This window comes from Paraburkholderia sp. CHISQ3, from assembly GCF_030464945.1.
GTDB classification, from domain to species: domain Bacteria; phylum Pseudomonadota; class Gammaproteobacteria; order Burkholderiales; family Burkholderiaceae; genus Paraburkholderia; species Paraburkholderia megapolitana.
In genome coordinates this window covers 403,701-461,371 of sequence record NZ_JALPRG010000006.1, presented here as the reverse complement: position 1 = coordinate 461,371, position 57,671 = coordinate 403,701, and the positions used below count along the sequence as shown (strand labels likewise).

The 57,671-nt window shown below is 59.4% G+C and carries 49 protein-coding genes and 1 pseudogene (2 of these 50 cut by a window edge); 21 read left to right on the top strand and 29 right to left on the bottom strand.

Annotation, left to right across the window (positions count from 1 at the left end):
* Positions 1-772: the 5' portion of an SDR family NAD(P)-dependent oxidoreductase gene (locus M0D65_RS17010; RefSeq protein ID WP_266253721.1), read on the bottom strand. Its footprint begins 2 nt before the window's first position; only the first 772 of its 774 coding nucleotides appear in the window; the start codon lies at positions 770-772; the stop codon is cut by the window's left edge — 1 of its three bases falls inside, at position 1.
* A gap of 344 nt (positions 773-1,116) precedes the next feature.
* Positions 1,117-2,187 (bottom strand): amidohydrolase, encoded by a 1,071-nt coding sequence (locus M0D65_RS17005; RefSeq protein ID WP_266253720.1) that lies wholly within the window; start codon positions 2,185-2,187, stop codon positions 1,117-1,119.
* 54 nt (positions 2,188-2,241) lie between these two features.
* On the opposite strand from M0D65_RS17005, the gene M0D65_RS17000 reads away from it, so the two are divergent.
* On the top strand, positions 2,242-2,880 hold the full coding sequence (locus M0D65_RS17000) for an aldolase (RefSeq protein ID WP_266253719.1): 639 nt from the start codon (positions 2,242-2,244) through the stop codon (positions 2,878-2,880).
* Positions 2,881-3,010: 130 nt separating this feature from the next.
* Here the strand turns inward: M0D65_RS17000 and otnK are convergent, their stop codons facing one another.
* Positions 3,011-4,327: a 3-oxo-tetronate kinase gene (gene otnK / locus M0D65_RS16995; RefSeq protein ID WP_266253718.1), complete on the bottom strand. Its 1,317-nt coding sequence runs from the start codon at positions 4,325-4,327 to the stop codon at positions 3,011-3,013.
* A gap of 215 nt (positions 4,328-4,542) precedes the next feature.
* On the opposite strand from otnK, the gene M0D65_RS16990 reads away from it, so the two are divergent.
* The 5 genes from M0D65_RS16990 to M0D65_RS16970 all read left to right on the top strand — a co-directional run bounded on the left by M0D65_RS16990 (position 4,543) and on the right by M0D65_RS16970 (position 9,713).
* Positions 4,543-5,322: a hydroxypyruvate isomerase family protein gene (locus M0D65_RS16990; RefSeq protein ID WP_266253717.1), complete on the top strand. Its 780-nt coding sequence runs from the start codon at positions 4,543-4,545 to the stop codon at positions 5,320-5,322.
* 277 nt (positions 5,323-5,599) lie between these two features.
* Complete coding sequence (locus M0D65_RS16985; RefSeq protein WP_266253716.1) at positions 5,600-6,670, top strand: isocitrate/isopropylmalate dehydrogenase family protein; 1,071 nt, start codon at positions 5,600-5,602, stop codon at positions 6,668-6,670.
* On the top strand, positions 6,667-7,389 hold the full coding sequence (locus M0D65_RS16980) for a GntR family transcriptional regulator (RefSeq protein ID WP_266253715.1): 723 nt from the start codon (positions 6,667-6,669) through the stop codon (positions 7,387-7,389). Before M0D65_RS16985 ends, M0D65_RS16980 begins: the two co-directional genes overlap by 4 nt.
* A 78-nt stretch (positions 7,390-7,467) precedes the next feature.
* Entirely contained in the window at positions 7,468-8,808 is a 1,341-nt protein-coding gene (locus M0D65_RS16975; protein ID WP_266253714.1) for an MFS transporter, read from the top strand.
* Positions 8,733-9,713, top strand: coding sequence for an amidohydrolase family protein (locus M0D65_RS16970; RefSeq protein ID WP_308076677.1), 981 nt, complete (start codon positions 8,733-8,735; stop codon positions 9,711-9,713). The genes M0D65_RS16975 and M0D65_RS16970 overlap by 76 nt, the downstream gene beginning before the upstream one ends.
* Positions 9,714-9,739: 26 nt before the next feature.
* Here M0D65_RS16970 and M0D65_RS16965 read toward each other — a convergent pair whose 3' ends face one another.
* Entirely contained in the window at positions 9,740-10,759 is a 1,020-nt protein-coding gene (locus M0D65_RS16965; RefSeq protein ID WP_266253713.1) for a GntR family transcriptional regulator, read from the bottom strand.
* A 27-nt stretch (positions 10,760-10,786) separates the two neighbouring features.
* Here M0D65_RS16965 and M0D65_RS16960 point away from each other — a divergent pair, with 27 nt between their 5' ends.
* Both M0D65_RS16960 and M0D65_RS16955 read left to right on the top strand, forming a co-directional pair.
* Positions 10,787-11,533: an aspartate/glutamate racemase family protein gene (locus tag M0D65_RS16960; protein ID WP_308076676.1), complete on the top strand. Its 747-nt coding sequence runs from the start codon at positions 10,787-10,789 to the stop codon at positions 11,531-11,533.
* A gap of 91 nt (positions 11,534-11,624) precedes the next feature.
* Positions 11,625-12,914 (top strand): MFS transporter, encoded by a 1,290-nt coding sequence (locus tag M0D65_RS16955; protein WP_266253712.1) that lies wholly within the window; start codon positions 11,625-11,627, stop codon positions 12,912-12,914.
* Positions 12,915-12,975: 61 nt separating this feature from the next.
* On the opposite strand, the gene M0D65_RS16950 is transcribed toward M0D65_RS16955, so the two are convergent.
* The 4 genes from M0D65_RS16950 to acnA form a co-directional block, all read right to left on the bottom strand.
* On the bottom strand, positions 12,976-14,322 hold the full coding sequence (locus M0D65_RS16950; RefSeq protein WP_266253711.1) for a 2-hydroxycarboxylate transporter family protein: 1,347 nt from the start codon (positions 14,320-14,322) through the stop codon (positions 12,976-12,978).
* Positions 14,323-14,428: 106 nt separating this feature from the next.
* Entirely contained in the window at positions 14,429-15,610 is a 1,182-nt protein-coding gene (gene prpF / locus M0D65_RS16945; RefSeq protein ID WP_266253710.1) for a 2-methylaconitate cis-trans isomerase PrpF, read from the bottom strand.
* Between the two features lie 9 nt (positions 15,611-15,619).
* The gene (locus M0D65_RS16940; RefSeq protein ID WP_266253709.1) at positions 15,620-16,693 is read right to left on the bottom strand and encodes a lactonase family protein; all 1,074 of its coding nucleotides are present in this window, start codon (positions 16,691-16,693) and stop codon (positions 15,620-15,622) included.
* The gene (gene acnA / locus M0D65_RS16935; RefSeq protein ID WP_266253708.1) at positions 16,690-19,302 is read right to left on the bottom strand and encodes an aconitate hydratase AcnA; all 2,613 of its coding nucleotides are present in this window, start codon (positions 19,300-19,302) and stop codon (positions 16,690-16,692) included. Before acnA ends, M0D65_RS16940 begins: the two co-directional genes overlap by 4 nt.
* 139 nt (positions 19,303-19,441) lie before the next feature.
* Between acnA and M0D65_RS16930 the strand changes: the two genes are divergently transcribed.
* The gene (locus tag M0D65_RS16930) at positions 19,442-20,533 is read left to right on the top strand and encodes a GntR family transcriptional regulator (RefSeq protein WP_266253707.1); all 1,092 of its coding nucleotides are present in this window, start codon (positions 19,442-19,444) and stop codon (positions 20,531-20,533) included.
* A gap of 146 nt (positions 20,534-20,679) precedes the next feature.
* Positions 20,680-21,144: a GNAT family N-acetyltransferase gene (locus M0D65_RS16925; protein ID WP_266253706.1), complete on the top strand. Its 465-nt coding sequence runs from the start codon at positions 20,680-20,682 to the stop codon at positions 21,142-21,144.
* Between the two features lie 25 nt (positions 21,145-21,169).
* On the opposite strand, the gene M0D65_RS16920 is transcribed toward M0D65_RS16925, so the two are convergent.
* The 3 genes from M0D65_RS16920 to M0D65_RS16910 all read right to left on the bottom strand — a co-directional run bounded on the left by M0D65_RS16920 (position 21,170) and on the right by M0D65_RS16910 (position 25,375).
* Positions 21,170-22,321 (bottom strand): porin, encoded by a 1,152-nt coding sequence (locus tag M0D65_RS16920; RefSeq protein ID WP_266253705.1) that lies wholly within the window; start codon positions 22,319-22,321, stop codon positions 21,170-21,172.
* Between the two features lie 250 nt (positions 22,322-22,571).
* A complete protein-coding gene (locus M0D65_RS16915; RefSeq protein WP_266253704.1) occupies positions 22,572-24,221 on the bottom strand; it encodes an FAD-dependent monooxygenase in 1,650 nt (549 codons plus the stop codon).
* A 236-nt stretch (positions 24,222-24,457) separates the two neighbouring features.
* Entirely contained in the window at positions 24,458-25,375 is a 918-nt protein-coding gene (locus M0D65_RS16910) for a LysR family transcriptional regulator (RefSeq protein WP_091015645.1), read from the bottom strand.
* A gap of 140 nt (positions 25,376-25,515) precedes the next feature.
* On the opposite strand from M0D65_RS16910, the gene M0D65_RS16905 reads away from it, so the two are divergent.
* Together M0D65_RS16905 and M0D65_RS16900 are read left to right on the top strand one after the other, a co-directional pair.
* Positions 25,516-26,127 (top strand): FMN-dependent NADH-azoreductase, encoded by a 612-nt coding sequence (locus M0D65_RS16905; RefSeq protein ID WP_266253703.1) that lies wholly within the window; start codon positions 25,516-25,518, stop codon positions 26,125-26,127.
* Positions 26,124-26,822, top strand: coding sequence for a YceI family protein (locus tag M0D65_RS16900; RefSeq protein WP_266253702.1), 699 nt, complete (start codon positions 26,124-26,126; stop codon positions 26,820-26,822). The genes M0D65_RS16905 and M0D65_RS16900 overlap by 4 nt, the downstream gene beginning before the upstream one ends.
* 84 nt (positions 26,823-26,906) lie before the next feature.
* Here M0D65_RS16900 and M0D65_RS16895 read toward each other — a convergent pair whose 3' ends face one another.
* The 7 genes and pseudogenes from M0D65_RS16895 to M0D65_RS16865 all read right to left on the bottom strand — a co-directional run bounded on the left by M0D65_RS16895 (position 26,907) and on the right by M0D65_RS16865 (position 35,159).
* A complete protein-coding gene (locus tag M0D65_RS16895; RefSeq protein ID WP_266253797.1) occupies positions 26,907-27,239 on the bottom strand; it encodes a hypothetical protein in 333 nt (110 codons plus the stop codon).
* Positions 27,240-27,410: 171 nt separating this feature from the next.
* A pseudogene (locus M0D65_RS16890) lies at positions 27,411-28,627 on the bottom strand (AMP-binding protein); the annotation flags it as partial.
* A 17-nt stretch (positions 28,628-28,644) separates the two neighbouring features.
* Complete coding sequence (locus M0D65_RS16885; RefSeq protein ID WP_266253701.1) at positions 28,645-29,433, bottom strand: enoyl-CoA hydratase/isomerase family protein; 789 nt, start codon at positions 29,431-29,433, stop codon at positions 28,645-28,647.
* A 66-nt stretch (positions 29,434-29,499) separates the two neighbouring features.
* On the bottom strand, positions 29,500-31,239 hold the full coding sequence (locus tag M0D65_RS16880; RefSeq protein ID WP_266253700.1) for a CocE/NonD family hydrolase: 1,740 nt from the start codon (positions 31,237-31,239) through the stop codon (positions 29,500-29,502).
* Positions 31,236-32,615: an MFS transporter gene (locus tag M0D65_RS16875; RefSeq protein ID WP_266253699.1), complete on the bottom strand. Its 1,380-nt coding sequence runs from the start codon at positions 32,613-32,615 to the stop codon at positions 31,236-31,238. Before M0D65_RS16875 ends, M0D65_RS16880 begins: the two co-directional genes overlap by 4 nt.
* An 80-nt stretch (positions 32,616-32,695) precedes the next feature.
* Positions 32,696-34,165 carry an aldehyde dehydrogenase family protein gene (locus tag M0D65_RS16870; protein WP_266253698.1) on the bottom strand — a complete coding sequence of 490 codons (1,470 nt, stop codon included), beginning with the start codon at positions 34,163-34,165 and terminating at the stop codon, positions 32,696-32,698.
* Between the two features lie 22 nt (positions 34,166-34,187).
* The gene (locus tag M0D65_RS16865; protein ID WP_266253697.1) at positions 34,188-35,159 is read right to left on the bottom strand and encodes an amidohydrolase family protein; all 972 of its coding nucleotides are present in this window, start codon (positions 35,157-35,159) and stop codon (positions 34,188-34,190) included.
* 172 nt (positions 35,160-35,331) lie between these two features.
* On the opposite strand from M0D65_RS16865, the gene M0D65_RS16860 reads away from it, so the two are divergent.
* Positions 35,332-35,790 (top strand): MarR family transcriptional regulator, encoded by a 459-nt coding sequence (locus tag M0D65_RS16860; protein ID WP_308076674.1) that lies wholly within the window; start codon positions 35,332-35,334, stop codon positions 35,788-35,790.
* Positions 35,791-35,802: 12 nt separating this feature from the next.
* Positions 35,803-36,669 carry a helix-turn-helix domain-containing protein gene (locus tag M0D65_RS16855; RefSeq protein WP_266253696.1) on the top strand — a complete coding sequence of 289 codons (867 nt, stop codon included), beginning with the start codon at positions 35,803-35,805 and terminating at the stop codon, positions 36,667-36,669.
* A gap of 73 nt (positions 36,670-36,742) precedes the next feature.
* Here the strand turns inward: M0D65_RS16855 and M0D65_RS16850 are convergent, their stop codons facing one another.
* A complete protein-coding gene (locus M0D65_RS16850; RefSeq protein ID WP_266253695.1) occupies positions 36,743-37,627 on the bottom strand; it encodes an AraC family transcriptional regulator in 885 nt (294 codons plus the stop codon).
* Positions 37,628-37,740: 113 nt separating this feature from the next.
* Positions 37,741-38,886 carry a hypothetical protein gene (locus M0D65_RS16845; protein WP_266253694.1) on the bottom strand — a complete coding sequence of 382 codons (1,146 nt, stop codon included), beginning with the start codon at positions 38,884-38,886 and terminating at the stop codon, positions 37,741-37,743.
* A gap of 570 nt (positions 38,887-39,456) precedes the next feature.
* Here M0D65_RS16845 and M0D65_RS16840 point away from each other — a divergent pair.
* Positions 39,457-41,742: a carbohydrate-binding protein gene (locus tag M0D65_RS16840; protein WP_266253693.1), complete on the top strand. Its 2,286-nt coding sequence runs from the start codon at positions 39,457-39,459 to the stop codon at positions 41,740-41,742.
* 149 nt (positions 41,743-41,891) lie between these two features.
* Here the strand turns inward: M0D65_RS16840 and M0D65_RS16835 are convergent, their stop codons facing one another.
* A complete protein-coding gene (locus tag M0D65_RS16835; protein ID WP_266253692.1) occupies positions 41,892-42,791 on the bottom strand; it encodes an aldo/keto reductase family oxidoreductase in 900 nt (299 codons plus the stop codon).
* 151 nt (positions 42,792-42,942) lie between these two features.
* On the opposite strand from M0D65_RS16835, the gene M0D65_RS16830 reads away from it, so the two are divergent.
* From M0D65_RS16830 to M0D65_RS16820, 3 genes are all read left to right on the top strand, one after another.
* Positions 42,943-43,470, top strand: a complete 528-nt coding sequence (locus tag M0D65_RS16830) for a helix-turn-helix transcriptional regulator (protein ID WP_211367816.1) — start codon at positions 42,943-42,945, stop codon at positions 43,468-43,470.
* A 144-nt stretch (positions 43,471-43,614) separates the two neighbouring features.
* Positions 43,615-44,760: an acyltransferase gene (locus M0D65_RS16825; RefSeq protein ID WP_266253691.1), complete on the top strand. Its 1,146-nt coding sequence runs from the start codon at positions 43,615-43,617 to the stop codon at positions 44,758-44,760.
* 16 nt (positions 44,761-44,776) lie between these two features.
* Entirely contained in the window at positions 44,777-45,688 is a 912-nt protein-coding gene (locus M0D65_RS16820) for a hypothetical protein (protein ID WP_266253690.1), read from the top strand.
* Between the two features lie 42 nt (positions 45,689-45,730).
* On the opposite strand, the gene M0D65_RS16815 is transcribed toward M0D65_RS16820, so the two are convergent.
* Entirely contained in the window at positions 45,731-47,743 is a 2,013-nt protein-coding gene (locus M0D65_RS16815; RefSeq protein ID WP_266253689.1) for a hypothetical protein, read from the bottom strand.
* Positions 47,744-48,399: 656 nt separating this feature from the next.
* On the opposite strand from M0D65_RS16815, the gene M0D65_RS16810 reads away from it, so the two are divergent.
* Positions 48,400-49,209, top strand: a complete 810-nt coding sequence (locus M0D65_RS16810) for an alpha/beta fold hydrolase (protein WP_266253688.1) — start codon at positions 48,400-48,402, stop codon at positions 49,207-49,209.
* A gap of 19 nt (positions 49,210-49,228) precedes the next feature.
* On the opposite strand, the gene M0D65_RS16805 is transcribed toward M0D65_RS16810, so the two are convergent.
* The 5 genes from M0D65_RS16805 to M0D65_RS16785 form a co-directional block, all read right to left on the bottom strand.
* On the bottom strand, positions 49,229-50,182 hold the full coding sequence (locus tag M0D65_RS16805) for a PfkB family carbohydrate kinase (protein ID WP_266253687.1): 954 nt from the start codon (positions 50,180-50,182) through the stop codon (positions 49,229-49,231).
* The gene (locus M0D65_RS16800) at positions 50,179-51,627 is read right to left on the bottom strand and encodes a cytosine permease (protein ID WP_266253686.1); all 1,449 of its coding nucleotides are present in this window, start codon (positions 51,625-51,627) and stop codon (positions 50,179-50,181) included. Before M0D65_RS16800 ends, M0D65_RS16805 begins: the two co-directional genes overlap by 4 nt.
* Before the next feature lie 34 nt (positions 51,628-51,661).
* Positions 51,662-52,702 carry an ADP-ribosylglycohydrolase family protein gene (locus M0D65_RS16795; RefSeq protein ID WP_266253685.1) on the bottom strand — a complete coding sequence of 347 codons (1,041 nt, stop codon included), beginning with the start codon at positions 52,700-52,702 and terminating at the stop codon, positions 51,662-51,664.
* A 5-nt stretch (positions 52,703-52,707) separates the two neighbouring features.
* On the bottom strand, positions 52,708-53,436 hold the full coding sequence (locus M0D65_RS16790) for a GntR family transcriptional regulator (protein WP_266253684.1): 729 nt from the start codon (positions 53,434-53,436) through the stop codon (positions 52,708-52,710).
* Between the two features lie 151 nt (positions 53,437-53,587).
* The gene (locus M0D65_RS16785; RefSeq protein WP_266253683.1) at positions 53,588-54,613 is read right to left on the bottom strand and encodes a porin; all 1,026 of its coding nucleotides are present in this window, start codon (positions 54,611-54,613) and stop codon (positions 53,588-53,590) included.
* 283 nt (positions 54,614-54,896) lie between these two features.
* Between M0D65_RS16785 and M0D65_RS16780 the strand changes: the two genes are divergently transcribed.
* Positions 54,897-56,255 (top strand): LLM class flavin-dependent oxidoreductase, encoded by a 1,359-nt coding sequence (locus M0D65_RS16780; RefSeq protein ID WP_266253682.1) that lies wholly within the window; start codon positions 54,897-54,899, stop codon positions 56,253-56,255.
* A 46-nt stretch (positions 56,256-56,301) separates the two neighbouring features.
* On the opposite strand, the gene M0D65_RS16775 is transcribed toward M0D65_RS16780, so the two are convergent.
* Together M0D65_RS16775 and M0D65_RS16770 are read right to left on the bottom strand one after the other, a co-directional pair.
* A complete protein-coding gene (locus M0D65_RS16775; RefSeq protein WP_266253681.1) occupies positions 56,302-56,757 on the bottom strand; it encodes a hypothetical protein in 456 nt (151 codons plus the stop codon).
* Positions 56,754-57,155 (bottom strand): hypothetical protein, encoded by a 402-nt coding sequence (locus tag M0D65_RS16770; protein ID WP_266253680.1) that lies wholly within the window; start codon positions 57,153-57,155, stop codon positions 56,754-56,756. The genes M0D65_RS16775 and M0D65_RS16770 overlap by 4 nt, the downstream gene beginning before the upstream one ends.
* Positions 57,156-57,567: 412 nt before the next feature.
* Here M0D65_RS16770 and M0D65_RS16765 point away from each other — a divergent pair, with 412 nt between their 5' ends.
* On the top strand, positions 57,568-57,671 hold the start of the coding sequence (locus M0D65_RS16765) for a metal-dependent hydrolase (protein WP_266253679.1). Its footprint extends 799 nt past the window's final position; the window shows 104 of its 903 coding nt (coding positions 1-104); it begins with the start codon at positions 57,568-57,570; its stop codon lies beyond the right edge, outside the window.

Here is a 57,671-nt window from a genome sequence, read left to right as displayed (position 1 = left end):
ATGTATTTGCTATTCGAATACCCGTGAGACGCTCGCATGCATCGAGCAGCCGCTCCTGCACACCGTGATCGCGAGCTTGAGCTTTGGGCGTCTTCCGTCTCATGTGATAGAAGTATTCGCCGCTCACGCACGCGGCCGGGTCGTCACTGGTCGCAAGCCAGACTTGCGTCTTGGGCGCTGCCTCGAGATCGTCAGGCGCCCCTGCGCCACCCATTTTCGTCGCAACCCACCCCGGCTCCAGCGCGTTCGAGAATACGTTGTGCCAACGACGTGCCACCGCAAACGCGATCAATGCGTCATGAAGTTTCGAATCCGAATAGGCCGCGACACCAACCCACGGGCACGCTTTCCATTCAAGATCCATGAGACTTGTATCGCCCTGCTGGTGTAGACCAGAACTCAAATAGACCAGCCTCTGCGGCCTCTCGATCAACGCAGTCAGCACATACGGTGCAAGCGTATTGATAGCAAAGACATGAGGTAATCCGTCGACCGTCTCAATCCGTTTCGGTTCGCGATAACCGACCGCCGCATTGTGAATGACCGTGTCGAAATGCCCGAGCCGATTGACCTGGTCGGCCACGCTAGCTGTCTGCTCGATGCTGGACAAGTCGCCGAAGACCGCTGTTTCCGCGCCCGATACCATGGCCATTGCCTCCTCCGCACGTGCCTCGCTGCGCGCGTGCAGAACGACACGATGGCCGTCGGCGACTAGAAGACGCGCCGCCATTTGGCCCAGCCCATCGGCAGAGCCCGTGATGAATACTCGCATTGCGTGGTTCTCCTGTTTGTAGTGCATTTGCAATTGAGGCGTGCACCATTCTGCCTGGCGGCAGGTGCTTTCTCCATAGCATCAATGTCATTTGATCTATGTTGCTGATGCATTTGTCAGGAACACCGATCAGTGCGTGCTGAGCGGTATTGGCTTGTTGTCCACTGTCGTCGACATGGAGAACGTAGTGACGAAATTCGCGCATGCAGCGCGTCCTTGGGGTGTACCCATAGGAGGCGGCCTCGCTCGTTCGGACAGAATGAGCGGCGTGATCGCGGCCATTAGCGTGCAGCAAATTCGTGTCGCGAACTGTGCAGATTTGACCGCGATATGCCGCGTCACCATCAAGAGAATCCAAACAACCGGGCAGGATTGTCGACCAGAATCGCGCTGCGGGTAGACTCTTCAGGAACCCACTCGAAAAGGAGCTCAAGCAGGCGAACATTGTCCGCAGGATAAAAAGGACTGATGGTATCAACCGACTGGCCGCTCACCCATGGCGTGTGCGGCCAGTCGGTTCCCCACAGGACTCGTTCCGGGTTCGCATCGATAAAGGCTGCGGCCAACTCGCCCATCCCCGGGTAATCGGGTGGCTGCGATGCATGGTATGGAGCAGTCAGCTTCAGGTACGCATGACCTCGTTCGATCAGGCGCAGGACTCTTTCAAAACCCGGTTGCGTAGTCCCGGATGCTCTGGCACCCGCGAAATGGTCAAGAACGAAGGGAGCAGGTGAAGCCTCAATAATCGGCGCAATTTCCGCGATGACTGGCATAGGGAGAAATAACTGAACGTGCCAGTTGCGCTCCGCAGCCTGCCTGCCTGCGGCTTCGACGACGGCAGGCAGCTCGTTGCGATCCCTGGCGCTACCGGCCCGGTTGATCCGGATGCCTCTTATGCCGGACACGTGCAAGGAATCTAGCTGTTGCTTGCTCGCACTTTCAGGGACGACTGCCACGCCCCTCGCATTCGTGCCGAGCTGCTGCAATGCAGACAGCAGACACGCGTTGTCGCTTCCGTAGAAGCTCGGTTGAACAAGGACAGATCTATCGATACCGAGTGTCCTGTGCATTGCGCGAATTTTCTGCACCGATGCGGTCGGAGGCGTATAAGCCCGCGTAACGATCATCGGATATTGCTCATAAGGCCCGATGACGTGCGCATGGCAATCACAGGCCAACGCCGGCATGCGCGCCCTGAGCTTGCGGGCACGGACCGCATCATCCGCGAAGCTCGAAGCAATGCCCGAACTTAACCTCATACTTAGCGCTGTTAGCGCCAGCGTCTTGATTGCCGACCGTCGTAAGAACATGTTCACCGCATCCTTGCCGCCGTATTGGCTGCGTTCGCCGTCACGCAGCTCGATCGCTTCCAGAGGAAGCGAGGGTATTGTCCCGTGAATTGTACGAACTAGCAATACAGTACAATTGCGTGTCTAAGCACCGGCTATGATTTCGAAGGAGGCGACGCTGTGAAGAGCGAGACTGCGGTTAGAGAGGAAATCTGCACCGTCGGCGCAAGCCTGTATAGCCGCTGTTACACGGTCGGAACCGCCGGCAACATCAGCGCACGGCTCGATGACGGCTGGCTCATTACACCCACTGACGCCTGTCTCGGACACCTCGACCCGACAGAAATCGCCAAGGTAAGCGATCAGGCTGTGCATGTGTCCGGCGGTCGACCGTCCAAAACGCTCGCGCTACATCGACGGATATACGAAAACGCTCCTTCCGCTCGCGGAATCGTCCATACGCATTCGACCAGCCTCGTTACGCTGACAATCCTGGGGGTCTGGAAGCAGAGCGATGTTTTGCCGCCCATCACTCCGTACTACGTCATGAAGGTTGGTCACGTGCCATTGATCGGCTATAAACGCCCGGGCTCACCCGACGTAGCCGACGAAGTCGCAAAGCTGGCTGCAAGTGTGCGGGCTGTGCTGCTGGAGAGGCTAGGTCCAGTCACATGGGGAGATAGCGTTTCACACGCTTCCTTCATTCTGGAGGAGCTCGAAGAAACCGCTGCACTTTGGCTGGCGAGCGGCCGCGCTGCTACGGCTCTTTCCGACGCGGCTATCGCAGACCTTCGCGAAACATTTGGAGCGGATTGGTAAGCCTGGAAATCTCGTGCTCCATCGGCGGCCGAACCTGCTTGCCTGACTCCGCTCAGAACGAAATATCGTTTGCCTGACGGTGTGGTATGCGGCGAAGCGGTGATCTAGACAGTGCAAAGAAAGCGCGAGGTTATCGTTCCCGTCTTTCCCGAAGGTTGCTCTGGTTGCTGCGGCCGGGCGCGGTGGCGAGCGCCTTTTCAAAGAAGTTCTCGACTCCGAAGTTGCCCGATTTCAGGGCGAGGGCCAGGTCTCTCACACCGCTGCCGATTGTCCACGGAACCCCGGGATCAATCAGCGCACCGATGCGCAGTGACGTTACGTCAAGCCCGTTGACAACGGCCCCCGAGGTCTCGCCCCCTGCCACAACCAGTGTGGTCACACCGTATTTTTCGACCAACGCCCGGCCGATCATCGCCAGGGCGCGCTCCATCACTGCACCGGCCTTCTCAACGCCAAGCTTCTCTTGCGCCTGTTTCACCACATCCGGCGTCGCGCTGCCATAGACAAGCACCGGCTCGCTCGGCACGCGGTGCGCGGCCCATACGATGGCCTCTTCAATCTGCTCGTCACCACTGGCCAACGAGAGCGCGTCAAGCTGAAAGGCGGGCCGGGATCTTTTCCAGTACTGCACCTGCGCGTTGGTTGCTGCCGAGCAACTGCCCGACAGCACCACGCTAAAACCATCTACGGTCGGCAAGTCAGCCGCGGACAAAACGTCGGCTCCCGTTTTGCCGGCAGCGATAAAGTTGCCCGGAAGCCCCATTGAGACTGCGGAACCGCCCGTGACCAACCGGTGACCGGCAAGCGCAGCCCCGATATTCAGCAGATCCCTTTCACATACAGCATCGACGATCGCATATCGTTTTCCTTGCGCCCGGAGTGCCTGCATCGCCTCCGCAATCGCGACCGGTCCGTTGGATACTGAATCGAGACTCACAAGGCCCACCGGCCGAGTGGTCTGCGCCTGCAGCACGCGAACCAGATTCGGATCTGTCATGGGCGTCAGCGGATGGTGTCGCATACCCGAATCGCTCAGCAATACGTCACCGACAAACAGATGGCCCCTGTATACGGTTCGCCCATTTTCTGGAAACGCAGGGCAAGCTGTGACCAGGTCGACTCCAAGCACGTCTGCCAACGCGTCCGCAACCGGTCCTATGTTGCCCCGGGGAGTTGAATCGAAAGTCGAACAATACTTGAAGAAGAACTGCTCGCATCCCGCCGCCTGCAACCACTTGAGAGCAGCCAGCGATTGCTCCACGGCGACCTCGGGAGCGACCGTTCGGGTCTTGAGCGCTATCACGATCGCATCGGCATCCGGCACACGCAGGTCGGCCGGTACGCCGATGGTCTGTACGCTTCGCATCCCAAACCGCACGAGTGTGCTGGCCAGATCAGTAGCGCCGGTGAAGTCGTCGGCGATACACCCAAGTAATGGCTTGCTCACGGTCTATGTTCTCCGTCGTTTCCGGTGCGCTGGGGCTGTTCAATCGCGAATGCTGCCAGCGGGATTCCAGCCTGGCAACCTGGGCGGAGCGCGCTCCTGTGCCATCGGTCGCGCGCAATTCCTTCACGTCAGCACCCATATTGTACTATACAATCTATAAATACAATTTGCGATCCAGAACGGATCCCGCAGTGGAACCGATACGGAGAACAGTTATGAAGCTAAGCGCCCATTTGGGGTTCCAGTTCAATGAGGTGCCCTTTTACGATCGCTTCGAGCTGGCTGCCAGGTGTGGTTATCACGCGGTTGAGTTTCCTTCGCCGTACGGTCATGAGACGGCGAAGCTGAAGAATCTGCTGGTCAGCAACGGCCTGAAGCTTGTGCAGATTGCCGCTCCAATGGGCGATTCTGCAGCCAATGAAAAGGGCATTGCCGCGTTCCCGGGCCGCAGGGAAGAATTCCTGGCCGGCCTGGTCACCGCACGCGACACTGCGCTCGCGCTCGACTGTCCACGCATCCATGTGATGGCAGGGGTTGTTAGGTTCGACACGGACGAAAGCTGGGTCACGTACGTCGAGAATGTCCGGGAGGCGGTAGACATCTTTGCCGCTGCCAGCATCAAGACAATCGTCGAGGTCATGAGCCCCCTGGAGACGCCAGGGTACTTCATGTCGTCCTTCGAACTTGCTGACAAACTGTTCGCAGCAATCCCGACTAACAGTCTCGAGTTTCTGTTCGACACCTATCACGCGGCCGCGCTGAGTGGAGATGTCGTCGGCCTGCTGAAGCGGTGGCTCCCGCGCCTCGGGCACATCCAGATCTCAGATCACCCCGGCAGGCACGAGCCCGGCACCGGCACGCTGCCATTTCCCGAGGTCTTCGCAGAACTGCAACGGCACGGGTACTCCCAGTGGCTTGGCTGCGAATATCGCCCGCTCCACGATACGGTGAGCGGACTCAAATACCTCAAGCCGTATCTGCACGCAGGTCAGTAGTGTTTTTTACGATCATTAGATACATTTCTTCGACCGTTTATCGGCTTCAACGAGCCGAATCACGGCTATCGCGCCGGTATTTCACGGTGTGTCAGCGTAACAATCAACCCCGAATATGCCTTTTAAATAGGCCATAAAAGACATATCCGGGTTTCCCATCCCTTGTTCCCACACATCGCATCTGATACGGTATGCGATGTAGCATCCATCAACAAAACCGACGGCCTGTTACGTCGTGTGCATGGATTGACTCCCCCGAGAATCAGGACGACACGAGATGAAACTTGCAGTGCTCCCCGGCGACGACATCGGCCCGGAAATCATGGACGCAACCCTTGCAGTGGTTCGCGAAGCGGAAAAAAAGTTTGGCTTGACCCTTTCGCTCGAAGTGCACGAGGTCGGTATGTCGGTCTACCGCAAGCGTGGCACGACGTTGCCTCCGGAAGTGCTTGAAGCAGCTCGTGCAGCAGACGGCGTCCTGCTCGGTCCGGGTGGAATGACGCTCTACCCACCTGCCGGCGAAGGCGGCATCAATATTCCCGGCACGATCCGCAAGCAGCTCGATCTGTTCGCGAACATCCGGCCTGCGCGGTCCCGTCCGGGCGTTCCGAAAGCGCACCCGGGCCTCGACTGCGTGATCGTGCGCGAGAACACCGAGGGCTTTTACGCTGACCGCAACCTGTTCCAGGGTTACGGCGAATTCATGCCGACACCCGATTGCGCCATTGCGCTTCGCCTGATCACCGCGAAGGCGTCACGTCGTATTGCGGAAGTGGCATTCAAGGTCGCGAGAACGCGCCGCAAGCATGTTACGGTGGTCGGCAAGCGGCACGTCATGCAGGTTACGGACGGCCTCTTTATGGGCGAGGTCGACAAGGTCGCTGCGCAATATCCGGATGTCACGTTGCGCGAGATCGATATCGATGCGATTGCCGCGGAGCTTTATACCAGGCCCTCGGCATTCGACGTCATTCTCACGACGAACATGTTCGGCGACATCCTGTCGAACCTGGTCAATGCGCTGGCTGGCGGCCTCGGCATGGCGTCCGCGCTCAATGTCGGCGATACACATGCGGCGGCAAATGCCGGGCACGGCTCCGCGCCGGACATCGCTGGCAAGGGCATCGCCAACCCGACTGGCCTCGTATTGTCGGCGGCCGCGCTGTTGCGGCATCTAGGACTGACCCGCGGTGCCGAATCCTGCTCATCTGCCGGTGAAGCCATCGAGCGTGCCGTCGATTCGGCGCTTGCCAACGCAGAGTCGCGGACCGGCGATCTAGGTGGCACAGCAGGCACGGTTGCCGCAGCCGAAGCCATCTGCCGCCATATCCGGGATTCGCAGAAGTGAAAGACCTCTCCCCGGACTTCCAGGCAGCAGGTTTCGATGATGAGTCGAACCCGCTCGCTCCGCCGCCGAGCAACGCCGCAGTCGCCTATCAGGAGATCAAGCGCCGCATCATGGACAACGTCTACATGATCGGCGCGACAGTCTCCATGCAGGAAACCGCAGATCTCCTGCGCATGAGCCGGACGCCAATACGCGACGCCTTGATTCGTCTCGAAGAGGAGCGTCTGGTCAAACTCGTTCCGCGGCACGGCTTCCAGGTGCTGCCTATTTCGGCTCGAGATACGGCTGACGTCTACGGCATCCTGACCGCGCTTGAAGTCCTCGCGATCGAGCAGTTGATGGAGAGCGCGCTGTCCGCTGAAAAAATCGCTGAGCTGGAAGCCGGCGTCGCCGGTCTTGAGCATGCACTCGCCACCGGCGATCTCGAAGCATGGGCGCGCTTCGACGCAATCTTTCACGAAACCTTGACCGCACTTTCGGGAAACCGGCGACTGACTGAACTTGTCCGTCAGTTTCAGGACCAGACTCGTCGCGCGCGGCGCATCACGCTGCACCTTCGCGCAACGCCCGAAATTTCCACGAGAAATCATCGCGAACTGGTCGAAGCGATCAAATCGGGGGACACGGAACGAGCCTGTGCGACGCATAAGGCCCAGCGGGCCCGAAGCGCGCGCGAACTCACTGGAATCCTGAAGACGCTGGACATCCGACATCTCTGAACGACTGGGCCGATACGCCGTTTCAGCAAGAACTAAACGATAGCGGCGTTATCGGAACCGGCATCGGACATTGGGCGGATGATTCCGATCCTTGACCGCTGGGATAGCAAAACTTTGGCTAACTCTTATGAGCATTCGGCGGTTCCGGTTAGCGCCGAACTGGCCGAAGATTCGGCACTACGGAAAGCAGCATGGCGCCTGATACCGTTGATGACTGTGTGTTTTGTCCTCAACTATATCGATCGCACCAACATCGGCTTTGCGGCCCTGACGATGAACAGGGATCTCAGGTTATCCACCGAGATGTTCGGTTGGGGTGCCGGCATCCTCTTCTTCGGCTACTGCTTTTTCGAGGTCCCGAGCAATATCCTTCTGTACCGCTTCGGTGCACGTATCTGGCTCGCGCGCATCATGATTACATGGGGTCTTCTGTCCGCGGCAACGGCACTCGTCGTCGGACCCAAGAGCTTCTACGTCGTCCGGTTCCTGCTGGGCGTCGCCGAGGCGGGTTTCAATCCAGGCGTGATGTTCTTTTTCATGGCCTGGTTTCCCAGGCGATTCCGCAGCCGCGCAATGGCGTGGTTTCAGATGGCGATTCCTCTTTCTGCGGTGGTCGCTGGTCCGCTCTGCGCGTCCATCATGCAGATTGACGGCTTGCTTGGTATTGCAGGCTGGCAATGGATCTTCATTATCGAAGGACTGCCTGCGACGATACTCGGTATCGTGCTCCTGATTGTGCTCGTGGATCGTCCTGGTGACGCACGCTGGCTCTCCCCGCAAGAAAGCCAGGCGCTGACCGACGCAGTGAGTCGCGAGCCCCGGGCGCATGCGAGCAAAGACCTTCGTTCTGTACTGCGTGATCCGCGCATCTTTGTGCTTTCTGCGCTGCAATTCGGTTTCACGATGGGCTCGTACGGAATCACCATTTTTCTGCCGCAGATTCTTCGCGAGCACCACCTTTCGATCCTCAGTATCGGCTTGCTGTCGGCCGTGCCCTACCTGTGCGGATGCGTCGCAACGATTCTCTGGGCAGGAGCGGTCGATCGAAAAGGCCATCGCATCGCCAACCTTGCCGCGACCTGCACGCTAGGCGCTGCGGGATTGCTTGTCTCGATCTGGGTTCCATCGCTTTCCGTCGCGATGATCGGCCTGACGATCGCGATTGTCGGCGTCACCTCTGCCCGAGGCATCTTCTGGTCGATTCCTCCTCAGCTTCTTGCCGGCCAGGGTGCTGCGAGCGGCCTGGCGCTGATAAGTTCGATCGGCGCATTTGGCGGCTTCCTGGGACCCGTCCTCATGGGCTGGCTAAAGACAGCAACGGGATCGTTTTCCGCTGGTCTGGTATGCATGGCTGCCCTCATTGCCCTATCGGGAGCGTTGACCGCGCTTCTCCCCGCCCTGCTCCGTACAAAATCCTGAGCCCCTGGATGGACAGTCGTACGCCATTGCGAACTTGCGCTTCCTTCGACATGCCAGCGGGTGCGTGCGACGCTCACGTACACATGATTGGCGACAAGCAGCGCTTCCCGATCTCTGCGACCCGCAGCTATACGCCTGGCGAGGCATCGCTCGAACAGCTCAACGTCCTGCGTAACGCGTTTGGGCTGGACCGCGTGGTTCTGGTTCAGCCCAGCTTTTACGGCACGGACAACGCGTGTCTGCTTGATGCTCTCAAGCGGCTTGGCTCGTGCGCCCGCGGGATCGTCGTCATAGACGAACAGGTCACCGACGCGGAACTGGAACGGATGAATGAATCCGGCATCCGCGGCATTCGCATCAACCCCAAGGGATTTCCCAGCGACCACGCGAGGATCGCAGATCTCGCACAACGGATATCGATACGCGTAGCGCCATATGGCTGGCACGTACAGGCCTTTCTTCCACTTTCAACGGTAGCGGTTCTACATCGCACGTTGGCCGGACTCCACGCGCCGATCGTCCTCGACCACTTCGCCGGCGCCTCGGCGGATGGCCTTGATCAGCCGGGCCTCGAATCATTGTTCAAACTTCTGGACTCCGGGAATTGCTACGTGAAGTTGTCGGCGCCTTACCACGCGGCTAGATCGGCGCCCTACTATCCCGAGATGTTGTCTCTTGCGCATGCACTGATCGCCCGGCGCAGCGATCGGATTCTTTGGGGAAGTAACTGGCCGCATACCAATGCGAAGCCGGTTCAAGGTATTTCTGCACTCGAGGTCAGTCCGTTCCGCGATGTCGACAATGCCGCACTCATCAATCTTGTTTCGGCGTGGGCACCCGACGCCGAAATCAGGACGAAGATCCTTGTGGACAATCCGGCCGCACTGTTTGCATTCCCTCGCTGATCGAGGGTTGCGTGTCCCGGCGATAGCTAGAAGTGGGCCTCGTATGTCGGTTCTGTTGAAGTCTCGGACTGATCGGGCATCGGTGAATCGGCGGTAGCGGCCTTCTGTTTGCTCGCGATATCCAGATGCATCCGCATGTAGGCCGCCGCTCGATCGCGACTGCCACCCTCAACGAAGTCCAGTATTTGCAGGTGTTCGCGGCATTGCTGAACCACTCGCGCCCGATTCGTTGCTGCCCGGTACTCCAGAAATCGCCGCAGTTGATTCTGACGCTCGAGCGCTTCCACGAAAAACCGGTTGCCGGAGCATCGCGCCAGGGTCTCGTGAAAATCCGAACCGTTGACAAACAGCATCGAGCGAGGAAGCGTGAAGATCTCACCCTTCAGCATTTCATTCTGCACTTTCCGCAATCGGGCAAACTCAGACTTGTCGATACGGAAAGTGGGCTCCATCAGCGCGGAAGGCTCGATCGACATCCGGAACCGATAGCTCTGGATGTATGCCTCCCGATCATTCAGAAACGGGTTGATGCGCCATCCCTGCCCAGGCTTGCGAGCGATCATCCCCTCGCTCGACAGTCGCGCAAGGACTTTTAGCAACTGCCCCCGCGGCACGCCGTACCGTCGCTGCAACTCCGCTTCGTAAAACTCTTGCGAGATCGCACCGGTCAGGCAGTCATCCGACACACGCAGGTAAAAGTCCTCCTGCGGATCATTGCCGAAGGGAAGCTTCGCCACATCGATACCCTTCCCGTCGACCGCGAGGAAGATACCGCGATTGGCTTCCTTGACGACAATCCCGTGTTGAGCGAGCAGAGCCAGACCGCGCCGGATCGGCGTGCGTGAAAGGCCCAGTTCGTTCGCCAACGCCTCTTCTCGAAGATGCTCCCCGGCACGAAGCGCTCGGGTCTGGACTATGTCAATAATTTTCGCGGCGACCTGATCGGCAAGCGCGCTGGCTGGTTCGTTTTTCATATCAAAAGTAGCAAAGTTGTACGTTGATATCACAAAAAACCGTTCGTTAAAAGAGAACGGGAGATGGTGCACACCCGCGTCGCTCTTATGGATTGCTCATTGGAACTCAGGGTCTATCCCGAGGTGAGCTTCACAAGCAAAGTGTACTATGCGTTAATTAGATACAATCTGATGGCGAGTTCTGCGATGAGTCGAGCATCAAGAATCACCCTTATCCACGCGACTGCGGTTGCCATGCCGCCCATCGCGGAGAGTTTCAGGCGGCTATGGAAGGAAGCCGTCGTGTACAACCTGCTCGACGACGCGCTGACACCGGATCTGGAATGTCACGGGGGCGACGTCAACGCAATGGCGCCCAGATTTACTGAACTGGCCCAATATGCGGCGCGCGGCGGTTCTCACGGTGTTCTCTTTACATGCTCGGCATTCGGCCCAGCAGTCGAAGCTGCGCGTATGGCCGTCGATATTCCGCTTCTAAAGCCGAATGAGGCAATGATCGAAGAAGCCGCTGGATATGGGCAAACCATCGGCCTGGTTGCCACGTTCGAGCCAGCGCTGGCACCCATCACAGCGGAATTCCTCGAATACGCGAAGGAAAGCGGTGTCACTCTGGAAGTACAACCGTACCTCGCGGCCGGAGCATGGGAGGCCATCCAGAACGGCGACAAGGACGCACACGATCGTCTTGTTGCGCAGACGTGCGCAAAGGCTTCCGCTTGTGACGTGATCTGCTTCGCTCAATTTTCGATGACCACCGCGCAAGAGAGTTCGCAGCAGGCATCAGGCAAACGTGTCCTCACAACGCCGGACAGCGCGGTACGAAAACTCAAGGCGCTGCTGTCCTGAATGGTCGAAATGGCGGAGCCTTTCACCTCGTCCGCGTACCGCGGCACATCGATCGTGACCGGGTGCCAGGTATCGGGTATCGGAGACAACCATGTCGAATCGTCGGGGTTGGGTAGCCCTGTTTCTCTTCTGCCTGTCCATGATCAACTACATGGACCGCATCGCGCTTTCGATTGCGGCGAAGCCGATCGCCGTGCAATTCAAGCTGTCGACCGTCGGCATGGGATACCTTTTCTCTTCGTTCATCTGGAGCTATGCGCTCTTCCTCCTGCCGCTCGGTTTTCTGATTGACCGATTCGGCACGAAGAAAATGGCCGCAATCGGTATCTTTGTGTGGTCGGCTGCGACAGCCCTAACGGGAGCGACAAGCAACTTTGTGAGCCTGCTTTGTGCCCGCCTGGTCATGGGAGCCGGCGAGTCAAGCAGCAACCCGGTCAGCGCAAAAGTCATACGCCAGTGGATCCCTGCGTCCGAGCGAGGCATGGTATCGGCAATCGTGAATAGCGGATCGTACGCCGGTCCTGCAATTTGCTCCGTGCTGTTGGGCTCGCTCATCGAATTGTTCGGTTGGCGTGTCTCGTTCGTCATTGCCGGGTCAGTTGGATTCGTGTGGCTTGCCGCGTGGCTCATCTTCTTCAATACTCCAGAGAACACTTCGTGGCTGAAAGCTGAAGAACGCGAGAAAATTCTCCGCGAGCGTGAATCGAAATCCGCAGAGGGCCCCCGCACTGAGCACGTAACCGGCTTCCTGTCGCTTCTGCGAACTCCGACACTCTGGGCTCTTGCAATCACGCAGGGTTGCAATGTCTACTCGCAGTACCTCTTTCTGACCTGGTTGCCGAGCTACCTGCAAACCAGCCGTCATCTCAGCATCGCTAGCACAGGGTTGTTTTCCGCAGTTCCGTATGCTTCGTCGGTAATTCTATGCATTCTGGCGGGACGGCTGAGCGATCGCTATCTTAAGAAGAGCGGCGTAGGAACAGGACGCCGACGTAACGCGGTTGCCATCGCCCTGCTAACCGCGTCGATGATCCTGGCTGTCCCGTTTACGTCGAATCTTGCCGTTCTGCTCGTTATCTTCTCGATCACGCTAACCGGTATCGCCTCGACGACCTCGCTCAATCAAGCGCTTCTGAACGACCTGCTGCCCAACTCGCGAGACGTTGCGAAGGCGATGGCTTTCCTGGTTCTTGGCGGCCAGGTCTTTGGCATCGCCGCACCGATTGCGACGGGCTATATTGTCGCGGCCACCGGCAATTTCGATTGGGCATTCGGCGTCGCCGGCCTTCTTCTGCTGTTCGGAGTGCTCGTTGTAACGACGATGACCCGTTCGCCGATGATTCGGGTTAAATCAACGAGCAGCATTGCTCACATCGCCTGACCACTGCGGCTTTGCTCGCCATCGTCAGCTCGCACCTCAGAACACGTCTCAGCCCATCCGATCAATGCAATCTGGACAGAACGAGCAACGTGATCGTGACCGTCAGCGCGCCTCCAATTCGTGTCGCGATCTGTGCGAACGGCATCAAGCTCATGCGGTTGCACGCGGTCAGAATCGCCACGTCGCCCGTGGCTCCTTGCCCGCTATGGCAGGCGTTGACGATGGCCATGTCGATGGGATACATCTTGAGCCATTTGCCTACGATAAATCCCGTGCCCATCAAGGTCGCGACCGTACAAACAATCGTGATCACGTTCGGTACGTTAATCGCGGCCATCAACTTGTCCCACGGCGTCATCGCGGTGCCGATCGCGAACAGCAGCGGATAGGTCACCGCGGTCGAAAAAAACTGATAGACGATGCGAGCCCCGCCTTGCAGGTTGGGCGAAGCGAACCGGCCGATCTTGATGAACACCGCCACAAACAACATGGCGACCGGCGCCGGCAAGCCGAGCAACCGGTGGCACAGCAGCCCCACCAGGTAAAGCGATATCGCGGTGATCGCTGCTGCGGCAACCGTGTTGACGTCTGGTGCGCTCGGTATTTCCTCCTTGATCGCGTCGACGTCGTGGCCCACCTCGCGCTGTAGTATTCCGTTGCCTGTGAGGTGGGGCATTTTTTCCCCCAGCCAGTTCAGAAGACCGGAGAGAAGAATCGCCGACAGACTGCCAATCATTACGGAGGGCAGAACCTGCGCGAATACGGGCCCTTGGGCGGCGTTCAGGATTTCGGAGTAGCCGACTGAAAGCGGTATCGCGCCTTCGCCGACGCCGCCAGCCATGATCGGAATCACGATGTAGAGCAGCGTGTGCTCCGTGCCGAGACCCAATGCTGTCCCAACCATCGTACCCACGATACCGGCCATGATCGAACCAGCCGCAAGCGGGATAAATATCTTCACGAACCCACGGATCAATACATACCGGTCCATGCTAAAGATGCTGCCAACGATGATCGACGCGATAAAGAGGTACATGAAATTGCTGACGTTGGTGAAGTTCGTCACCATCGTCAGCAGCTTCGCCGGAAGCAGATGATGAAATGCGAGCGCCGACGGCAGGAAGGTCGCCACGATCGCGCCGGCACCAATCCTTCTAAAAAACGGCAAACGCTTGCCGATTTCGGCACACGTAAAGCCGCACACCACCAGTACCGCTATCGCCATCGATATTTCGCCTGGCACCTTTCCGGTCATCACGAACGCGACGATCAGCCCGACCAGCAGCACATAAATCGGCAGGGGAATGATGCCGACGCGCAGTTCGACGATGGCCCACCAGCCATTGGGCCAGAAAGGAACGCGTGCCTCCTTGTGCGGCGCCGTGGACAATTCACCAGCAGGTTTCAACGTGTGTCTCCGCGGTCATTCGACGTAGTCGGTCTGGTGCCGATTCGTAGTGTGGGCGTTCTGCCCAAAGTGCAGCGCCTGCCTGCAGTGGCTCGGAGCGCGATTTTCAGTTACGGGATGGATCGAGCGTCGACGACACCAGCACGTGACCCTCCATCAGACGACGCGCACTGCGGCTCATCATCGCTTTCGTCACCACCCAGACGCCATCGCATTGCTCAGCTTCGGCACCCACCGCCATGACACCCGACGGGTGGCCAAACCGGATCTCGCCCGAGACTTTCGCCGCCACAAGCTGATTCACCACTGTGCCTGGAATGGCACCGGCAACCGCGATCGCTACCGCGCCCGTGCCGGTCATCGCGTGGTGGAGTTTGCCCATCGAGAGAATGCGTGCGTTGATGTCGACGCTCGATGGTTCGATGGTCTTGCCGCTCGATGCGACGTAAGCGACCGGCGATGAGACAAACGCCAGCTTCGGTGTGTGCGGTCGCAGCTCCGTCACCTCTGCGGGTGTACCGGCGAGACCCATACACACTGCGGCGTGCGAACGGATCGCTTCGCACTTTTCAAGCAACGCAGCATCACCGTTCACGTCCGGTTGCATCTCGTTGCCACGCAAGCCGAGGTCCGCGGCACGAATAAAAATCGCTGGATTGCCCGCGTTAATCATCGTGACCTGGAAGATCCCATAGCCAGGAACGTCCAGGGCATCGACTGGGTTGCCCGTCGGAAACATATTGCCGGCGATTTCCTCACTGTCTTCCGGCCCTCCCGGGTCAAGGAACTCGATCCTGATTTCAGCCGCGGGGAATGTCACGCCATCCAGTTCGAATTCGCCCTCTTCAACCACCTGTCCATCTTTCACCGGCACGTGCGCGATGATCTTTGCGTTGATGTTGGCCTGCCAGATGCGCACGGTCGCGATGCCGTGCTCAAGCGTATCTACGAAACCTTGAGCGATCGCAAACGGCCCAACCGCAGAGGTCAGATTGCCGCAGTTGCCCGACCAGTCGATGACTGGCTTTTCAATCGAGGCCGCACCGAACAGATAGTCGACATCGCAGTCCGGACGCGACGACGGTCCCACCACTACGAGCTTGCTGGTGCTCGAGGTAGCCGCACCCATCCCGTCGATCTGCTTTTCGTACGGGTCCGGGCTACCTATCACGCGCAGAAGAATCTTGTCCCGCAGTGCCGGGTCCGACGGCAGGCTGTCAGCACGAAAGAAAACGCCTTTACTCGTACCGCCACGCATATAGACAGCCGGAATCCTGTATTGGGTCACGTGATGCTCCTAGCGAGTTTTGAAGACGATGCAGACGGGGCTGCCGGTTGACACAACGTGGTCTGTCGGCGACAGCGTTCCAGTGTTGGCATCGATCAGGTATTGAACGATTGAATCGGAAAGCTCATTGGCCACGTAGAGCATGCGGGCGTCATGGCTCAGGCACAGGAATCGTGGGCATTCGCCCCGGGCGTCGGTCCAGCGGGTCTTCAGCGGGATGCCCGTCGTATCGTCCAGTCCGACCGTGGCGATACTGTCGTGACCGCGGTTCGAGACGTACAGCGTGCGACCGTTGGGGTGAATTGCAATTCCCGCAGCACGGGAGCGTTCGTGACACGCGGCGGGCAGCACGGATATCGTATGCAGTGGCTCAAGCGTGCCGCTCAGCGGCTCAAAGGCCCAGGCCGTCAACGTGGAGTCCAGCTCGTTGGCTACATAGACGATGGGAAGCTTCGGGTGGAATGCGGCATGTCGCGGCCCCGCACCTTCACGGCTGCGACCGGAGGTGACAACGGGCATCCCCCCGATACCACTCCACTTCACGACAAAGACCGTGTCGAGTCCCTTGTCCGGCACGATGTGCCAGTCCGTGTTGTAGCGTTGCGTTGCAAACCGTGCGATATGGTGCGGATGCGATGAAGTCTGCTCGATACGATGCGGACCTGGCGTGCCAGGTAGATCGACGACAGACAATACGCGACCAGGCGCACCGTCTGGTTCGATCGGCAACTGGCTGACGGACCCCGTCGCGTAGTTGGCGACGACAAGCGCGTCACCGCTGCGAGACAACGCAAGGTGCACGGGATTGCGCCCCTGACAGGGTTGTCGATTCAGCAGACGGAGCCGGGCCGTCGCTTGATCGATTGCAAAGCTGCTGACCTGCATACCGTCGCCATGCACGACATACAGCACGTCCTGCGCGTCGTTGAGCACGAGGAAGCTGGGGTTGTCGAGAGGCTCGAATGATTCGACCCGCTCCCATGTGCCCGACAGCGGATCGACCGCATAGACACCGATCCCTTTGCCGCGTGCATTGCGCTCACGTGTTGTACGGCATCCGACATATGCAAAAACGGAGCTCATGTTGATGCGGCCTCGAGCATTTCGCCTGAGATGCGCGGCAACAAACCTCCCGCGTTGAAGATTTCCGCTTCCTCTTCAGTGTCGATGCGGCATTTGACCCGCGCGGTCACCACCTCGCCATTCTTGCGGGTGATTCTCAAGGTTAGCAGCGCGCCTGGCGAGACGTTCCCCTCCACGCCTTCGACTGCATAGACTTCTGATCCATCCAGCGCTAGCGTTAAGCGATCGTGTCCCGCAGTGAATTCAAGCGGCAGCACACCCATACCGACCAGATTCGAGCGGTGAATACGTTCGAAGTTTTCGCACACCACGGCTCGCACGCCGATCAAACGCACACCCTTCGCCGCCCAGTCTCGCGACGAGCCCGAACCGTAGTTCTTGCCGGCTACCACGATCAATTCCTGTCCGCGGGCGACGTAAAATTCAGCCGCATCGAACAGACGCATGATCGTGCCTTCCGGCTCAATGCGAGTGAACGAACCCTCCTTGCCTCCGGCCATTTCGTTATGCAACCGGTTGTTCGCGAATGTTGCCCGGATCGCAACCCGATGATCGCCACGACGCGTTCCGTACGAGTTGAACTCAGCCGGCTGGACGCCGTGCTGAATCAGGTATTCGCCCGCCGCGCTTTCCGGCAGGATCGCGCCCGAAGGCGAGAGGTCGTCGGTCGTGACGTTGTCGCCGAATATGCCGATCGCCCGCATGTCCGCGAAACGCGCCGCGCTCGTGAGTTCGGATTGCCAGTACGGCGGGCGGCGGATGTAGTTGCTATCGTCGCGCCACGGGAATTGCGCCGGCACCTCGCTCTGCCCTTCAACCAGTTCGCTCTTGCGGAACATCTCCGTATAGATTTCGAGGTACTGGTCACCACCGATGCTTTCCTTGAGTAGCGCATCGATCTCCTCATCCGACGGCCACAGATCCTTCAGGTAGACCGGTGCGCCGGATTTGTCCGTGCCCAGCGCGCCTTCTTCGATATCGACGTGAATCGTCCCGGCGATCGCATAGGCGACGACCAGAGGTGGCGACGCGAGGAACGCCTCCTTGACCCGTGGGTGGATCCGACCGTTGAAGTTGCGATTGCCCGAGAGGACCGCAACGGCACGCACGTCACGACTAACGATGTCCGCTTCTATCTCTCTCGGCAGTGGCCCAGACATGCCGTTACATGACGTGCACCCGAAACCGATGATGCCAAAGCCCAGCGTTTCCAGCGGCGTCATCAGGTTCGCTGCGCGCAGGTAGCGCTCGACCGGCTTCGAACCGGGCGCGAGGGACGTTTTCACCCACGGTTTCCTTTCGAGTCCGAGCTCGACCGCCTTGCGGGCCACGAGCCCTGCCGCAATCATGTTGCGTGGGTTCGACGTATTCGTGCAACTGGTGATCGCGGCGATGACCACCGCACCCTCTTCCAGCTTGAACGGCGCACCGTCTCCGGTTTTGGCTTCAGGCACAGCAGCTTTGCTGGGACGAGCAATGCCTTTAGCGATCAAGCTTGAAAGCGGCACGCGATCGTGGGGATTCGCCGGGCCTGCTAGCGCGCGTCCCGCGCTCGACAGATCGAACGACAACACGCGGTCATATTCGACATCGGCGAAGTCGTCGGCCCACAGACCTTGGGCCCTGGCATAGGCTTCCGTCAACGAGATTTGCGCTTCGCTACGACCGGTCAAGCGCAAGAAGTCGAGCGTCTTCTGGTCGATCGCGAACAGCGCAGCAGTGGCGCCGAATTCTGGCGCCATATTGGAGATGGTGGCACGGTCGCTTAGCGTCATCGCGCGGGCGCCTTCGCCGTAAAACTCGATGATCGTGCCGACCACATTCTGCTTGCGCAGGAACTCGGTAATCGCGAGTACCAGGTCAGTTGCGGTGACGCCGGACTGCCGGAAGCCCTTCAGTTCGACACCGACGATGGTCGGTAAGCGCAGCCACACAGCTCGGCCGAGCATGACGGACTCGGCCTCAATGCCGCCGACGCCCCAGCCCAACACGCCGAGCGCGTTGATCATGGTCGTATGGCTATCGGTGCCGACCAGGGTGTCGGGGAACGCCACGCCGTCCTTCACCTGAATGACCGGTGACAGATGCTCGAGGTTGACCTGATGAAGGATGCCGTTGCCGGGCATCAACACATCGAGATTGGTAAACGCCTGCTTGCACCACGCAAGAAACTCGAAACGCTCAGCGTTCTTGTCTTGCTCGATCGCCATGTTTTTCGCCATGGCTTCAGGATCGGTGCCCGCCACTTCCACGTTGAGCGAGTGGTCAACCACCAGATGCGTCGGCACGACGGGGTTGATGGCGCTCGGGTCGCCGCCCGCTTCCGCGACTGCGTCACGCATGCCAGCAAGATCGACCAGCGCAGGCGTGCCGAGCAGATCCTGAAGAACGACTCGAGCCGGGTAATACGGGAAGTCCACGTCATGCCGGCGGTGCGCCAGTGCCTGCAGATACGCGAAAGATGCCGCTGTCGGGTGCTTGCGGACGATGTTTTCGGCAAATACACGGACGCTGTAGGGCATCTTCGCGAATTGGGCGACATCTATCGCGCCGGTAGCGTCTCGAACGCTGACGAAATCGATGGCGTGGGCAGGAAGCGTGCGGGGCATTGAGGTCTCTCTGGGATAACGCTGGGGTTTCGTGTCTCGACAAATGCATTTTATAACTACAAAACGCATTTTGTAAATTACACGCCAGACAGCGTTAACCCTGGATTTTCAAATTTACAGCGCAATATTCGCAAATATATTGGCTATCCGTTCGCAGGAAGAACGTTCCTTGCGCTTCGGCCATTCGATCTATATGATTACAAAACACAATAATGCTGGATGGGATCTGGCAATGGCAAAATCGCAGGCCGACCATTCAGATGCGCCGCCAGACCTGGCGGTCATGGACGGTCACGAATTGTCTTCACGCACCATGAGCTCGTCCCAATCCACATCCGCCCCACTTACGCCGTTGCAGACCCGTGTCACGCGGGAAATCCTCACGCTCGTGCGTCGCGATGACCTCGTAGCTGGCGACAGGCTCGCCGAATCCATCCTTGCCGAACGAATTGGTACGTCCCGCTCGCCAGTGAATGTCGCCCTGCATCACCTGGTGGCGCTCGGTGTGGTCTATTACGATGCGAACCGCGGCTTCTTCATGGCGAAGGCGGCCCGCGAAGTAACCGACGTTGCGTCACAGTTTTTTGATGAACCGGAAGAGCCGCTATACCTGCAAATTGCGGCCGACCGGTTGGCGCGGCGCCTGCCGGACGTCATATCCGAAGCTGACTTGATGCGCCAGTACGAAGTGTCACGAAGTGCGCTGCGGCGGGTTTTGTCGCTCATGCAGGAAGAAGGCTGGCTCGAACGCCAGGTCGGACACGGCTGGCAGTTTATGCCGATGATCGACTCGGTCGAAGCTTATGAGGAAAGCTATCTATTCCGGGTAGCAATCGAACCGACAGGCATCCTGTCGCCCACATTCAGCGCGAATCGCGTAGAGCTGGAAGGACTGAGGCGGCGCCAGCAGTTCATCGTCGACGGTGGGTATCTGACGATGAACTCGATCGAGCTATTCGAGGCGAACAGCGACTTTCATGAAACGATCGCCAAATGGTCGGGCAACCGGTTTATTGCCCAGTCGGTTCGACGCATGGACAGACTGCGCCGGTTAGTCGAGTATCGGCAGGCGAAGGCGCGTAAGCCCAGACAGGAGCAGGCACTCGAGCATCTTGCGATCCTCGATGCCATTGCACGCCAGGATTTGCTGAAGGCGGGAGCGCTGCTGCGCGATCATATCGAAGGGGCGCGCCGTGCGAAAGTTCATGCTCACGATGTGTTTGGGGCTTGAATCCTGCATATCCTGAGCATTGCACTTGCTCTTCCGATGTTGCCGCCGCTGCGTGATGCCTCTTTTCCCGATCGCTAGCAGTCAGACCGGTATACCATTGCGACGCGCATCGTGCGCGACGGTGCCCCGCTTACAAGGATCTATCAGTGCAACCCACGCACATCATCAGAAAAGCACACCCGACAGATCTTCCTTTTATCTACAGCGGAGAGCTCGATTACATCCGCAACATCGAATCCGAGCAGGAAGCTGGATGGAAAAATGCCATCCCCGCACACCTGCGACAGTGGACATCGAATCTCGATCGAATGTTCGTCGTCGAGCACGAAGGAAAAGTGGTGGGATATTGTTTCTGGCAGACGGACGACCAGAAAGCAGTTCTCGCATCGATTTACGTTGCGACCGAGCAGCGTCGACACGGCCTGGGCAGGCGTCTCTTCGACAAGTTCGTAGAGGATGCGTCGGCGCATGGTCACACGCACCTCATCGTGAACGTACACATCAATAATCCTGCCCGTGCCCTGTACGAGGCGGCGGGTTTTCAGCGGGTCCGAGAACGAGCCGACTATCTGGATTACGAATATATCCGTGCTCAAGACCAGGCAGTCTGATTCGATGAGCAGCTAACGTACCCGTTCAGAACTGGTGGCGCATGTCCACCATCACACCAGTTTGATCGACGCCCGGCAGTGGCGTCGAAGCGGGCGGGACCACGCCGCCGTCAATCGAGAACGCGGCGTTGCGCTCATTGAACACGTGCCCTGCCGTGACGTACACGGCGGTACGTTTGGACAGGAAATACATCGCGCGAGCGGCGATCACCGAGCCTCCCGAAGCGTTGCTGTCTACGCTGATATGACCGAACTGGGCGTCGAGCGCAACCTCCGGAACAGGAAACCAGCTTCCGCCGATCCACCAGTAGTTGCTCACCACGTCGAAAAGATTCGGTGTCTGCGCTCCATGATCGATTCGATGGACAAGTCCCGCGCCAATAGTCGCGCTGGAAAATTTCACATAGCCGTCGATGACGGCGCGCGTATCGGTTTGCGAGCCAAGCGGCAAGGGCGAGCCGGTGCCATCCCCACCGTAGTTGCGATCGAAGGCTGCTCCCACACCCCATTGCGCTGCGTCGTACTTCACCATTGCAGATATTGCTTTACAGGCCCGCCAGTTACCTGGCGATTGACCGGCGCACCCGCCGGCTGCCGCACTATCTACCGCATCGCGTCCCAGCGAATAGGTCACACCGACGGTCAAACCCGATGACTTGAAGGTATAGGTAATCGCATTGTCGACTCGCGGTTGAGTCAGGTAAGGATCCAGATCGGCGGCGGCATAGATATTCGGTGCCAACGTATCTTCTGGCAACAATGCCCAGAAGATCTGCGAATATTGCCGACCCAGAGTCACGGTCCCCCATGATCCAGAAAGTCCGACATAAGCCTGCCTGCCAAATAACCGACCACCTTGATTCAGCGTGCCCTGTGACGGCGCAAACCCCGACTCCAGTACAAAAACGGCACTGAGGCCGCCACCCAGATCCTCTTTGCCGCGCAGGCCCCACAGCGACGGTAAGGAAGCCGTCAATGTGGGCACATGTACTCCGCTCGACTTCTTCGGACCGATGTTGGTCACATATTCAAAGCCCGTATCGATGATTCCATACAGAGTCACGGAACTCTGCGCATTCGATGCGCTCGACGCACCTGCGACCCACACCAGGAGCGCCCACCGCAATATCCGATGCCGCGAATAAACGCCGCGGGCACGATTCATCTGTGCATTCATACACCTGTCTCCATGTCGTTGAATTCTCATACGTTGTGACGGATTCGATGAGTTCCGCTCTGAGTTGTTATGCAAGCAAAGTCATCGCTATCGATGAAGACGCTTTAGCGCGGCGCGTCCTTAAGCACTCGACAGCGGATAGCGCGAGTAATGAACTTCAAGGTCAGACATCCGCCGAGGCAACGGCACGTCATGCAGTCGCACGTCGAATTTGCAACGCGCAGGCTGAGTAATTAGCAAATCGACCCGGTCAGCGGCTACTGGTCGAACACGCTGCGCGGTTCATGTTGTTATGCCCTGTCACTCGCCTGGCAAGATCGGCGACGCCCTGTGGGAGTCGGTCGCCGCGCCACGCGACGTGCAGGTCGGGCCGCACAAGAATGAGATCGCGTTCATAGACGGCACGTAGTGTGAGATTCGGCACCACGAGCACATCGAGCGGCACGCCAAGCGCTTCGAACGCAGCGCAAAGCGGACTTACGTCGTGCCCGCCCTTGACATCGATCAACGCAAAACGATCCGGGCGTAACCTGTCGTGGAGAGCGCTTCTGTCGGCGAGCCACATATGAGGAAGCCGCGCGCCCGGCCACGTCGTGGGACGATAGGCACGCAGATCGTGCTGCGGCCCACCCGGTACGTTCTCGATGATCGGCGAATCCACATAGCGATAGCCCAGCTCCGCGCCGATCATCTCGTTCGACTTGCGCTGCTCCACATTCGCTACCTCGGCAAGATGCGCGCGGGCATCTACTCCGGCGGGCGTATCGTCACCGATCTCCGGGCGCACCTCGGCCAGCCATGCACGATATCCAAGCGAGGCGTAGCGCGATGCGCCGACCACCCGTTCGCCAATCTGGCGCCGTTCGGTTTCGTACGAGGCCAGCAACTCAGGACCACCCCACCCTTGCAGCGTCGCAGCCAGTTTCCACGCAAGATCGGTGGCGTCGCCGACGCCGGTATTCATGCCCAACCCGCCCGTAGGAATCACGAGATGTACCGCATCGCCGGCGAGCAACACTCTTCCCTTGCCATAGCGTTCGGCCAGCAGCAAGTTCTGTCGCCACTCCGCGCAATACAGCATCTCGTAGCGCAGCGGAACGCCGACGATCCGCTCGAACACGCGCCGCATCTCAGCATCGCTCGCGACGGCGGAATGGACAGTCCAATGCCGCGTCGAGTCCTGCATGATCATGAAGGTAGGTGGTCCACCCGCGACCAGATAGTGGCGCCCGCGGCGTGGACCGTTGCCTATCGGCAGTCTCTCGTAGAGTTGCTCGCAGTAAAACAGGCCCTGCCTCAACCGCGCGATATCGCCTTCGCTCTCGAGGCGAATGCCCAGTTGCTTGCGCACACGGCTAGCGCCTCCGTCGCAGCCCACCAGGTAGCTAGCCTCCAGTGTTCTTCTCACATCGTTTGCATCATTGACCGTGACCAGAACGCCACCATCGTGCTCGGTGAATTCCAGAAACGTCGTGCTGCGCATCACCGTGACCGTCGGCAATTGCTCCGCCACTTCGAGAAGAAGCGGTTCGAGTGTGTACTGCGAGATGAGCTGATACGGTTCGAGTGGCAGGCTGCCGTCCCCGGACTCGTACGTGAGCGCACGCGCCTGTGCTACCGACGGATAGGGCAAGTGCAGGACATGCGGCTCCACCATGGAGCGGATGATCTGGACGTCCATCGGAATATCCTCGGGCATCCCGGCCGCGCGAATACGATCGGCTATACCAAGCCGCCGGAAGATCTCCATCGTCCGCGCGTTACAACGCTCCATCTTCGGCAGAAATTCAGGCTGCGCTTTCTGTTCGACGAGCACGCAGGCAATGCCGCGTCTGCCGAGATCGATCGCAAGCGTCAGTCCCACCGGCCCCGCTCCAACAATGACCACTTGAGCTTGCAAAAGGCGACCTCCGTTTTCTATCTCCTGTCTGCCGGGCATGACAACCGGTCCATGCATCGCGTATTTTTTATTTGATTTGTCAAATACATGAAGATGATTGTAGTTGATTTATCAACTAGAAATACTCATGTAAACCCTCGACCGGACACGGGAATTCCGCCGGATCGCTCTTGCCCGTAGTCTGAACAAAACGTGGAGTTAGCCTGCACGGGCCTCGTCGCGAGGCCGCGCCCGTGCTAGCGGGAAGTGTTTCCCAGCTTGCCCGGGCACAGCTTCAGCCGGTCGATAAGCCACCGCCCGGCCGGCCCGGGTGGCGCCGCGGTCGGGTAGATGGCGAACATCGGCAGCATGAGACCGCCGGGAGGGACATCCTCAATTTGCAGGACGACGAGCTTGCCGCTGGCAATATCCGCGGCAACGGCATGCAGCGGCATGCCACCCCAGCCCAGGCCGTTGAGAAGGAAAGCGTGTTTGGCGAAGAGGTCGGCAAGCCGCCAGGTGGACGGCGACATTACACCGACTTCGCGCCCGTCGGATTGATTCGTTCTATCGGTCAGAACAAGCTGGACATGCTTGGCAAGCTCAGCTTTCGGAATGATTCCATCCAGCGCTGCAAGTGGATGATCGGGAGCCGCGACCATCAGGAAACCAACGTCGAGCAGACGCTCCGTCGACATGGACGGTGGCACAACGGGCAGCGGTCCGATAATGCCAAAGCTCGCGCGCCCATCAAGAATGGGTTGAAGCACACCGCCGAGCGCTTCGACATAGAGTCGCAGCGGCGTGCCCGGAAACTCTTCCTTGAACTGCTTCGCCGCCGCGGTTATAGCCTCGATCGGCAAAAACACATCGATCACTGCCGACAGTTCCGGCTCCAGCCCCGATGACATGGCTTTGGCACGCGCCTTCATGAAGTCGACACCGGAGACGATGCCGCGCGCATCGGCAAGCAGAACAACACCGGCCGGCGTCAGCTTCGGATAGCGACCTGAGCGATCGAACAGCGGCACACCAATCTGTTCCTCGAGATTGCTGACGAGCTCGCTCACCGCAGATTGCGCTCGCCGCAGCTTACGCGCCGCGGCGGAGAAACTGCCCTCGTCGACCGAGGTAATGAAGGTTCGCAACTGATCGAGAGAGACACCATCTAGCATTACACGCTCCATCCATCGGTCACAGCGATAGATAAGATCGGAATATAGCGGCTATTCGACATGGCATCAAACATGAGACAAATCACGGGTGTTTCGATACCTCAAACGCGTTATCCAATTCTTCCCGCGAGACTAATTCCATGAAACTTCTGCATATCGATTCCAGCATCCTCGGTCAACACTCGGTCAGCCGTGTTCTCACTTCAGAAATCGTGGCGCGACAGGTCGAACTACATCCGGGTATCGACGTCATCTACCGTGATCTCGCGAACGATGCCCTCCTGCATCTGTCCGGCGCACATCTCGCGGTCTTCCAGGGCGCGGCCGTGTCCGATGCTGCGTTAGGCACCGATCTCGCTACCGGTGGTGCATACCTGGACGAACTGTTTGCGGCCGACATCATCGTCATCGGTGCGCCGATGTACAACTTCTCGGTGTCTTCGCAGCTCAAGGCGTGGATCGACCGTGTCGTCGTCGCCGGCAAGTCCTTCAAGTACGGCGAGAAAGGTCCAGAAGGCCTGCTGCCGAAGAGCAAGAAAGTCTTCGTCGCGTCGTCGCGTGGTGGCGTCTATAGCGGCGGCAGCCCCGCAGCGATTTTCGATCATCACGAGACTTACCTGACGGGCGTGTTGTCCTTCATCGGGCTGACCGACATCACTATCGTCCGGGCTGAGGGTCTCAACCTGGGGCCCGACGCAAAGGATGCGTCGATTGCTACGGCGCTCGCCGACATCGCAGCGCTAGCTGCATGAGCACGATATTCGAAAAGATCGCAGCACCTGAACGCAAGCTCTTTACCCTTACAGAGGAATTCCTCTTCATGAAATCACGTTACCTTGCCGCAGGCATTGTGGCCGCAACGCTAGCCTTCTCTGCTGCGGTACCGCAGGCGATGGCGCAGCAAGTTTCCTCGAAAGATCCAGAGGCGGTCAAAGCCGGGAACTACAAGGTCGAGCCTTTCCACACGCAAGTCGGCTTCTCGATTTCGCATTTCGGCTTCTCGGACTTTTCCGGTTTCTTCTCTGGAGCCTCCGGCACGCTTCAGTATGATCCGTCGAAGGTATCGCTCTCGAAGCTGGACGTTTCCATTCCCGTGCAGTCGATCCTCACCACCGTGCCTCCGCTCAATGAACAGCTAAAGGGAGAGCAGTGGTTCGACGCGGCTAAATTCCCTGCTGCGACTTTTACCTCGACCAAAGTCACGTCGACCGGCAAGGGTGCGGTCACTATCGTCGGCGATCTGACTCTGCATGGCGTCACCAGGCCGGTGACGCTTAAAGCTCACCTTGTCGGCTCGGGTATCAATCCGCTGAATAAGGTTTTCACGGTGGGCTTCGAAGCGACTGGTGTCATCAAACGCAGTGACTTCGAGATCAAGCAGTATTTGCCGCTGGTCGGCGACGAGGTTCAACTAAAGATTGCTGGGGCTTTCGAGCTTCAGCAATAAGCGACTCCTATGGATAGGGCGCCGGCCCTATCAAATCATCATCGGGTTCTATCCTGCCCATCCACTGACGGACAGGATGCCCCACTACGTGGTCTTCTTCGCGTCAAGATTTAAAAGGCGAACCATCGCCTCCCGCATCGCAAACTTCTGCACCTTTCCCGTAACGGTCAGCGGCATTTCGTCGACAAAGCGAACATACCGCGGCACCTTGTAATGCGCGATCTGTCCGCGGCAAAAATCGCGGATGTCTTCCTCGCTGGCGTGTTCGCCTTGTCGAAGCACGATCCACGCACATAGTTCCTCGCCGGTTTTGTCGTCCGGCACACCGAACACCTGAACATTCTGGATCTTGGGATGCGTGAAGAGATATTCCTCTATCTCGCGAGGATAGATGTTCTCGCCACCGCGAATCACCATGTCCTTCAGCCGGCCGACGATGTTGCAATAGCCGTCGGCATCGATCGTTGCAAGGTCGCCTGTATGCATCCATCCATCGAGGATGCTCTCGCGTGTCTTCACCTCGTCGTCCCAGTAGCCCAGCATGACGGAGTATCCCTTCGTGCAGAGTTCCCCTGTTACGCCGACGGGCACCGTATTGCCGAGGTAATCGACGATCTTCACCTCAAGGTGCGGTTGAATCCGCCCGACAGTGGTAGTGCGTTTATCGAGCGGATCCGTGGTTGCACTCTGAAACGACACGGGGCTCGTCTCCGTCATGCCATACGCGATGGTGACCTCCCGCATGTGCATCCTGGCCATCACCTGCTCATGGTCTCGATCGGGCATGGCGAGCCCGCCATGATGCCCGTGCGGAGACTGCTCAGATCAAACGTGGCGAACGCCTCATGTTCCAGCTCGGCAATGAACATTGTCGGTACGCCGTGTAGTGCCGTGCAGCGCTCCTGCTCGACCGACGCGAGCGTCGCGCCGGCATCGAATCCCTCGCCAGGAAAGACCATCTGCGCGCCAACCGATACGCATGCCATAACGCCGAGCACCATCCCGAAGCAGTGGTAAAGCGGAACCGGAATGCAAAGCGAGTCGGTCTCGGTCAGCTTCATGGCCATTGCCACAAAACGTCCGTTGTTGACGACGTTTCGATGTGTCAGCGTGGCACCTTTCGGACTGCCCGTGGTACCGCTCGTGAACTGAATGTTGATTGGGTCTTGCGCGGATAGATCGTTCGTCGCCTTCTGTCTCTCATGTAAATTCGCCGCGCCGCCCAGCATGACGGCGGCAAACGGCATTACACCCGGGATGTCCTGATCGCCAACGGATATGACAGTCCGCAATTGTGGCAAACGCGCACACTGCAAGTAACCGGCTCGCTGCGCCTTAAGCTCCGGAGCAATGTCGAGCAGCATCGAAATGTAGTGTGACTTCTTGAATTGCTCAGCCGTCACGAGCGCCTTGCACCCCACCTTGCGCAAGGCGTACTCGAGCTCGGAAACCCGATAGGCCGGATTGATGTTGACCAGTACCGCACCGATGCGTGCCGTGGCGAACTGTGTGAGCAACCATTCGAATCGGTTCGGCGACCAGATTCCGACGCGGTCGCCCTTCGTTATGTCCAGGGACAAAAGACCCGCAGCCAGTCGATCGACGCGTTCGTCGAACTCCTTCCACGTCCAGCGCACGCCCTGCTCGCGGAACACGACAGCTTGTCGATCAGGAAAGCGTAGCGCCGTATCTCTCAGCAACTGACCGATGGTCGCCTCGCTTAACGGAACGTCTGTCTCGCCACGCACGTACGCAACGCCATCGACAGGTGCGACAAGCGCAGTAGAACCGGGGAAAGTTTGCATCACGCCTTTCTCTCCGACTACTTGCCGTAGAACACCAGATCGCCAGGCACCGCATCGCGATCGAACGCTTCGGCGGTGTTGGCAAAACCACGCGTAGCGTCTTCCGTGTGATACAGATCCAGCCAGAGGTCCGGCATTGCAATGTCGGCACCCGCCACACCGCCGCTCGACCACGTTTTTAGCAGCGTCCGTGTCACCGCGTAGGAAAGCGTAGGACCGTCCGATAGTTGTGTGATCAACTCACCCGCAACCCGTTCGAGCTCATCCGGTTCGGCCACATGTGTGGCAATGCCGAGCTCCCCGGCGAGAGCGCCTGGAATTCCTTCGCCGAGCATGGCAAAGCGCGACGCGCGGCTACGTCCCACGCGTTCGGCCAGCCGCTGCAGTCCGCCGGCGACGGGCAACATCGCGGTAGTGACCTCTACGCATCTGAAGACCGCGTTCGTTGCCGCCACGATGAAATCGCAACTCAAGGCAAGTTCAAAGCCGCCACCGAATGCGAGGCCCTGCACCACGGCCACCGTGGGAATACGCAGTGCCTCGATGGCACGATACGACGCGTTGACATCCGCGACGAACGTGCGAAACCAGTTCAGGTCTTTACCGGGCCACTCGCGAACCTCGCCGCCGTGACTGAAATCCGGCCCCTCCGCGCGAACGACGAGCACCCGGATATCGCTTTCGCTAGCTTCATGAATCGCATCGCGCAGACCTTGGGCAAAACGCAGATCAAGCCGGTTGTAGGGCGGATTCGCCAATACGATCGTGCCTACCTTTCCATCACGCTCGAAACGTATGCTCTTCATTGATAAACCTCAGATTGATGATCAAATTCAGCGGGTGCCAGTTGGCACCTCGCAGAAATCCGCGACTCAGGACGACCGCCCGTTCAGCGCAATGATGGGAAGCAACAAATGCGACGGACGATCCGCGTCGCGGTAGATCTTGTGGGTGACCGTGTCGCTGCTGCATACGTGATACGGGATGTACTCGACATCGGTCATCGCGCCGGTTCCGGTCGGCACGTCCAGACTGCAAATCTCCAGGCAGATCCGATGACCCGCCTTGAACTGGTTCGCCATCGCCAGCACCTGAATCTCATACTTGACGATCTCGCCTGGCGTAACCGGTTCGATCGAACTCTTCGTCAACTTGTGGAACGGTTCTCCAGGCTTCGACCGGTCGGGATCGGTTGCCCGATATGAGGCCTTCAACCAGCCGCGCGTCAGTTCGCGTTCCGGCAACGTATCCGGAACGGTTCGTTCGCCGGCACGCGCAGTGACCACCGAGACGTCCGGTCCCACGTCCTTGAGCACGACGATCCAGTTCGTGTCCGCCTGATCGATTTCAGCGTAGAGCGTGAGTGAGATCGGGCCCGCTACCAGCACGTCGTGGGCGAGCGGTTCGGTCATATAGCGCAGGCGCTCGACCCTGGTGGTTTTCTTGAGCGGCATCTGCGTAAAGACATCGGGCTCGCGCTGCGCATTGCCGACCTCAGCCGACGGTCGGGGGGCATCGGTGGAAAGCCGCTCCCAACCGGCGAGGTGATACTTGACCCATTGTGTTTCGGGCAAGGGCCAATCGGTACCCGTGCGCCATTCGTTCGCGCCCATCACCCAGTAGCGAACCGGCGGCTCGTCCATGATGCCGGTGTCGACACCCTTGAGCCAGTAGTCGTACCAGCGAATGACTTCGTCGTGATACTGATGGAACGGTCTCTCCAGATGAGCCGGACCGGTAAAGACCAGCTTGCGCGGCTGCTTGACGTTGCCGAAATAGTGCTGGGCACCGAGCCAATGCAATTTGTACGTATACGCATAGGCACCGGACCCCGTATAGAACGGCACCTTGATCGCCTTGAAGACTTCTTCGGCACGCTCAACGGTTCCGTCCGGCTCCCAGGGGTTTGTCATGATGTGATACATCACCGCTGTACGCTGACCCTTCTGCGTCAGAATGTTGTAGAGGTTGATGTACATCTTGTAGTCGGGATTGCGCATGGCCGTTCGCCAGTGCGCCTCCTGATCGTCGGGTAGCGGTCCAGGTACGTCGCGCGATTCGTGAACCGTGCTAAAAACGTCGAGCAGGTAGGGGAACGTATGGATGACGCCGCCAGGATTGAAGTCCCGAAAGCCGAACATACCTCCGTAGGCACTACAGGCGTCGTAAGGGAAGATCGCCTTAAGAGCCGGATGCCCTTGCGCCGCCGCGCGCCATTGCTCTCCTGCGTACCCCGAAATGCCGACCATGCCGACCTTGCCGTCCGACCACGGCTGCTGCGTGATCCACTCGATCATGTCGTAGTGATCGGTGTTCTCACCACCATAGTGACCTTCCGATTTCGCCGAGCCTCGGGGCTGTGCAATGACATGCACATAGCCGTTAGCGATAAAGCGTCGGGTATCGCCCGCTTCGATCGGTCCGAACCACAGTGGCGCATGCGCCGGTTGCGGCGGCAGGACGTCGGCAATCTCCGGGCCCTGAATGTCCTTGTTGTGCAGCGCCGAAGCATAGAGCACCGGATACTTTCCGCTCGCCTCGGGTCGATAGACGTCGACTGCAAGACGGGTACCGTCTCGCATCGTTACGATGACGTCGCGTTCTTCAATCATGTTTTTTCCCTATTCGTTGGTACGTTCTGTCTTCCCGAAACACGGCTCAGGAAAACAACCATGACGCACGATGCGAGCGCGGGCACCGCAGCGGCGATAAACAATGCAGTATTCGACCACTGCAGCCTGATGAGCTGTCCTGCCACGACGGGGCCGATAATCGAACCCGCCCGGCCGATTCCCAGACTCCAGCCAACCCCGGTGGCGCGCAACGAAGTGGGGTACAGCGTCGCCGTCAGTGCGTTGACCGCGGGCTGCCCACCCACAATGCAGATTCCACTGATCAACACGACGGCGTAGCGCAATCCCGTCGACAGATCGGGGAGACCGACCGACGACACCGAAAATGTCGCCAGCAAAAAACCGAGCGCGAGCACCCGATAGAAACCGAAGCGGTCCATCAACGGCCCCATCAGCAACGCGCCGACCGTTCCGCCGATCTGCAGCGAGGTGCCGATGAGCACGGCCGTCGAGACCTCGTGGCCAACGCGCAAGGACAACATGGGCAGCCAGTTCGACAGGAAGAAGAGATCGAGCAGGTTCGCGAAGTTGATCCCCCACAGCAGTAGCGTCATCGCGCCGCGACCATCGCGAAACAGTTCGCCAACGGAAGCCTTCGTTTGCGACTGTGTGTGGACGACGAAGCGGGTTCCGGGTCCGATCCGGACATCCGGAGCAATTCGCTCAAGCCACCTGCCGATCGTTTCCGGGCTGCGCTGCTTGATCACCATCAGTTGAAGCGACTCCGGCAGATACCTCGCCATGACGACTGCAATGATCAACGGCAGCAGACCACCGACAAGGAACACCGGCCTCCATCCAAGTGACGGCAACAGCGTTGCGCAAAGCAGTCCGCCGGCAATTGCCCCGCCTGTGAAACCGCACGACACCCATGTCATCAACGACGCGCGATATTTGCGCGGACTGTATTCGCTGACCAGCGCGATGGCGTTACCCATCACGCCACCGATACCGAAACCAGTCAGGAAACGAATCGCCAGAAATTCCGGCACGCTGTGAACCAGCGTCGTACCCAGCATGCACAACCCATAGAAGACCGTCGCACCGACCAGTACGGGCCGGCGCCCTATGCGATCGGCCATTGCGCCAAGAACGATAGAACCCGCAAGCATCCCCAACAGGCTCGCACCGAATACCGGACCGAGTTCGGCAGCGCCGATGCCCCACGCGCGGACGATTGCGGGGGCGACAAAACCCATCGTCTGCACATCGAACCCATCCATCACCACCGAGCAACCGATCAGCACCATGATCCATTTCTGGAAGGTGCTCAACGGCTGACTATCGATCAGTTCGCCGATATCGACGATCGAAGCGCGCTCTTGCTCCACACGCTGCGCGGTATCCGGGATCAATTTCGCTCCTCGCTCCGTTCGGGCATGAAATCCGCGCCTATAGACCACGTCCGACGACGTCGGTCCCTAGCTGCGGATTTCTAGAATGGATAGGCCGGCAGGTCATCACGCGTCGTCACCCACTGCCACTCCGTGAACTGGTCCGCGTTGGTCAATGTGCTGTAGTTATGCCCGTTACCGGACAAGCCCACACCACCCATCGGTCCAAACACTTCATGCAGGATTGTCTGGTCGTTGATATGAACGATGCCCGCATGCAACCGGTCGGCAATTCGCTGGGCCCGACGCAGGTTGGAAGACGCTACTGCCGCAACCAGGCCGTACCGGTTCTGATTGGCCAGTGAAACGGCTTCGTCATCGTCCTTGAACACGGTGACTGCCGCGACCGGGCCGAAGATCTCTTCGTCGAACACCGGCATGCCGGGCGCAACGTCGACCATGACAGTCGGTTTAAAGAACAGTCCATCGCGAGATCCACCGGCCAGAATCTTTGCGCCCTTGCTTACCGAGTCCGCTACGATGCGATCGACGTTTTCTGCCTGCCGTTCATTGATGATCGGTCCAAGATGAAAGTCGCCTTTAAAAGGATCGCCAACCGTTAGTGCGCTGGTTCGCCGCACGAGGCTTTCGATGTATGCGTCCGCAATGCTTTCCTGAACGAGATGCCGACCCGCGGCCATGCAAACTTGCCCCTGATGCAAAAACGACCCCCATGCACCCGCACTCGCCGCCGCTTCGACATCGACGTCGTCAAGCACGATGTAGGGATTCTTGCCACCTAGCTCGAGGTTCGCGCGTTTGAGCAGGCCGCCCGCTACGGCGCCGATTGCCTGGCCAACCCGCGTGGACCCCGTGAAGCTGATCATGTTGACCTGCGGGTCGCGCACCAGGGCGTCGCCCGTTTCTGCGCCACCGGGAAGGACGTGGAACAGTCCTTCGGGCAACCCTGCTATCTCAAGCAGACACGCATACAGGATGCCGCCGCTAACCGGTGTTTGCGGATCGGGCTTAAGCAGCACTGCGTTGCCGGTGGCGAGCGCCGGCGCAATCGCTCGCGCCGCAAGTATCAAGGGCGAATTCCATGGAGTAATGACGCCGACCACACCCATCGGCACCCTGCGCGCGACGCTATGCCGCTCCCTCACGTCACTGGTCGTGATCACCCCGGTTGACTGACTGGCCAACGCAGCACCTTCGAGAATCTCGCGTATCGCCAGCTTCACCTCGAGATAGCCCTTCGGCCTTATCGATCCGGTCTCCCGGACAATCTGACGCGCGATCTCCTCTCGATGCTCTTGCAACAAGCGAGCGACCTCGCGCAACACATCGCCGCGCTGTGGCCCGGGTGTTGCGGCCCAGGCGCGTTGTGCCTGGGTTGCGATCGCAGCGGCAGCCGACACATCGGCGGCCGATGCAGCGCCAACCGAGCCGATTTCGATGCCGGTCGCCTTCTCCGTCACCGCGATCGTTCCCGCGCCTCCGGTTTTCCAACCGCCGCTATAGATCCTGTTGCGCCACACGTCTGCGGGTGCCAGCTCAGTCACGGACATCTGAATTCTCCTTTTCCTCGTATCACTCAAGACCAAACAGACGTCGTGCGTTTTCGCGCCCAATCTTCACGCGATCGGTTTCGCTGATCGAGCACGTGTCGAACCACTGGGACGCTTCGTCATGCGTTTCAAATGGGTAATCCACCGAGTACATGATGCGGTCGCTACCCACTTCCAGCATCGTGGATAGAAGCGTCTGCGTTCTAAAATTGCCGCTGGTCGTGACGTAGACGTTTTCTCTTAGATATTCACCGACGCTGCGCTTGCACGGCAGTCCTCGCGGCGCTTTTTGCAAAATGTGATCGACACGCCAGACGTTGAACGGAATACCTTCGCCGAGATGGCCAAGAATCATCTGCAACGTTGGGTTGCGGTCGAAGAGACCTGACGTGATCAGCCGCAGTGCGTGGATACTCGTTTCAACCGCGAACGCCCACGTTGCGGCGGTCAACCATGGGAAGCCGTCGTAGATCGGTTCACGCGACGGCAGCGGATCCCGCGGATGCATATAGAAAGGCTTGCCGAGCGCAGCCGCGCTGGTCCAGAAATCGGCGTACTGCGGAGCGTCGTAGTACACGACATTTTCGGCATCGCCCACCTGGGAAAAGCCGTTCACCATGAAGCCGTGAAATCCGAGCTCCTTCACGCTGCGCTCGAGCTCGCGCGCAGCGGCTTCGGGGTCCTGCATCGGCAATGCGGCAAATCCGCCGAGGCGCTTTGGATGACGCGCAACATGTTCCGCAAGGACATCGTTGGCCCGTCTTGCTACATCGATTGCCTGTTTGCTGTCCGGGATGCCCTGGATGCCAGGTGAGTTGAGCGACAGGATTGAATATTCGGTCCCGCCCTGCTCCATCCGTTCGAGCCGCTGCTGCTCGATGTCCAGCAGGTTCGACTTCAGCGTCTCCCAGAAGACGGGAGGCGCATAGATTTTCGACTGATCGATCGTGAGATCTATCGCGAAGTGTTCTTCAAGCGCAATCTTGTTTCTCATCGAGCTGCTCCAGTTCAACGCATCGCGACCTCAGTTTCGAGAAGGCGATCAGGGCATCACCCAGGGTCATTTCGGGTAACAATGTATTTGATTTATCAACTACATTGCAGCGGAGTATAATTGATTTATCAAATACATGTTCTCCGCGTAAACCCTTAAACCGTCGACGACCGTGAACACTCCCCTGTCACTCAAAGATCTGGAAAAAGCGATCCCCTTTCTGATGGCACGTGCGACTACCCGGATGGGGAACGCATTCGCAAAATCGCTCAAACCCTTTGGCCTCAGTCTTAGCGAATGGCGCGTCTGCGCGTCGCTTCTGTATGATCCGCGCCAGACACTGTCTGAACTATCGCTCCATGCGTCATCCGACATTTCGGCGTTGTCCAGAATCATCGATCGTCTCGAGGACCAGGAACTGGTGAAACGCGAGCGCAGCACGACGGACGGACGATCGGTCAGGATTGTCCTGACCGAAAAGGGAGAGGAACTTGCGCTCACCATCGTTCCGGTCGCAAAACGCCATGAGTCGGTGATCCTTTCAGGCTTTGCCCCAGGCGATGTGCGCGCGCTTCGCTCGATGCTGCTCAAGCTGTACAAGAACGCCGGCGAGCTCGACGAGTCGGATTAGAGGCCGCTGCTCATGATCCGCGCGGAACACGGCGTTAAGGCGACTGTCCTCGACACATGGGATCTACCCGGCGTCACCCGCATTGTCATGAGTCTGCGTTGGCAGACGGAGCCTGGCTGGATCGAACTGTCGTTCGAGCAGCCTGTGTTGTGCACGGTCGTCGAGGAAATCGGCGGTCGCTGCCAGGTGCGTATGTGCGCCGATCGGCCGGTACAGGGCGAATACTTCGGCACCGGACATCTAAGCCTGATTGCAACCAGACAACCGGTCGCGATCCATGCCACGGAAATGCTCCGGGCGCGGCTAGTCTTCTATCTTTTCGATCTGGCCGGAGCACACTGCCTCTCTCCCGCAGAGACGCGTGCGATCGTCGAAATGCAAAGCCGGTACATGTTCCGGAACGAACCGGTGCAGGTCTGCGCGGAAATCCTTGGACGACATGACAAAAGCGAAGGAGATTCATACGGCTTCCATCTCTCGCGTGCACTAACAGCTGCATTGCATGGTGTGGCGTGTGCTCCGCTTGCCTCTGTCTCCCCGCTTGCCCGGAAACTCACGGGCAACACCATGGAAGCAATCTCTACCCACATCCTCGACCATCTCGATCAACCCGTGACCGTTGAAGCACTCGCCCACGTCGCGAGCATTCCAATGGCCCAATTCGGTGCAGCCTTCCGCGACGCAACGAGTCTGTCGGTGCAACGCTGGCAGATGGACGCCCGCGTGAGAAGAGCCCAACGTTTGATGATCGACACTCCCGCTGAATGCCTTGCGAAAGTCGCAGCCCTCGCCGGCTTCTCGGATCAAGGGCATCTTTCCCGGGTATTCGTGGAAATCGTCGGCACCACGCCGACTGCCTGGATTCATCAGCACAGGTAATGCTCAAGAATCAGCGCCTGTGAAAGATCATCATCGGTTGCGGATACAACTTACCCGACTCTCAGCCTTTAGTTCATTTCAACCGGATGCGGCGCCACGCGCCTGGAGAGATCCCCGTCATCGCGCGAAACGCTCGGGTAAACGGGCTCTGTTCGGAAAAGCCTGTGTCGAGCGCAATGCCGACAAGACTGTTGTTACGATCCATGAGCAGGCGCTTGGCGTAGTCGATGCGCCCCTGGAGATGCCATCTGTGTGGCGTCACACCAGTCGAAACCTTGAACGCTCGCCCGAATTGAGAAGATGAAAGTCCTGCTAGCGCCGCCAGTTCAGCCAACCTGACAGGTTGTGCGAGACGTTCCGCCATGAACGCGGTGACGACCCTGAGCTGGTGTCCGGAAAGACCAAGACGCCGCGGAGGTTGCGTCCTCGACGTATTGAGGCGCGCAAAACGAGCGATGATCGCAGCAGTCAGGCTGTCACCGAGCAAACCAGAACCGGAGGCCTCGCCCTCGATGGAAGCGAGTAGTCGCGCCAATGCCTGGAGATCTTCGTCGAAGAACATCAGGTGCGGCTCATCCAGCATCGCAAGCGGAAACTCACCGCCCATGATTTCCAGCACCCGCTCAGGGTCGAGCACCAGTCGAAGCTCATCGACACGCGAAATTTCGTCCGAGTATCCCCAGATACTCATCCCGCCCGGTATCAAGCTGGTATGACCGACTTTCCGTCTGTCCCGGTTCGGTGCCTTAACGACCTGATCGACGGCAAGCCGAGCTTCGCACCGGCCTCCCGATTCGTTCACGACAATGGAGAGAACCGGACAATCGCTCTTCAACTGATGCCACGCGGGACCGCGCAATACCTCCTGCTGCACCGAATGCACTTCGATGCCGCTCCAGCAATGAACTCGCCTTCTAGCCGCGCCCAGATTGTGCGGTTCGCTACCGACGATTTCCACGAATGCGATCCCTTCTGTCTGTACCCCAATCTGTTTCATCGTAGCGAGGCACGGATGCCCCGTCAATTTGACAGCCTTGCCTGGCGGCGGCACGCGATTCGATACACGCCTCGCTAGCGCCGTTTCGCACTCTGCGCATTCTGATCCACGACACCAGCGGCAAGCAACTGCGACCGGATGAGATCATAGGACGATTGTTGAAGTTGAAACGTATCGAACTTCACTGACATCCGGCGAATTTTTCCGTTGTAGAGATCTATTGCTGTTGAACCGTTAAGACCATTGCGATTGATACCGGTGTTGGCATACTGCCCACCCGCCTTCCACTCAAAGCCGCCGCCGCTCTGGCCGCCGACAATGTGCACGAGCGACGAACCCAGACCATCCGGAAGCGCTGCTCCCACAGCGAAAAACAGCTGCGAAATGAGGTCCAGTCCTTGAATCTGCGTCGTCTGGTCGAAGTTTCCGTAGAGCACAGGGCCTTGATGAATCAACGGATTGATGTAGATCGCGTCGTCGGTGAAGAACGACAGGATCGTGTTGACGTTTGCGCTGCACAGCGCAGCGTGAAACTGTTGTGCGAAGTCGATCATCTCCGGGGAGGCAGAGGGCTGGCCCGTTACGCTGGTAGTGAGAGCCAGTGGTCCAGGCGCCGCGGGCGTCGTCGACGAACGGGGGACGCCGCCCGGGTGGATAGGTGCGTTAGGAAATGCGACGCCCTGAGTCACAGCGGGACCGACAATGTCGGACTCTCCCATCTCGCGGGAGTCCCAGTAGTCGGTCATCCTGATGACCAGACCGCTATCGAAATCAAACACTCTCTGTGCCGTCAGCGCGTTCGTCGAAAAGAACGCGTTGCGAACACTAACCTCTTCAATGATGGCGCCATAGTTGATGTCGCCTGTCGCGTGAAAGAGCGTGGCGACATTCGCGGTACCCAGTACCTGTACCTCGCTACTGATCAACTGCGCTATCGCAGGAGTGAAGGTACTGATTCCCTGGAACAGAAGGTTGAGCGTGGCATCCGAAAACGTAAATGCGCTCGATTGCGCCATACGTGCGACCACACGGGCTGGATCTCCGCTGTCCCAGTCCTGATAGAAAGCGCGAAAGAAAGCCCACGTTTGTTCGCTCGTGATCTCCGCGGAGATAGCCGAACCAGTTCCCGCAGAGACACCGAACGCGCGGTCCGCCATGACAGCGAACGGCACAGCTGCGGCCATGGAGCCAAGAAATTTGCGGCGGCTAAAAGCAGTCATGCGGATCATCTCCTGAAGAGGCACGGGGTAGATATGTGTATGCCGTGGCCGGTTTTTATGTAGTCGATTCAAAAGTGAATGGACACATCTCGCCCATGCACACGTTCTGTGACGAGTACTTTGAGGGCGCACCTACTTCGGGTATTGACGAATCCCGCTGCGATTTGGATGTCACGCTAACGCCACCTATCTGAGTGGATAGGTGAATCTTAAGTTTACCTGCGACTAGGATTGATGGAACCCTGTATGCACCCGAAGCCTGCCAACCAGGCAAGCGACCGGTGGGTGTAGTGGAACATCAAGAGAGAAACCGTTTCTGCTCTAGCGGGACCTGACGCAGCGATCCTGTTCAAGGGTTCCCGGTTGCGCTCGATGTAATCGGCTACGTGGCCTGGTTGCACTAACGATTCTTGCCACGCCAGCGTTTAGCCGAAGCAATGCGCGTGGCATACGCCAGGCGTCTCACCAGCACACTGCTTAAGCAATTCGATCGACCGTACGTGCTTGTCGCCGACAAGCGGCGTTGTGCCGTGGTGCCGAACTGCAATAAAACCATTCGAGGAGATTAGATTGAAATCGACAATCTACCCGTGTCTTACGGCTTGTATGCTGACGCTAGCCCTTGGTGGGTGCAACGGCGATGGCAATCCGGTCACGCAAAGCACTGCGCATGCAGCGGCCACAGCTACAGCCAAGGTGATGCAGGCTTCAGCCGGCAGTCCATTCGGAGGCACGCCCTGGCCGGTTCCCGGACAGGTTCAGGTGGAGAATTTCGATTCCGGTGGTTTAAACGTCGGCTATTACACCGCGGACAATACGAATCACGGTGGGCAATATCGAACTAGCGAAGGCGTCAGCATCGAAGCCACCACCGACACCGGCGGCGGTTACGACGTGGGTTGGGCTGCCGCGGGAGAATGGCTCAATTACACGGTGAACGTCACGTCGGCGGGCACCTACGCACTCCAGGTACGCGTGGCTAACAGCGGCCCCGGTGGGACATTCCATTTCAATGTCGATGGCGTGTCGGCCACCGGCGAGTATTCCGTGCCCGACACCGGCGGCTGGCAAAACTGGCAGACGCTCTCGTCAAACGTCACGCTGACAGCAGGTGTCCATACGATTCAATTGCAGATGGACAGCGTGGGTAGCGCGGGAACGGTCGGCAACTTCAACTGGTTCTCGGTAATCAATGCGTCGAACTCGACGGTGCCGGACTTCGGACCCAATGTATTGATCTTCGATCCGACCATGTCCGCATCGAGCATTCAGAGTCAGCTCGACAACGTATTCAGTCAGCAGGAAACAAATCAGTTCGGCACGAACCGTTACGCATTGCTTTTCAAACCGGGCTCCTACAACGTCGACGTGAATGTGGGCTTCTATACGCAGGTACTCGGCCTCGGACAATCGCCCGACGATGTGACGATAAACGGCGCGGTGCATGCCGAAGCGGACTGGTTCCAGGGTAACGCGACGCAGAACTTCTGGCGCGGCGCCGAGAATATGGCGGTCGTTCCTTCAGGTACGGGAGGTACCGACCGCTGGGCCGTGTCGCAAGCGTCGCCGTGGCGTCGCATGCATATCAAAGGCAATGTCGTGCTGGACGATAACGGCGGCTGGTCCAGCGGCGGTTTCCTTGCGGACTCCGTCATCGATAACCAGATCAACTCCGGATCGCAACAGCAGTGGTTGTCGCGCAACTCGCAATGGGGAAGCTGGATCGGTTCGAACTGGAACATGGTGTTTGTCGGTGTCAATAACGCACCGTCGGGAACGTGGCCGAATCCGCCTTACGTCGTAGTGAACCAGACGCCCGTGTCGAGAGAGAAGCCGTTCCTGACGATCGACACCGCGGGTCACTACAACGTCTTCGTTCCGAGTGTTAAGTCCAATAGCCAGGGGGCGGGCTGGGTCAATGCGGCAGAAGCCGGTCAGTTGCTGCCGATCAGTCAGTTCTATGTTGCCAGGCAGAATATCGACACTGCCGCAACCCTCAATGCGGCGCTCGCCCAAGGGCTCAACCTTTTGTTCACGCCCGGCGTTTATCACCTGAACGGCAACCTGCATGTAACGCGCGCCAACACCGTCATCCTTGGTCTTGGCATCGCTACGCTCGAAGCCGACAACGGCGTGACTGCGATGTCGGTGGATGATGTCGATGGCGTGGTAATCGCCGGGCTGCTCTTCGATGCGGGCACAACCAATACGCCTGTACTACTGCAGGTGGGACCGCAGGGAAGTTCACAAAATCACTCGGCCAATCCCACGTCGTTGCACGATCTCTTTTTCCGGGTGGGCGGTGCCGCGGCGGGAGCGGCGACGGTGAGCTTGCAGATCAATAGCAACAACGTCATCGGCGACGATTTCTGGCTGTGGCGTGCCGATCACGGGACCGGCGTGGGCTGGACTGTCAACCCGGCAACGAACGGTCTGGTCGTAACAGGTGCGAATGCAACGATCTACGGGCTCGCGGTTGAACACTACGAGCAGTACCAGACCTTGTGGAGCGGCAATGGCGGCAGGGTGTACTTCTATCAAAGCGAAGCCCCTTACGACGTACCGAACCAGGCTGGCTGGATGAATGGCGGTGAGAACGGCTATGCATCGTACAAGGTGACCAGTTCCGTCACGAGTCACCAGGCCTGGGGAGTGGGCATCTACTGTTACTTCAGCACCAACTCGAGCGTCAAACTGGCCAATGCGATCGAAACACCCAATGGCTCAGGGATCGCGTTTAAGGATATGACGACGGTTTCGCTAGGCGGTGTCGGAGAGATCACGCACGTGATCAACAATACGGGCGGTACGGCCAACTCGTCGGCATCTGTTGTGCGGCTTGCGCAGTATCCTTAACGTGTCGTTGAAAAGCGCCCTGCCTGACTGACGATTGGACAGGTGTTCATAAAGAGGTCCGCGCATGCGTTTTTGCCGCCGCTGAGTTGCTGGTTCGTCCAGTGGTTCTTGCAGGCAATACGCATGCGCATTGTTATGATCAAGGGTCGTTATGCAACCTCGTTACCCGTAGCCGCCTCCAGGATCGCAAACCACTCCTGCCTGTCCAGTTGCAATTCGGTGGCAGTCACCGCATCACGCACAGCGTCGCGACGTTGTGAGCCCGTTATGACGATCGGATCGGACGGAAGTCGCAGCAACCACGCGTAGATCACCGTCAACATCGAAACGTCGTGCCTGTCTGCAATCTCACTCGCTACAGTACGTACCCGCGCCGCAGCATCGTTACCCTCGGCAAAGAGTCGTCCTCCCCCTAGCGCGGACCAGATCATCGGTGGTACGCCGATGCCCTGCAATTGATCGAGTGTTCCGTCTGTGATGGTGTCTGTCTTGAACGGCGAAAGCTCGATCTGGTTGGTCGCAAGCGGCGTGAAGGTATTCATCGCCTGAAATTGCGCTGGCGTGAAATTGGACACACCGAATGCCCTGATTTTTCCAGCGCGTTTAAGCTGCTCGACCTCTCTTGCGATCTCGTCAAAGCGCATCAGCGGATCTGGCCGATGAATCAACAGCAGGTCGAGGTGATCCGTATTGAAGTTGCGCAACGAACGCTCTACGGCATCGCGAATGTGCGTTGGGTCCGTGTTGTAGTGCTTCAGACGATGTTCAGGCCGGTTTGGCGAGACGAGCGCGATGCCGGTTTTCGTCACCAGTTCGATCTGCTCGCGCAGAGACGGATGCGTCTTCAACGTTTTACCAAACGCTTCTTCAACGGCGTAACCACCATAGATGTCGGCGTGATCAAAGGTCGTGACGCCGAGCGCAAGACAATCGTCGATATATCCGCGAAGCGCCTGCTCCGACATCTTCCAGTCCATCAGTCGCCACATGCCGGCGGCAATGCGCGATAGCGTCAGCCCGTCGCGAGGTGAAGTGCGTGGACAGATCATGTCGTGATCCCTGTGTGCGGGAACGCCACGGCTTCACCGTGGGCCACATTTTGTGTGCAATACATCGAGTCACCTTTTTCGTACTATAGTGCGAATTGCAATGTGCTGCGCCGAGCCTCTAAACGCAGCGCTCAATCATAGGGACGCCGGAATGAAATCGCAACACGTTACTGACGATTCGTACAATAGTACGAATTCCCTGCCCTTGTTGCCCGCCGACGCAACGTTTGCCGATCGGCTGAGAGCCTTGATCGGCGATTCGTCGGTCAGCGCGTTTGCACGCAAGGCCGGCCTCGGCGAAGGATTGATCCGTCGTTATCTGCAGGGATCGGAGCCTGGTCTCGGCAAGGCGGAACAGATCTCGCGAGCCGCCAACTGTTCGCTGGAGTGGCTCGCGACCGGTGCGGACTTTCGCCATCAAAACGCTGAAGGCGTCGACATGGCCGCGCTTGAATCGGCGATCCGTCTGGCTTCGATCGTGCTCGGTACGCCGATGATCGTGCAGGAAGGCAAGGCAATGAAGCTTGTCGTTGCGACGTATCAATACCTTCGTGCAACGCGTCGACCCGATGGAAGTCTCGAAGAACAATCGAGTCAGGCGTTCGCGGAATATGTGGCGGAGATGTGCGGTTTGCGTCCTGCGGGTAGTGAGTCTGGGGGACGGGTGAACATCGTTTGACGAGGTACAACTCGTCGATCTCTTTTCGTCCCGATGGTTGGCAAGAGCACAGAGCGGCAAGCGGAATCCTGCAAAGATGCGAGCCTCAACAACGCGTCGTACCGATACGCGTTGTCGCGCGATCGCATCCCGACGGGAGAATCGATGCCCCACGAGAAACGCTACCAACAGCTCGACGCGCTGCGTGGCCTCGCTGCGCTCACTGTCGTCTTCTCGCATTTCACGTTGCTCGCGCCTTTGATCGGTTTGCGCCACACGCCGCTCCGGGTGTTGTTCGGCGGCCATGAAGCGGTCATCCTGTTTTTTACGCTCAGCGGTTTCGTGCTTGCCTTGCAGATCGGCGGAACACCTAAACCAGGCTACGGCGAATATGTCATGCGGCGCATTTGCCGGATTTATCTTCCCTATGCGGTGGCCGTGATCGTCGCGTATGCATGTTATGCGCTGTGCTACGCGGGGCCAGTTGCATGGGCCGGCTGGTGGTTCAACGACGGATGGCCCGCTGCTTTCCCCAACATCGAACTGTTGTGGCATCTGCTGTTCGTCTTCCCGTTCGAGACGAGCCGGCTAGACCCTGTTCTCTGGTCGCTTGTGTACGAGATGCGTATTTCGTTGATCTTCGTGCCTGTAGTATTGCTGATTTCGCGTGTGCCGACCTGGCAGGTGCTTGGGGCTGCCGTGCTGTTGTCGGTGGCGGTCTGCTGGCGTGCAATACACACCGGTCATCCGGTGATTCAGGCGAGCATCTCCGCCGAGTGGTTGCCCACGCTTCACTATCTACTGATGTTCGTTGCGGGTGCCGCGCTTGCCAAACATCGAGAGAGCCTGTCGAACTGGCTGCGGCGCATGCCCCGCGTAACGGCTGTGAGCATCCCCGCTGCCTCGCTAGCGCTGTATGTTCTGTCGCGGCCGATTTCGCTGCGGGTGTCGGGCATTCTCAGCGACTACCTGTTCGACTGGATCGTCCTGGCAGCAGTGTGCGGCATCATCGCGAGTGCGGTCGCGCTCGCGTCGTTTGCGCGGCTGCTACAGATCCGGCCACTGCCATTTCTCGGTGCAATCTCGTACAGCCTGTATCTGTATCACGCCGTCGTGCTGTTCGCGGTCGTGCATCTGCTCGGCGAACGGCTCGGCGTCACACTGTCGCTGCTCATCGCGGCTGCGCTGGTGATCCCCGTGAGTTATGCGGGCTACGTCTGCGTCGAACGACCGGCCATGCGTCTCGGTAGCCGCCTTGCGCGCAGGTTCACGATGCAGCGTGCGCTCGCTCAAATGCCGGTGCGCAATTGAATCTGTGGCGCTCATCGTGAAGACACGCGGTCTGCGCGGTGGTGTTGCAGCGTGCTGTTCGGTGCTGGCCTCATTGCTCACGCCGGCATACGGGGCATCGTGCCCGCCGATATCGCAAGGCCAACCCATCGATGCCTGGGGTGACTCGCTCACGACAGGTACGCCCGGCATCGGCGGCTTGCCTGGTACGTGGCCGTATCAATTGTCGGTGTTGCTCGGTGGCCGCACTGTGCGCAATTTCGGCGTGTCTGGACAGGTCTCGGAATCGATTGCTGCACGCGAGGGTGCACTGGTAGCACGTGTGAGCGTCGAGGGCGGTGAAGTGCCGGTCGATGGCCCCATACCGGTCACCGTGACGAACCATCTGTCGATTCCCGGTGCAGGCGCCGGCGACGTACACGGTACGCTAGACGGCATCCCCGGAAAACTCGCGTACACCGCGAACTATCACCACATCTTCGTTCGCGATACCCCGGGCGCGTCGTCGTCGAGCGTCCCTGCGGACAGTCCGTTCATCGTCGACGACCATCGCTGCGACGTCAGCGTTATCTGGGCCGGACGCAACGACGTTAGCGCAGGCCAAACGACATATACGGTGGACAACATTGCACGGATGGCGGCACGCATCGACGCGGGCCGCTTCATCGTGCTGTCCATCACGAACAGCGCGGACGAAGAACGAGGTACGCCTGGCTACGCAACTGTGACGGCGCTCAATCGCGCGCTGGCAGCGCGCTTCCCGCACAACTTCATCGACATACGCTCCGCTGTGATTGCCCACGCGAATATGAGCGACGCAGATCAACGAAACCGAGAGGCCGATGTCGTCCCGGTTTCGCTGCGGATCGACAACCTGCATCTGAACGCGGAGGGTTACCGGATCGTCGCAGAGCAGGTTGCCGGATTCGTGAACCGGCGCGGCTGGTAGCTTAACGGCGCACGCATGTGTATGTGCATCCGCCCCGTCAGATCACTTCACAAGACTCGTAAAATTCCCACTCGGATACGCCGTATTCATCCAGTTCGCGAAGCGATTCAACTGCGAACCATCGACGCCTTCACCCCGCATCAACGGAATGCGCGTAAAGGCCCACGAAGGAAAGTTCGCGACGGTCGGTGTCGGCCCCTGCAAGGTCCCTGGCACATAGTTGCTCCAGCACAGCGAACGGATGCTCCAGCCGCAGCCAACCTCGCCCGAAGCCGGATTCGCGCCTAGACGCTGCCACGTCGAAACATCGAAGCTCGTCGTGCGATCGAGCCACGTCGTCAGGAACGCATTGACTACGGCTTGCTCGGTGGCAGGCGCAACGCCTTTCCAGATACCCGACTGGCCGAAGTCCCACACATCCATCGGGCTCGTATCGCGCGTCGTCCAGCCGCGGTTCACATCGGTCACGCCGACACCGTTATCCATCTCCTGCGCGCCCTTCACGACGAATACGAGTTTGCGCGCCGGTTCGGTGCGTCCGCTCGCCGCCGACAGATCGTCGAACAACCCATACGCGTACTGCCAGTCGAGCGGCAGATGCACCAGATGCGCACCGTTACCGGGATTCAGCAGCAACTGCATTTCGTACCACTGGTTGGCCTTCGTGAGATCGGCCACCGGACTGCCGAACATGCTGTTGTTCACCGGGAAGCCGAGAATATGCGGCGACACGTTGAACGCGAAGCGCCAGTAGCCGCACCAGCCGCGTGTTTCGATCTTCGGTGCGTTATGGGCAGCCCACGCCTGCGGGCACTGCGCCTCGAGGTTGAAGTCCTGCGCAAGCTCCCATGACTTGATTAGTTGCCATTGCGCGGTCGCGTACAGGTTCTGCTGCTGCGGGACGGTGTAGGCCCCTGTGGTCCCTTCATTCGGCGGCGTGAAGTCGGAGCCGAGTTCGTTGCCCCAGTAATACAGATCGTTGAAGATGTCGCCGGTGTGGCCCGTTGCATATGACGCGCCACCGGCAGTCAGTTGCGCGCGCATATTGTACGTGGCGTTACCCGTCCCTTCGCCCGCGTACTGCTTGTTCAGATTCGAGTTCGTGAAGTAGTCGCCCCACGCGTCCTTCGGATGAACATGCGGCACCCAGTGGTTCCAGTCCGGCAACTGCAGGCTGATCGGGATCTCGCGTGCGTTCAGATGACTGCCCGTCGCGATCGCATCCTTGCTGATGCCGTTCGGGAACACCGTGTTAAGCGTATCGATGTCGTTGTCGGACACGCTCTCGAGCCCCGCGCCGCAGGTCCAGTTGCGCACGTCGCCGGCATCGAGCCCGGGGCCTGGTTGATACGGCGGATTCCACGGTCGGCAATGCGGCCCCGGCACACCTAGCGTGCTGTTCAGACTACGGATATAGCTCGCGATCTGCGCGCCCTGCCCGCTCGTCAGCCCGTGAAACTGCGCGCGCACGGCAATCGCGTAGTTCGAGTAGTTGAAACGCTGCAGGTCCGAACCGTCGGCTGCATGGCAGTCCATGCAGTGCGCCTTGAGCACGTGGCCCACATTGATCGGCGACTCGACCAGTTGAGCGCTCTGCCAGAGTTGCTTGCCTGTGGCGATATCGGCGGCTGAAGAAAGCGGCGGTGTCCAGCGGGTGGGATCGTCTTCGGTGAAGCTGGCGCTACTCACCAGTTGGTTGCCCGATGCGTCGAGCAGATTGAACGCCAGCACACGGTAACCCGACGTGATCCCATCGGTCTTGTTGAAGCGGAAGCTGACAAGATTCGCTCCGTTGACGGCGCCACTCACCGGCACGCTCAGCTTGAGCGTATCGAAGCCACCGCCGATGCCACCGTAATAGCGCCCCCCGCCTTCGATCGTAACGTTTGCGTTGGTCAGGTCGACCCACGGCCCGTTGTTCACCTTCACCGAGCCTTTGGCGTCGTACGAGAGGTTGTTCGCCTGCAGCCACAGGCGCGCTGTTGCGCTGCCATTCGGCGCGCTCACACTCACCGTGACAACCGAGCCGTCCACACCCAGCACTTCCAGCGGCAATGCGGTCGCGCCGGCCTGTGTCTGCGGGGAGGTCGGATTGGTTGGCCCTGTCGAGAGGCCAGTCGGGTTGCTCGTGGGTGCCGGATTCGCAGTCGATGCCGCCGCGGACGGTGTGCTCCCGCCTCCACCGTTACCGCATCCGGCAAGATCTAATGCTGATATCGCAATTGCGGTCACCGCAAAAATACGCAAAATGCTGATTATCTTATTAGCCATCTCGAACGGAACCCAGGTTATACACGAGGGCGCATCTTATACTCTAAATTATTATCCTGGTTCGTTATCAAGGCCACACTTTCATTCAGTTACATTTTCATTGATCGCATACTTATTTTCATCGAAGAGAGTGCGGATGTTTCGCCTGCACCGCCCTTAAGCAAAGGCTATCAGCGGATATTTCAACCGCTTTTTGAGAAGAAACAGAAGTAGGAAATTCGCAATCCGCGAAATTTAATTAAAATCAACAATACGCGAATTTCCTGCCCGCTCATCCATATATCAGCACCTTGTTATCTCCAAGGTACGAATAATATCTTCAGATCTTTCTTCACATAATTCAAACACCACTCGAAGAAGTAAAACTGTCGGCCACAGTCGATGCACCACCAGACGCGCTATGCTGATCGGCCTGTCGAACCTGTCCACCTGGAACTCACATGCCGACGTACGACGACGACCTCACGACCTTCGCGGCACAAGGTGCCGCACCGCTACCTTCCGCCAACGAACAGGGCTACGTGGAACACGACGGCGCACGCATCTGGTATGCGACCTACGGGTCCGGGCCAGCGGTCGTTCTGCTGCACGGAGGGCTAGGTCACGGCGGCAACTGGGGTTACCAGGTTCCGGCGCTCGTTGACGCCGGTTACCGCGCCGTACTCGTCGATAGCCGCGGCCACGGTCGCAGCACACGCGATGCGCGGCCGTACAAATACGAGTTGATGGCATCCGACGTGCTGGCCGTGATGGATACGCTGCAACTGCAGCGCGCCGCCGTGGTGGGCTGGAGCGACGGTGCTTGCGTCGCGATGATCCTCGCGATGCAGGCACCTGCGCGGGTAGCCGGTGTGTTCTTCTTCGGCTGCAACATGGACCCGAGCGGCACGAAGGAAATCCTCGAGCCCGGGCCAGTGCTTGAGCGTTGTTTCGCACGGCACGCCAAGGACTATGCGCAACTGTCGGCTACACCCGATCAGTTCAACGCCTTTGTGGCGGCAGTCACGCAGATGATGCAGACCGAGCCTAATTACTCGGCGCACGATCTCGCTACCATCGCCGTGCCCGTCGCGATCGTGCAGAGCGAGCACGACGAATTCATCAAGCGCGAACATGCCGAGTATCTGGCGCGGAGTATCCCTGGCGCAGAACTGATCGTGCTGCCGGGTGTGAGCCATTTCGCGCCGTTACAACGGCCGGATGAGTTCAACGGCGTCGTGCTTGCGTTCGTAGATAAGGTGCTTGCCTGATCGCGGTGAAGCGTCGTGATTACTTCGAAGCGTTCCGTGCGAGGAACTCATCGATCTGCGCAGCGGACGGTGCCGTAGCCGGACCGCGACGCGTGACGGCGATCGCAGCCGCTGCATTCGCGCGACGCGCCGCGCTCTCTGCATCCTGTCCCGATGCAAGCGCCGCGAGAAATACGCCCGCGTGTGCGTCGCCGGCACCGTTGCTATCGATCGATTCGACAGCAAATCCAGGCACCTGCACGCTACGGCCCGCATACACCACGTGGCATCCCTGTGCGCCGTCGCGCACGACGGCAAGTGCATCGGCAGCTCGCAATCGCGATGCAAGCACCTGCTGCGCCTGCGCAATCGATTCACTGCCCGTGTATCGCAACGCCTCACGACGATTGCTGGTCCAGATCGATACCTTCGCGATTAAAGCACTCAGCACAGCCTCGTCGATCGAACCGACGAGTGGACCCGGATCGAATGCGATGCGCACATCGGTAGGCAAGGAATCGAGCCACTCGAGCAGCACCGCCCGCTTGTCCGCGTTGAACAGGCTGTACCCGCTGACGTAGACGATATCGTGTGCAGTGACATGCAAACCATCTAGCACGTGTCGTTCGAGATGCACTTCGGCGCCGAGGTGCGAAACGAAAGTTCGTTCGGCGGAAGCGTCGACAATCGCGACGCAGATGCCGGTGTCTTTGTCCTCGACCGGTGCGCCTGCTATCTCCACACCTTCATGCGCCAACGCCGCGCGCGCCATGTCGCCAAAACGGCCTCGTCCGTGGCCGCCCGGGTAGACCACCTGCATGCCGCTGCGCCGCGCGGCCGCCATCACGTTGAAACCACCGCCCACCTCGAAGCTTGCCGACGAAGCCAGCACGTCGCCACCGGCTTCCGGCAAGCCGTCTACCTGCATCACGAGATCGACGATCACCTGGCCTGTATGAATGAGTCGCGATGGACGAGACACCTGCTGCGTCATGCCGGTCTCTCCATCAACGTGCGAGCGTGGCGCGATCCACCGAGCAGCGCGTAGCCGCCGGCCGCAACAACAAACGTCACGATCCAGCCTAGGCCATTGCGTCCAAGCCATGAATCCGCGAACGGACCGTGAAAGCCGCCCGATCCCACCGACAGGAAGCAGAACCCAAGCACGATCGCCACAGCCCATGCGCCCACTGCGCGCCATTCGACACCGCCGCGATACCAGTACGCACTGGTCGGGCTCACATCCAGCAACGCATGCGGCAGATAAACATCGCGATGAATCAGATCCACGATGAAAATGCCGACCCATGCGGTGATCGGTACCGCCAGTAGCGAAATAAAACCGATGAAGGGTCCGTAGAAACTACCTGCGATCAACATGAAATAGATCGAGCCCGAGAAAATCACGACCACATCGACGACCACCGCTTGCACGCGCTTGACCTTGAGTCCGAGTGTGAGCGTCGTGAGGCCCGCCGAGTAGACCGACAGATAGTTCGACAACAACAAGCCGCCGAACGCCGTGATCAGATACGGAATCGCCATCCAGTTCGGCAGCATCTCGCGGATCGCCGCGATCGGGTCGGTCGCGGAAGCGAAATGATCGTTGCCGACAGCGAGCAGCGCGCCAAGCGTGACGAGCAGGATTAGCGGAATGCCGGCACCGAATGCCGCCGATGCCACGAGCGGTGGTCCCTTCACATCGCGCGCCTGGTAGCGCGACATGTCGGCGCCCGCATTCGCCCAGCCGATCCCCGTACCCGCGGCAATCGTGCCGATACCGATGATGACCGCGCTAGCCGGTGCCGGCCGTACCGCGAACACCGCGGTCCAGTCGACCGTCACCACGAGGAAACCGGCTACCAGCAGATTGAGTGCGCCGAACACATACGTCGACCACTTCTGGATCACGAGCAGCGTCGCGTGGCCGAGCCCCGAGACGATCAAGGTCAGCACGACGAACACGGCGATAAAGAGCAGCGTCAGAACCGGCGCATCCTTCGCGGCGGCTGGCGTGCCGAACGCGATGGTCGACAGCGACAGCAGCACGAACGCTGCGGTGGTCGTGTTGACCGTCTCCCAACCGAGACGCGACAACAGCGACACGATGGTCGGCCCGATGTTGCCGCGCACGCCGAAGATCGCCCGCGACAACGTCAAGCTCGGCGCATGCCCGCGACGGCCCGCAATCGAAATCACGCCGACAATTGCGAACGAGCCCGCCGCACCGACCGTCGCCACCAGCAACGCCTGCCAGATCGCGAGATGCTGGAACGCGACCAGCGTCGCGCCGAGCGGCAACCCGAGAATGCTGATGTTGGCCGCGAACCAGACCCAGAACAGTTGCAGCGGATGGCCGTTGCAATCGCTTTCCGGGACCGGTTCGATGCCGCGTGCTTCGATCTTGCCGGCACCGGTTGACGTGACTGACGAAGCCATCTGGGCCTCCAGAGGTTGAGGAAAAGTGCGTGGCTTATGCGGACCGCGCGCGCAACGCGAGTAGTTGCCCGACGAGCGGGTCGAGGTCGAGCTTGCTGACCCGACGCACTGTGTCGATCAAATCCTGCGGCAACGCGCGATAGCCGGCGCACGCGCCGAGCATCGCGCCAAGCATTGCGGCAATCGTGTCGGTGTCACCGCCGAGGCTCGCCGCAACGCCAAGCGATGCGCTCACGTCGATGCCACGCCGCGCTGCGTCGCTAGCAAGCGCGAACGCCGCCACAACCGACTCTTGCGACGCCACCGATGTCCCGATCACGTCGTACAGTTTTTGCGGAATCGCATCGGCGGGACCTTGTGCGACGAATTCGCGTGCCCAGCGGATGCGCTCGCCGATGCGACCGCCTGCTACCCAGTAGCCATGCGCTTCGCCGGCATCGGCTAACGCGGCGCCCGCATCGAGCGCCTCGGCAAGCGATGCACCTTCAATCCCCGCCGACACCGCCGCGGCAACGGCCGCCGCGCTCGCAATACCCAACGTTGTGTTGTGTGTAACGCGACACGACTGCACGACTGCATCGATAAAGGCAGCGTGATCGTGTAAGTCCGTGGCGATACCCACGGGCGTCACGCGCATCGCGGCGCCGTTAGTCGTACCGAAGCGGCCCGATTGATCGGGTGCCTCGCCGTCGATGATCATCTGGATCGCTCGCTTGGTCGACGGGCCTAATAGATCGAGCGAGCCGCGCGCTTTCATCGACGCTTCCCATTCGATCAGGCGCTGCGCGAACATGCGTGGTTCGATCGTGCCCTGGCCGGCCACCAACAATTCGCCGACCAGCACCGCCTGTTCGGTATCGTCGGTAATCGAACCGGCCGGCATACTGGGCGCGATCGGTTGATCGGCGCGCGCATCCTCGAGCGTCGTAATACGGCCGAATTGCGCCACGATCTGCGCGCGACTCAGCGATTGCGTCGGCATGCCGAACGCATCGCCGAGTGCGAGCCCGTAGAAGGCACCGCGCGCACGTTCGATGCGCTCCTGCGCGGATGAAGTTGAGGTAAGCGTAGACATCGACATCAGAATTCCAGGTGTAAGGCAAAGTGAGCCGGATCGAGCAAGCTCACCACGTACTCGATGATGCGATCGTCGCGATCGCGCGTGAGGCGCCGCGACTTCAGGAACGATGTGCCGGTGCGGCGTTTTAGCAGCCGCGCGTCCGGCGCCTCCAGCGCAACGACTTCGGCCCACTGCTCGCCGTGATGCGGCACCATCCCGTGTTCGATCAGCGTGCGATTCAGCGATCCGCCGACCAGTCCTTCGAGCGGCAACGCCGCGAGTTCGTCGTTAAACGGCAGACGGCTGCGTTCGAGCGAAATACACAACGCGTCCTTGTCGATGAGCCGCATCCGGTCGATGGCGACGAATGCGGATGTATCGAGCTTCAGTTCGCGGGCCAGCGCCTTGTCCTCGATGATCGCGATCTGCAGCAGCCGCGTATGCACGTTGCCGCCCGCGCGTTCGAGCGCCGTATTCCAGCCGAGCGAACCGTCGATCGCGCGGCCGTTGAACGTGACGAACGAACCGATGCCACCTTTACGCGTAATCAGGCCGCCGTTCGTCAGCAGATCGAGTCCCTTGCGCACGGTGTTTCTGCTAACCGCGAAACGCTCCACCAGCTCGCTTTCGCTCTCGAGCTGCTGACCGAACGGCAGGCGTCCGGTCAGGATCTCGTGCTCGATCGTCGCGGCCACCATGTGCGCTTTCGACCGACCGACTTCAGCCGCTTTTGCTGCCTTTCGTACCATCTCGCGACTCCCATGAAAAAACGCTGCGCACGCTGCGAACCAGCCATCGGTCCGTGCGATATCGCGCCTTCTGAAAGGCACAAGTATGCACATGTTTTCCGGGCTACGGCGCGACGCATGTACCTCGATCGAGTTCATCGGCGGGATGACATCAGAAACGGTGGACTACGCCGAGCTGGAAGCCGCGCGCATCGGCACCGGGATAGGCAAGCGGCAACCCGGCATTCGCTGAACCCGCGAGCCGGTACGCGGCCTGACCGCGGTTCTGCAGAAAGGAAAGCGCACTGTAAATGTTGGTGCGTTTCGATATGGTGTACGTGTAGAGCGCACCGACCTGGGCGGCGTTGTTGCCCGCGCCTGTTTCGTCATGCAGATACGTGTAGCCAAGCGCGAAGCCGCTTGCGGGCGTGATCTGATAAAGCGCCGACACGCCATACACGTTCACATCGAGTCCGAGGTCGAGCCACTTCGAGCCGCTCCAACCGGCGAACAGCGTGGTCTTGCCGATCTGGTACGAGGCACCGACTTCCGCGGTGCGATCGGTGGCGCTGCCGTCCGCGTTTTTTACGGCCTGGGCTGCGGCAATCGCGGAAAACGGACCGTTCGTGTAAGTCACGTCAGCCTGATAGCTCGAACCCGCCGAACGTAATCCGCCCGCATCGCCGAAGCCCGCGTAAATGCTGAACTGCAACCCGGCCAGTGTCGGCGACGTATAGGACAGCGTGTTACTGGTGCGGACCGTGAAGGTCATCATGTTGCTGAAACCCGATGCCTGGGTCGCCGCACCGAACGCATCGAGGCCACCCTGGTCGTTGAAAAGCGGCGAGTTTTGCCGCCCTGCCCGCACCTCGCCCCACGCTCCGGACATGCCCACCCACGCCTGGCGATTAAACATCGTACCCGGCGACGCGAACGTGCCGTCGTTCGGATTGAAACCGTTCTGCAGATCGAAGTTGATGCGATTGCCGCCGCCGATATCCTCGCTGCCGCGCAGCCCGATACGGCTCGCCCATTGCCCCGATGAACCGATTGCCGGTGTATAGCCGTTGCCGGTATTCACGTACTGGAAGAACTCGTCGACGATTCCGTACAGCGTCACGCCCGATTCGGCGTGTGCAGCCAACGGCATCGAACACACACTGAGTGCGAGCAGCACGGCCGGCAAGCGACGGTTCATCGGGGTTCTCTGCGAGGTCGGTTGAAAGAACGGGTTTTACCTAGACTTTCCTGCACCTTATAAAAAGTACAAGTAGGAACATGTTCCGTAGATTACGAGGATGACCTTCGTGCGGTCAAGCACGAATCGCCCAGGGGAAACCAGCACACACCACTGCAGTCGCGCTTATTTTTCTCACGCATATCGATGCGCAAAATGCTTGGTGGCGGCGCACGCAGCAGCGGCCGAGAATATTCATCACCCGGGCGAATGATCCGCCCTGCTCTCTCCAGCGAGTTCCGTCTTGAACGCCCGTGCCCCACGTCATCTGCATCTGAACGTCAACATCCTGCATTCGGGTTTCGTCCCGTCCGCCTGGCGTCTGCCCGGCGCCGATCCGCGTGCGTTCATCGACGTTGCCCACTACGTGCGCGTCGCGCAGATTGCCGAAGCCGCGAAATTCGACGCGGTGTTTCTCGCGGACAACGCATCGATCGCCGATCAGATCGACTTTCGTCCGATCACCGCGCTCGAGCCGACCGTGCTGCTCGCCAGCATCGCAGCAGCAACCACGCACATCGGCCTGATCGGCACAGCGTCGACGAGTTACAACGAGCCGTACAACATCGCGCGCCGCTTCTCGACGCTCGATCACGTCAGCGGCGGACGTGCCGGCTGGAATATCGTCACGACCGCCGATGCCGGCTCCGCGCGAAACTTCGGCCTCGACGCGGCACCGGACCATGCGCAGCGTTATGCACGCGCCGCGGAATTCACCGATGTGGTCAAAGCGCTATGGCAGAGCTGGGAGGACGACGCGTTCATCGGCGACAAGACAGGCGGCCGCTTCATCGATACGGACAAGGTGCACCCGGTCGCGCATCGCGGCGAATACTTCAACGTGCAGGGAGCGTTGAACCTGCCGCGCACGCCGCAGGGGTATCCGGTGCTGGTTCAGGCGGGTGGATCGGCGGATGGTCGCGATCTTGCCGCGCGTCATGCGGAAGCGGTTTTCTCCGCGTCGCAATCGTTTGAGGAATCTGCCGCTTATCGCGGCGATCTGCTGGCGCGTGCCGCTGCGCATGGCCGGGGACCTGAGGCGATCCGGGTGCTGCCCGGTCTGACGACGATCGTCGGCGCAACCGAGGCCGACGCGCTGCGGCGCCGCGACGAACTGGTGGAGCTGATCCCGTGGTGCTACAGCTTGACGCGTCTTGCCGGCACGCTGGGGATCGCGCCCGAGCGTCTGCAACTCGACGAACGCTTGCCGGACGATCTGCCGCTACCGGCTGCGGGCAACGGCAACCACACGTTCTTTCACGCGACGCTCGCACAGGCTCGCCAGCATGGCTACACCGCGCGGCAGTTGATCCGCGCGCTGGCGGGCGGCGGCGGACATCGCGTCGTAGTGGGTACGCCCGAACAGATCGCCGACGACATCGAGCGATGGTTCAGAGGCGGTGCCGCCGATGGCTTCAATCTGATGCCCGATGCACTGCCTGGCGGCTTGCAGGACTTCGTCGACGGCGTGGTGCCGATCCTGCAGCGGCGCGGTCTGTTCCGCACGGAGTATGAAGGGAGCACGCTGCGCGAGCACCTTGGGCTCGCGCAGCCGCCCGACCGTCGCACTTCACAGCAACGGCGGGCGGCTATCGCAACATGACGATGGCGATGGCGCCTTACCGGCGCATCCGGTCGCTACGCTGCGGTTAGTGCGCCGGTACGCAGTCGGGACCCAGCTTCACCATCTGCTTGTCGAGGCGCAGACGATTGCCGCTTAGCTTCACCGGCCCCGCGAACGAAGCGCTTTTCCACAGGACGTCGCAACTCGTCGCATCGATCGCATAGACGACACGGTTGCTGCCGGAATAGGTGGTCACGAACACGTGTTGACCATCCGTATAGATCGGCCGCTCGATGATGCTCACATCCGGATCGACCGAGCACGATTTGCCCGACGGACCCGTGAGACTCATCGGTCCAATCCACGCCGTCGGTTTCTCGCTCGGGTCGCCTGAGCCGAGATCGATGGTCACGTGCCGCGCGCTGACCTTGCCGGCACCGGGGTCGACCTCGGAGTAATGACACGTTTGCGCAATGGCAACGTTACCGGTTACCAGTAACCCAGCGATAAACAGGACTTGCCTGAAAGCTTTCGTAGTCATGGGCGGATTGCGTAATATTGAACGCTAGCAAGATCCGTATGCTTCCACGAATAATTGAGCGCAGTATTTTTACGCCCGCTACCGCCATATCGTCCCCAATAAGCGAGCGGGTAGGGTTTCGACACGCCCGGCATGATAATCGCGACATGCCCGTGGGGAGTCGCTTTCAAACCCGCCACCACCAGATATCCGAGTCCGGCATAAGCCACTGCCTTGTCTTTATCCGTGCCGAGTTGCGACCAGGGCGCCCCGCTCATGGTACCGACTAGCGCGTTTGCATCGCCTGTCAGTGTCAAGCCCAGATCGGCGGCGACCGCCTTGAGGAACCCGCTGCAATCGCCCTTCCAGTCATCCCAGTGGTTCTCGCACAGGGTTTTGATGTCTTTCTTGTCGGCCATTATCCTGGTCCATTATGCGTGGGACGAGCAGCTATTCTCGCCCGGGATGGAATTGAACTGCTCCTTGTTACACATCCTGTACTTCGCTTCATGTCGCGTCGCGCTGGTTTTTATCAATACAGCGATAAACCAGAAAATCTGCCCCGACAGAGACATCCGGATTATAGCGACGTCTGCTCGACTGTGAATGACGAGATGGTTAAAGAAAATCAATAATTGCAGTTTTTTGCGGCTAGACATCCTGTTATCGGGCTATCGCGCCCTACCGGCGCGATCGGCAACGGCCTCGTCGGCCGCCCCTAGTCGGGCACCTCTACATGCTGGATCACCGTCTGGACAAATCGATCCGATGGTGTACCATCGAACAATTACATCGTTCAATGTAACATTTAAAGATGGGACGGAGACAGCCATGGCCGATGAGAGCGCTCATCACACAATCAAGGCACGCCACGTCAAGTTCGACTGGAGCAACACGCCGGTTCAGTGGATTCCTGGCGATCCGTCGAGCACGCA

Bases quoted from the DNA above. Each gene is read 5' to 3' on its own strand.
- M0D65_RS16990 (WP_266253717.1), top strand. From the start codon at position 4,543: ATGAAGCTAAGCGCCCATTTGGGGTTCCAGTTCAATGAGGTGCCCTTT.
- M0D65_RS16985 (WP_266253716.1), top strand. From the start codon at position 5,600: ATGAAACTTGCAGTGCTCCCCGGCGACGACATCGGCCCGGAAATCATG.
- M0D65_RS16975 (WP_266253714.1), top strand. From the start codon at position 7,468: ATGATTCCGATCCTTGACCGCTGGGATAGCAAAACTTTGGCTAACTCT.
- M0D65_RS16970 (WP_308076677.1), top strand. From the start codon at position 8,733: ATGCATGGCTGCCCTCATTGCCCTATCGGGAGCGTTGACCGCGCTTCT.
- M0D65_RS16955 (WP_266253712.1), top strand. From the start codon at position 11,625: ATGTCGAATCGTCGGGGTTGGGTAGCCCTGTTTCTCTTCTGCCTGTCC.
- M0D65_RS16940 (WP_266253709.1), bottom strand. From the start codon at position 16,693: ATGAGCTCCGTTTTTGCATATGTCGGATGCCGTACAACACGTGAGCGC.
- acnA (WP_266253708.1), bottom strand. From the start codon at position 19,302: ATGCCCCGCACGCTTCCTGCCCACGCCATCGATTTCGTCAGCGTTCGA.
- M0D65_RS16920 (WP_266253705.1), bottom strand. From the start codon at position 22,321: ATGAATGCACAGATGAATCGTGCCCGCGGCGTTTATTCGCGGCATCGG.
- M0D65_RS16910 (WP_091015645.1), bottom strand. From the start codon at position 25,375: ATGCTAGATGGTGTCTCTCTCGATCAGTTGCGAACCTTCATTACCTCG.
- M0D65_RS16905 (WP_266253703.1), top strand. From the start codon at position 25,516: ATGAAACTTCTGCATATCGATTCCAGCATCCTCGGTCAACACTCGGTC.
- M0D65_RS16900 (WP_266253702.1), top strand. From the start codon at position 26,124: ATGAGCACGATATTCGAAAAGATCGCAGCACCTGAACGCAAGCTCTTT.
- M0D65_RS16895 (WP_266253797.1), bottom strand. From the start codon at position 27,239: ATGGTGATTCGCGGTGGCGAGAACATCTATCCTCGCGAGATAGAGGAA.
- M0D65_RS16885 (WP_266253701.1), bottom strand. From the start codon at position 29,433: ATGAAGAGCATACGTTTCGAGCGTGATGGAAAGGTAGGCACGATCGTA.
- M0D65_RS16880 (WP_266253700.1), bottom strand. From the start codon at position 31,239: ATGATTGAAGAACGCGACGTCATCGTAACGATGCGAGACGGTACCCGT.
- M0D65_RS16870 (WP_266253698.1), bottom strand. From the start codon at position 34,165: ATGTCCGTGACTGAGCTGGCACCCGCAGACGTGTGGCGCAACAGGATC.
- M0D65_RS16865 (WP_266253697.1), bottom strand. From the start codon at position 35,159: ATGAGAAACAAGATTGCGCTTGAAGAACACTTCGCGATAGATCTCACG.
- M0D65_RS16855 (WP_266253696.1), top strand. From the start codon at position 35,803: ATGATCCGCGCGGAACACGGCGTTAAGGCGACTGTCCTCGACACATGG.
- M0D65_RS16845 (WP_266253694.1), bottom strand. From the start codon at position 38,886: ATGACTGCTTTTAGCCGCCGCAAATTTCTTGGCTCCATGGCCGCAGCT.
- M0D65_RS16835 (WP_266253692.1), bottom strand. From the start codon at position 42,791: ATGATCTGTCCACGCACTTCACCTCGCGACGGGCTGACGCTATCGCGC.
- M0D65_RS16830 (WP_211367816.1), top strand. From the start codon at position 42,943: ATGAAATCGCAACACGTTACTGACGATTCGTACAATAGTACGAATTCC.
- M0D65_RS16825 (WP_266253691.1), top strand. From the start codon at position 43,615: ATGCCCCACGAGAAACGCTACCAACAGCTCGACGCGCTGCGTGGCCTC.
- M0D65_RS16810 (WP_266253688.1), top strand. From the start codon at position 48,400: ATGCCGACGTACGACGACGACCTCACGACCTTCGCGGCACAAGGTGCC.
- M0D65_RS16805 (WP_266253687.1), bottom strand. From the start codon at position 50,182: ATGACGCAGCAGGTGTCTCGTCCATCGCGACTCATTCATACAGGCCAG.
- M0D65_RS16800 (WP_266253686.1), bottom strand. From the start codon at position 51,627: ATGGCTTCGTCAGTCACGTCAACCGGTGCCGGCAAGATCGAAGCACGC.
- M0D65_RS16795 (WP_266253685.1), bottom strand. From the start codon at position 52,702: ATGTCTACGCTTACCTCAACTTCATCCGCGCAGGAGCGCATCGAACGT.
- M0D65_RS16790 (WP_266253684.1), bottom strand. From the start codon at position 53,436: ATGGTACGAAAGGCAGCAAAAGCGGCTGAAGTCGGTCGGTCGAAAGCG.
- M0D65_RS16785 (WP_266253683.1), bottom strand. From the start codon at position 54,613: ATGAACCGTCGCTTGCCGGCCGTGCTGCTCGCACTCAGTGTGTGTTCG.
- M0D65_RS16775 (WP_266253681.1), bottom strand. From the start codon at position 56,757: ATGACTACGAAAGCTTTCAGGCAAGTCCTGTTTATCGCTGGGTTACTG.
- M0D65_RS16770 (WP_266253680.1), bottom strand. From the start codon at position 57,155: ATGGCCGACAAGAAAGACATCAAAACCCTGTGCGAGAACCACTGGGAT.